Source organism: Methylobacterium iners (assembly GCF_022179305.1).
Lineage (GTDB): Bacteria > Pseudomonadota > Alphaproteobacteria > Rhizobiales > Beijerinckiaceae > Methylobacterium > Methylobacterium iners.
On record NZ_BPQP01000056.1, the window covers coordinates 1 to 56,146 of the forward strand.

Annotated in this window: 53 protein-coding genes, 1 tRNA gene and 1 pseudogene (1 of these 55 cut by a window edge); 32 read left to right on the forward strand and 23 right to left on the reverse strand. The window is 68.9% G+C overall.

Features of this window, described 5'->3' with window-relative positions:
* The 4 genes from MFF55_RS16815 to MFF55_RS16830 form a co-directional block, all read right to left on the reverse strand.
* Positions 1-1,588, reverse strand: a 1,588-nt coding sequence (locus MFF55_RS16815) for an ABC transporter substrate-binding protein (protein WP_238245258.1), incomplete at its 3' end; no start/stop codon positions are given.
* Positions 1,589-1,836: 248 nt separating this feature from the next.
* Positions 1,837-1,983, reverse strand: a complete 147-nt coding sequence (locus MFF55_RS16820; RefSeq protein ID WP_238245259.1) for an SDR family NAD(P)-dependent oxidoreductase — start codon at positions 1,981-1,983, stop codon at positions 1,837-1,839.
* A gap of 35 nt (positions 1,984-2,018) precedes the next feature.
* Positions 2,019-2,759, reverse strand: a complete 741-nt coding sequence (locus tag MFF55_RS16825; protein WP_238245260.1) for an SDR family oxidoreductase — start codon at positions 2,757-2,759, stop codon at positions 2,019-2,021.
* Between the two features lie 128 nt (positions 2,760-2,887).
* Positions 2,888-3,391 (reverse strand): DoxX family protein, encoded by a 504-nt coding sequence (locus MFF55_RS16830; RefSeq protein ID WP_238245261.1) that lies wholly within the window; start codon positions 3,389-3,391, stop codon positions 2,888-2,890.
* A gap of 119 nt (positions 3,392-3,510) precedes the next feature.
* Between MFF55_RS16830 and MFF55_RS16835 the strand changes: the two genes are divergently transcribed.
* Complete coding sequence (locus MFF55_RS16835; protein ID WP_238245262.1) at positions 3,511-4,434, forward strand: LysR family transcriptional regulator; 924 nt, start codon at positions 3,511-3,513, stop codon at positions 4,432-4,434.
* 7 nt (positions 4,435-4,441) lie between these two features.
* Here MFF55_RS16835 and MFF55_RS16840 read toward each other — a convergent pair whose 3' ends face one another.
* The gene (locus tag MFF55_RS16840) at positions 4,442-5,542 is read right to left on the reverse strand and encodes an aldo/keto reductase (RefSeq protein WP_238245263.1); all 1,101 of its coding nucleotides are present in this window, start codon (positions 5,540-5,542) and stop codon (positions 4,442-4,444) included.
* Between MFF55_RS16840 and MFF55_RS26845 the strand changes: the two genes are divergently transcribed.
* Positions 5,541-5,666 carry a hypothetical protein gene (locus MFF55_RS26845; protein WP_283206759.1) on the forward strand — a complete coding sequence of 42 codons (126 nt, stop codon included), beginning with the start codon at positions 5,541-5,543 and terminating at the stop codon, positions 5,664-5,666. The two genes, MFF55_RS16840 and MFF55_RS26845, sit on opposite strands and share 2 nt — an antisense overlap.
* Positions 5,667-5,733: 67 nt before the next feature.
* Entirely contained in the window at positions 5,734-6,621 is an 888-nt protein-coding gene (locus MFF55_RS16845; RefSeq protein ID WP_238245264.1) for a LysR family transcriptional regulator, read from the forward strand.
* A gap of 600 nt (positions 6,622-7,221) precedes the next feature.
* On the opposite strand, the gene MFF55_RS16850 is transcribed toward MFF55_RS16845, so the two are convergent.
* Complete coding sequence (locus tag MFF55_RS16850) at positions 7,222-8,211, reverse strand: GlxA family transcriptional regulator (RefSeq protein ID WP_238245332.1); 990 nt, start codon at positions 8,209-8,211, stop codon at positions 7,222-7,224.
* A 256-nt stretch (positions 8,212-8,467) separates the two neighbouring features.
* On the opposite strand from MFF55_RS16850, the gene MFF55_RS16855 reads away from it, so the two are divergent.
* Positions 8,468-8,797, forward strand: coding sequence for a DUF3817 domain-containing protein (locus MFF55_RS16855; RefSeq protein WP_238245265.1), 330 nt, complete (start codon positions 8,468-8,470; stop codon positions 8,795-8,797).
* Positions 8,797-9,204: a CopD family protein gene (locus MFF55_RS16860; RefSeq protein WP_238245266.1), complete on the forward strand. Its 408-nt coding sequence runs from the start codon at positions 8,797-8,799 to the stop codon at positions 9,202-9,204. The genes MFF55_RS16855 and MFF55_RS16860 overlap by 1 nt, the downstream gene beginning before the upstream one ends.
* 78 nt (positions 9,205-9,282) lie before the next feature.
* On the opposite strand, the gene MFF55_RS16865 is transcribed toward MFF55_RS16860, so the two are convergent.
* From MFF55_RS16865 to MFF55_RS16885, 5 genes are all read right to left on the reverse strand, one after another.
* Positions 9,283-11,553 carry a xanthine dehydrogenase family protein molybdopterin-binding subunit gene (locus MFF55_RS16865; RefSeq protein ID WP_373874824.1) on the reverse strand — a complete coding sequence of 757 codons (2,271 nt, stop codon included), beginning with the start codon at positions 11,551-11,553 and terminating at the stop codon, positions 9,283-9,285.
* 41 nt (positions 11,554-11,594) lie between these two features.
* On the reverse strand, positions 11,595-12,575 hold the full coding sequence (locus MFF55_RS16870; protein WP_238245267.1) for an FAD binding domain-containing protein: 981 nt from the start codon (positions 12,573-12,575) through the stop codon (positions 11,595-11,597).
* A complete protein-coding gene (locus MFF55_RS16875) occupies positions 12,572-13,078 on the reverse strand; it encodes a (2Fe-2S)-binding protein (RefSeq protein ID WP_238245268.1) in 507 nt (168 codons plus the stop codon). Before MFF55_RS16875 ends, MFF55_RS16870 begins: the two co-directional genes overlap by 4 nt.
* A gap of 69 nt (positions 13,079-13,147) precedes the next feature.
* Positions 13,148-13,579, reverse strand: coding sequence for a MarR family winged helix-turn-helix transcriptional regulator (locus tag MFF55_RS16880; protein ID WP_238245269.1), 432 nt, complete (start codon positions 13,577-13,579; stop codon positions 13,148-13,150).
* Between the two features lie 370 nt (positions 13,580-13,949).
* The gene (locus tag MFF55_RS16885) at positions 13,950-14,405 is read right to left on the reverse strand and encodes an Rrf2 family transcriptional regulator (protein ID WP_238245334.1); all 456 of its coding nucleotides are present in this window, start codon (positions 14,403-14,405) and stop codon (positions 13,950-13,952) included.
* Between the two features lie 85 nt (positions 14,406-14,490).
* On the opposite strand from MFF55_RS16885, the gene MFF55_RS16890 reads away from it, so the two are divergent.
* Entirely contained in the window at positions 14,491-15,270 is a 780-nt protein-coding gene (locus MFF55_RS16890; protein ID WP_238245270.1) for a class I SAM-dependent methyltransferase, read from the forward strand.
* A gap of 204 nt (positions 15,271-15,474) precedes the next feature.
* Here the strand turns inward: MFF55_RS16890 and MFF55_RS16895 are convergent, their stop codons facing one another.
* The gene (locus MFF55_RS16895; RefSeq protein WP_238245271.1) at positions 15,475-16,377 is read right to left on the reverse strand and encodes a LysR family transcriptional regulator; all 903 of its coding nucleotides are present in this window, start codon (positions 16,375-16,377) and stop codon (positions 15,475-15,477) included.
* 102 nt (positions 16,378-16,479) lie between these two features.
* Between MFF55_RS16895 and MFF55_RS16900 the strand changes: the two genes are divergently transcribed.
* The 4 genes from MFF55_RS16900 to MFF55_RS16915 all read left to right on the forward strand — a co-directional run bounded on the left by MFF55_RS16900 (position 16,480) and on the right by MFF55_RS16915 (position 19,523).
* Positions 16,480-17,349, forward strand: a complete 870-nt coding sequence (locus tag MFF55_RS16900; RefSeq protein ID WP_238245335.1) for an SDR family oxidoreductase — start codon at positions 16,480-16,482, stop codon at positions 17,347-17,349.
* Positions 17,350-17,390: 41 nt separating this feature from the next.
* Positions 17,391-17,864 (forward strand): SRPBCC family protein, encoded by a 474-nt coding sequence (locus MFF55_RS16905; RefSeq protein ID WP_238245272.1) that lies wholly within the window; start codon positions 17,391-17,393, stop codon positions 17,862-17,864.
* Between the two features lie 738 nt (positions 17,865-18,602).
* Positions 18,603-19,130, forward strand: coding sequence for a hypothetical protein (locus tag MFF55_RS16910; RefSeq protein ID WP_238245273.1), 528 nt, complete (start codon positions 18,603-18,605; stop codon positions 19,128-19,130).
* A 129-nt stretch (positions 19,131-19,259) separates the two neighbouring features.
* The gene (locus MFF55_RS16915) at positions 19,260-19,523 is read left to right on the forward strand and encodes a GNAT family N-acetyltransferase (RefSeq protein ID WP_238245336.1); all 264 of its coding nucleotides are present in this window, start codon (positions 19,260-19,262) and stop codon (positions 19,521-19,523) included.
* A 206-nt stretch (positions 19,524-19,729) separates the two neighbouring features.
* On the opposite strand, the gene MFF55_RS16920 is transcribed toward MFF55_RS16915, so the two are convergent.
* The 8 genes from MFF55_RS16920 to MFF55_RS16955 form a co-directional block, all read right to left on the reverse strand.
* Positions 19,730-19,885: a hypothetical protein gene (locus MFF55_RS16920; RefSeq protein WP_238245274.1), complete on the reverse strand. Its 156-nt coding sequence runs from the start codon at positions 19,883-19,885 to the stop codon at positions 19,730-19,732.
* 551 nt (positions 19,886-20,436) lie between these two features.
* Positions 20,437-20,528, reverse strand: a tRNA-Ser gene (locus MFF55_RS16925).
* Between the two features lie 13 nt (positions 20,529-20,541).
* Positions 20,542-21,360 carry a glycosyltransferase family 2 protein gene (locus MFF55_RS16930; protein ID WP_238245337.1) on the reverse strand — a complete coding sequence of 273 codons (819 nt, stop codon included), beginning with the start codon at positions 21,358-21,360 and terminating at the stop codon, positions 20,542-20,544.
* A gap of 44 nt (positions 21,361-21,404) precedes the next feature.
* The gene (locus MFF55_RS16935; protein ID WP_373874822.1) at positions 21,405-22,922 is read right to left on the reverse strand and encodes an acetate--CoA ligase; all 1,518 of its coding nucleotides are present in this window, start codon (positions 22,920-22,922) and stop codon (positions 21,405-21,407) included.
* 109 nt (positions 22,923-23,031) lie between these two features.
* Entirely contained in the window at positions 23,032-24,405 is a 1,374-nt protein-coding gene (locus MFF55_RS16940) for a methyl-accepting chemotaxis protein (protein ID WP_238245276.1), read from the reverse strand.
* 321 nt (positions 24,406-24,726) lie between these two features.
* A complete protein-coding gene (locus tag MFF55_RS16945; protein WP_238245277.1) occupies positions 24,727-25,461 on the reverse strand; it encodes a sigma-70 family RNA polymerase sigma factor in 735 nt (244 codons plus the stop codon).
* 140 nt (positions 25,462-25,601) lie between these two features.
* Positions 25,602-27,836 (reverse strand): sensor histidine kinase, encoded by a 2,235-nt coding sequence (locus MFF55_RS16950; protein ID WP_238245278.1) that lies wholly within the window; start codon positions 27,834-27,836, stop codon positions 25,602-25,604.
* Positions 27,833-28,138: an Rdx family protein gene (locus tag MFF55_RS16955; RefSeq protein ID WP_238245279.1), complete on the reverse strand. Its 306-nt coding sequence runs from the start codon at positions 28,136-28,138 to the stop codon at positions 27,833-27,835. Before MFF55_RS16955 ends, MFF55_RS16950 begins: the two co-directional genes overlap by 4 nt.
* 185 nt (positions 28,139-28,323) lie before the next feature.
* On the opposite strand from MFF55_RS16955, the gene MFF55_RS16960 reads away from it, so the two are divergent.
* From MFF55_RS16960 to MFF55_RS16990, 6 genes are all read left to right on the forward strand, one after another.
* Entirely contained in the window at positions 28,324-28,959 is a 636-nt protein-coding gene (locus MFF55_RS16960; RefSeq protein WP_238245280.1) for a LemA family protein, read from the forward strand.
* A gap of 73 nt (positions 28,960-29,032) precedes the next feature.
* On the forward strand, positions 29,033-29,869 hold the full coding sequence (locus MFF55_RS26850) for a TPM domain-containing protein (RefSeq protein WP_283206760.1): 837 nt from the start codon (positions 29,033-29,035) through the stop codon (positions 29,867-29,869).
* A gap of 9 nt (positions 29,870-29,878) precedes the next feature.
* The gene (locus tag MFF55_RS16975; protein WP_238245281.1) at positions 29,879-30,490 is read left to right on the forward strand and encodes a TPM domain-containing protein; all 612 of its coding nucleotides are present in this window, start codon (positions 29,879-29,881) and stop codon (positions 30,488-30,490) included.
* A gap of 87 nt (positions 30,491-30,577) precedes the next feature.
* On the forward strand, positions 30,578-32,635 hold the full coding sequence (locus MFF55_RS16980) for a carbon starvation CstA family protein (protein ID WP_238245282.1): 2,058 nt from the start codon (positions 30,578-30,580) through the stop codon (positions 32,633-32,635).
* A gap of 7 nt (positions 32,636-32,642) precedes the next feature.
* Complete coding sequence (locus tag MFF55_RS16985) at positions 32,643-32,873, forward strand: YbdD/YjiX family protein (RefSeq protein WP_238245283.1); 231 nt, start codon at positions 32,643-32,645, stop codon at positions 32,871-32,873.
* A gap of 358 nt (positions 32,874-33,231) precedes the next feature.
* The gene (locus MFF55_RS16990; RefSeq protein WP_238245284.1) at positions 33,232-34,479 is read left to right on the forward strand and encodes a glutamate carboxypeptidase; all 1,248 of its coding nucleotides are present in this window, start codon (positions 33,232-33,234) and stop codon (positions 34,477-34,479) included.
* Positions 34,480-34,545: 66 nt separating this feature from the next.
* Here MFF55_RS16990 and MFF55_RS16995 read toward each other — a convergent pair.
* Together MFF55_RS16995 and MFF55_RS17000 are read right to left on the reverse strand one after the other, a co-directional pair.
* Positions 34,546-36,013: pseudogene (locus MFF55_RS16995) on the reverse strand (methyl-accepting chemotaxis protein).
* On the reverse strand, positions 36,010-36,378 hold the full coding sequence (locus MFF55_RS17000) for a hypothetical protein (RefSeq protein ID WP_238245285.1): 369 nt from the start codon (positions 36,376-36,378) through the stop codon (positions 36,010-36,012). Before MFF55_RS17000 ends, MFF55_RS16995 begins: the two are co-directional and overlap by 4 nt.
* 265 nt (positions 36,379-36,643) lie before the next feature.
* Here MFF55_RS17000 and MFF55_RS17005 point away from each other — a divergent pair, with 265 nt between their 5' ends.
* Positions 36,644-37,924, forward strand: a complete 1,281-nt coding sequence (locus tag MFF55_RS17005) for a YjgN family protein (RefSeq protein WP_238245286.1) — start codon at positions 36,644-36,646, stop codon at positions 37,922-37,924.
* Positions 37,924-39,012 (forward strand): M48 family metallopeptidase, encoded by a 1,089-nt coding sequence (locus MFF55_RS17010; protein ID WP_238245287.1) that lies wholly within the window; start codon positions 37,924-37,926, stop codon positions 39,010-39,012. Before MFF55_RS17005 ends, MFF55_RS17010 begins: the two co-directional genes overlap by 1 nt.
* Positions 39,013-39,215: 203 nt before the next feature.
* Here the strand turns inward: MFF55_RS17010 and MFF55_RS17015 are convergent, their stop codons facing one another.
* Positions 39,216-39,455, reverse strand: a complete 240-nt coding sequence (locus tag MFF55_RS17015; RefSeq protein WP_238245288.1) for a hypothetical protein — start codon at positions 39,453-39,455, stop codon at positions 39,216-39,218.
* A gap of 286 nt (positions 39,456-39,741) precedes the next feature.
* On the opposite strand from MFF55_RS17015, the gene MFF55_RS17020 reads away from it, so the two are divergent.
* The 14 genes from MFF55_RS17020 to MFF55_RS17085 all read left to right on the forward strand — a co-directional run.
* Positions 39,742-42,966 (forward strand): efflux RND transporter permease subunit, encoded by a 3,225-nt coding sequence (locus tag MFF55_RS17020; RefSeq protein WP_238245289.1) that lies wholly within the window; start codon positions 39,742-39,744, stop codon positions 42,964-42,966.
* A 52-nt stretch (positions 42,967-43,018) separates the two neighbouring features.
* On the forward strand, positions 43,019-44,302 hold the full coding sequence (locus MFF55_RS17025) for an efflux RND transporter periplasmic adaptor subunit (protein ID WP_238245290.1): 1,284 nt from the start codon (positions 43,019-43,021) through the stop codon (positions 44,300-44,302).
* A 301-nt stretch (positions 44,303-44,603) separates the two neighbouring features.
* Positions 44,604-45,776, forward strand: a complete 1,173-nt coding sequence (locus MFF55_RS17030; protein ID WP_238245291.1) for an MFS transporter — start codon at positions 44,604-44,606, stop codon at positions 45,774-45,776.
* Positions 45,777-45,882: 106 nt separating this feature from the next.
* A complete protein-coding gene (gene rpmG / locus MFF55_RS17035; RefSeq protein ID WP_132250518.1) occupies positions 45,883-46,050 on the forward strand; it encodes a 50S ribosomal protein L33 in 168 nt (55 codons plus the stop codon).
* A gap of 270 nt (positions 46,051-46,320) precedes the next feature.
* The gene (locus MFF55_RS17040) at positions 46,321-46,929 is read left to right on the forward strand and encodes a hypothetical protein (RefSeq protein WP_238245292.1); all 609 of its coding nucleotides are present in this window, start codon (positions 46,321-46,323) and stop codon (positions 46,927-46,929) included.
* A 352-nt stretch (positions 46,930-47,281) separates the two neighbouring features.
* Entirely contained in the window at positions 47,282-47,872 is a 591-nt protein-coding gene (msuE, locus tag MFF55_RS17045) for an FMN reductase (protein ID WP_238245293.1), read from the forward strand.
* Between the two features lie 41 nt (positions 47,873-47,913).
* Entirely contained in the window at positions 47,914-48,693 is a 780-nt protein-coding gene (gene ssuC, locus MFF55_RS17050; protein WP_238245294.1) for an aliphatic sulfonate ABC transporter permease SsuC, read from the forward strand.
* A 50-nt stretch (positions 48,694-48,743) separates the two neighbouring features.
* On the forward strand, positions 48,744-49,583 hold the full coding sequence (locus MFF55_RS17055; RefSeq protein ID WP_238245295.1) for an ATP-binding cassette domain-containing protein: 840 nt from the start codon (positions 48,744-48,746) through the stop codon (positions 49,581-49,583).
* Between the two features lie 36 nt (positions 49,584-49,619).
* Positions 49,620-50,783 carry an FMNH2-dependent alkanesulfonate monooxygenase gene (gene ssuD / locus MFF55_RS17060; protein WP_238245296.1) on the forward strand — a complete coding sequence of 388 codons (1,164 nt, stop codon included), beginning with the start codon at positions 49,620-49,622 and terminating at the stop codon, positions 50,781-50,783.
* A 34-nt stretch (positions 50,784-50,817) separates the two neighbouring features.
* Entirely contained in the window at positions 50,818-51,804 is a 987-nt protein-coding gene (locus MFF55_RS17065) for a sulfonate ABC transporter substrate-binding protein (protein WP_238245297.1), read from the forward strand.
* 324 nt (positions 51,805-52,128) lie between these two features.
* A complete protein-coding gene (gor, locus tag MFF55_RS17070) occupies positions 52,129-53,514 on the forward strand; it encodes a glutathione-disulfide reductase (protein WP_238245298.1) in 1,386 nt (461 codons plus the stop codon).
* Positions 53,515-53,558: 44 nt separating this feature from the next.
* On the forward strand, positions 53,559-53,852 hold the full coding sequence (locus MFF55_RS17075) for an RNA polymerase sigma factor region1.1 domain-containing protein (RefSeq protein WP_238245299.1): 294 nt from the start codon (positions 53,559-53,561) through the stop codon (positions 53,850-53,852).
* A gap of 292 nt (positions 53,853-54,144) precedes the next feature.
* Positions 54,145-55,527, forward strand: coding sequence for a class II 3-deoxy-7-phosphoheptulonate synthase (locus MFF55_RS17080; RefSeq protein ID WP_238245300.1), 1,383 nt, complete (start codon positions 54,145-54,147; stop codon positions 55,525-55,527).
* Positions 55,528-55,844: 317 nt separating this feature from the next.
* Positions 55,845-56,146, forward strand: partial view of a hypothetical protein gene (locus MFF55_RS17085; RefSeq protein WP_238245301.1) — the 5' portion only. 130 nt of this gene lie beyond the right edge of the window; the window shows 302 of its 432 coding nt (coding positions 1-302); it begins with the start codon at positions 55,845-55,847; the stop codon falls past the right edge of the window.

Genomic DNA, 56,146 nt, shown 5'->3' on the forward strand with positions numbered 1-56,146 from the left:
TGGTCACACCCCAGAAGAACGGCAGCGGCCCGCTGCGGATGCCGCTCACGTTCTTGCGCCAGGCCTGGTAGCTGAGGAAGAAACCAGTCACCCCGTAGACGACATCGTTGACGGCCGCCGCGTTCGTTTTGGCCAGTGCCGCCTTCTCGGCCTCAATGTCCTTGGCCTCGAACCATTCGGTGATGCCTGCCTCGGTCGTGGGACTCGAGGGCCAGCCGAACCAGGCCTTGTCGCCGTTGGCGCGCAAGGCGTTGTAGCCCGCAGGCGAGAGGCAGTCGGCGCCGGCATGCCACGTGTGGAACATGTTCCAGCCGCCTTCCTTGGGCGGCTTCTTCGAGGCACGGCGCGAGCCGACCGTGCCCCAGTCGGTGGCCACGAAATCGACCTTCATGCCGAGGCGCCGCAGCAGGTCGGCAGTGACGTCGCCTTGCGCCTTCGTGATCGGGTTGTCCTGCGCGACGATGCAGGTCACCGGTGTGCCGTCATAGCCCGCCTTGGCGAGCAGTGCCTTGGCTGCATCGACGTTGCCCTGCTTGAGGATGTCGCCGCCTTGCTCGGAGTAGAAGGTCGTGCCGGGCGTGAAAAAGCCCGGCATCCGCTTCCAAAGCGCGTCATCCGATCCGACGATGGCGCGCATGTAATCCTCCTGGCGCATCGCCATCAGGACCGCGCGGCGGATGTCCGGGTTGTCGAAAGGCGGGTAGAGGTGGTTCATCCGGAAGGCGCCGACATTGCCAAGCGGATCGGCGATGTCGACGGCGACGTCCAACGAGCCCTGGAGCGCCGGCACGAGGTCGGAGAGCGGGTTCTCCCACCAGTCGACTTCGCCATTCTGGAGGGCACCCAGGGCGGTCGCTGGGTCCGGCATGATGATCCACTCGACCCGGTCGACCTTCATCTGCTTGGCCCCGGCAAGCCATGAGGAAGGTTCGGGACGCGACTGGTAGTCCGCGAACTTTTCGAACACGGCGATCGCGCCGGGCACCCAATCCTTGGCGATGAACCTCATCGGACCGGAGCCGACATACTCCTTGATCTGCGTAAAGGGGTCGGTCTTGGCGATCCGCTCGGGCATCACGAAGGTGCAGGGCGCGTTGTTCTTGGCGAGCGCAAGCAGCATCTTCGGATAGGGCTTCTTGAGCGCCCACTTGAAGGTGGTGTCGTCAACCGCGACGAGCTCGCTCTGGATGGCCCTGATCATGAGGCCCATCGGATCGCGGGCCGACCAGCGGGCGAGGCTCGCAACCGCGTCCTTCGCGAGGACCGGCTCGCCATCGTGGAATCGGAGGCCGGAGCGAAGCTTGAAGGTCCAGGTCAGGCCATCGTCCGAGACGCTCTCAGATTCGACCATCTGGCGTTGCGGCACCAACTTATCGTCGACGCCGTAGAGGGTGTCCCAGACCAGAGCCGCGGCATTGCGCACGACGTATTGCGTCCCCCAGATCGGATCGAAGTTGGCGAGGTTCGCCTGAGGCACGAACTTCAACGTCTTCCGGGCAGCCTGCGCGATGGCGGGGGCAGCGATCCCGCCGGTGGTGCCGATGACACCGGCGCCGATAGAGGCCTGGAGGAATGTCCGACGATCCATGAGGACTTTCTTTCGACGGCCGACGGCGGACTGCCGTGCTGTGATGCGCCAGCATCTTACACAGCACGCTTCATGCCAAGCCTACGTGCCCTCCACGGGCGCGGATCCATGGCGCGCTAAGCGCTCGTGTGGATGAGTATGTCGAGCCGACCGTGGTCGGTGTTGACCGTCTTGACCGCGCTCGACGCCGACGCGTCCGGCTGCGCGTCGAGCTCCACCGTGCGAAGATCGATCCCGAGTTGTTTGGCCTAGGTGGCGCGCGGCCGCTGTCCGGCATTGTGACCGGTCAGATCACGCATGGACGGGTAGACCCTGTACCCGGCCGCCGCGAGGGCGTTGGCTATGAGGCGGCCGAAGCCGCTCGACGCACCGGTGACGAGGATCACGTTGCTCATGATCCTCACTCCTCTGCCTGCTCGGGGTTCAGGGCTCAGACCGCGCCGCCGTTGGCCCGCACGATCTGGCCGTTGATCCAGCCGCCATCGGGGCCGACCAGCATCGACACGACGTTTGCGATGTCCTCCGCCTCGCCCAAGCGGCCGAGCGGGTTCATTTGCTTGGCGCGCTCAATGGTGGCGTCGTCCCTGCCGGCGAGGAACAGCTCGGTGGCGACGGGGCCAGGGGCGACCGCGTTCACAGTGACGCCGCGAGACCCGAGTTCCTTGGCCAGGATGCGGGTCAGCGCCTCGACGGCGGCCTTGGTGGCTGCGTAGACGCCGTAGGTGGGTGGATAGAGGCCGATCACGCTCGACGAGAAGTTGATGATGCGTCCGCCCTGGCGCAGGCGCCGCGCGGCTTCGCGCAGGCTGTTGAAGGTGCCCTTAAGATTGATCGCGATCGTCTGATCGAACAGCGCGTCGTGGCTCTCGGCGACCGTCGCCAGCCTCATGATGCCGGCATTGTTGACCAGCACGTCGACACCGCCAAAAGCGTCTTCGGCCGCATCGAACATGCGCTTGACTGCCTGGGCGTCGCTCACGTCGGCCTGAGCGGAGATGGCGCGCCCGCCCGCCCGTTCGATGCTGTCAACCACCTTGGCCGCCGCATCCGCGCTGCCGGCATAGTTGACGATGGTCGTGAGACCATCAGCCGCCAGCCGCCGCGCGACGGCTGCACCGATGCCCCGCGACGCACCCGTCACAATCGCGACCCTGCTTTCCGATCCGGTCATGCTGCTTCTCCTCTGGTGATGGTTGGAGGGATGAGTTCGCTGAGCCTCTCGTCGGATTGACCGGGCTCAATGTTCGGCGCGGATCTGATCAGGCCGCCGGCGCAGCCGTCGTGAGGCGGCGTTGGGCGCTACAGTTCGCGGCCGATGTGGTCGTCGGCGGAGTAGGGACCTCCGCCGTGGATCGCGATCAGCACGGCAACGAAGCCGAGGATCACGGGGTACTCGATGCCGCGGTCGATCCAGGGCCAGGTCGGACCCAGAGCAAGGCAGATCGCGAGCATCTGCACGGCAAGCATGGGCGCGAACAGACGGGTGCCAAGGCCCGCGGCGACCGCAAGCCCCCCGAACGTCTCCAGCAGCGCGACGAACATCGCGAGCTGTGGGGCGAAGGGCAGGTGCAGGACGTTGGCGATGAGCCTGATCGAGCCGCTCATCGGGTCAGCCATGGATCCGTGTGCCGTCCCCATCAGCTTGGGCAGGCCGTGAGTGAGGATAGTGAGGCCGAAGGCAGCACGCAGGAGGGCGTAGGTGAGCGGCTGGGCGCGCTCGTAGAACGACGCGAGCCCCGGAAATACGAGGCGCGATCGCATGTCCTGCCCCGGCATGAGCCGCTCGCCGTCTCCACCTGACATCCCAACCTCCCGTCGTTCCCTGATGCTGGGAGGACGGTACTCGGTCAGAAAATCAGCGGTAGCATGCCTAATTCAACAGCACTGTTTCGCTGGGAGCAACAATCGGCTAGGCGGGCTCGATGGATCGCATTGCCGTCACGCGCCTGTTCGTCAGGATTGTGGATCGCGGCAGCTTCGCTCAGGCTGCACGCGACCTTCAGGTGCCGCGCCCGACCGCAACGCACGCCATCCAGCGCCTGGAGGCGGATCTCGGCGTGCGGCTCCTGGAGCGCACGACGCGCCACGTCAGGCCGACGCTCGATGGAGCGGCCTACCATGGGCGCTGCATCCGCATCCTGGCTGACCTCGACGAGGTCGAGAACGCCTTCCGGAACGCCGAGCCGCGGGGACCTCTGCGCGTTGACATGCAGGGTACGATCGCCCGCTTCTTCGTTCTGCCCGCATTACCCGCGTTTATCGCGCGCTATCCCGGCATCGCGCTCAACCTCAGCGAGGGCGATCGCATGGTCGACCTCATCACCGAAGGCGTCGATTGCGTCCTGCGTGCCGGGGATCTCCCCGATTCCTCGTTGATCGGGCGGCGCATTGCGTCGTTTGAGCAGCTGACGCTCGCCAGTCCCGATTACCTGAAGCGTCACGGTGTTCCGACAGCGCCGGATGATCTCGCCGGTCACAAGATGGTCGCCTACACCGCCTCCGGCACTGGACAGCCCTACCCTTTGGAGTTCGAGATGGATGGCCGGACATGGGAGGTCACGCTGCCCCATGAGGTCGTCGTGCGGGGCGCGGAGATCTACACCGCTTCGGGAGTCGCAGGTCTGGGACTGTTCCAGGTGCCGCGCTACCGTGTGGAACACCAGATCGCGGCGGGGGAGCTCGTACCCGTTCTCGAGGGCTTTCCGCCACCGCCGATGACGTTCTGGGTGCTCTACCCGCAAAACCGGCACCTGTCGTCGCGCATCAGGGTGTTCGTCGACTGGTTGTCTGGTCTGTTCCGGCCCGCTCCGCCGCTCTCCACCGGATCGGATGCCGATCAGCGTTGAGGCCCGATCAGTGGACGTCGGCGCCACCGAACACGACTTGGTTGCGCAGCGGCGGGCGCGACAGCGCGTAGAGGAGATTCTCGCCACCGCCGCTGACGGCGTCGAGCGCCGCCGCGTGCTCGGCCGACAAGACCAGGCCGAGCGCCGTGACGTTGTCGGTCACCTGCTCGGCACGGCTGACCCCCATGAGTGTCGAGGTGACGCCCGGTCGTCCCACCACCCAAGCCAGGGCCATGCGCGCCGGTGTTTCGCCGGCCTCCCGGGCGACGCGCTTCAACTCTTCCACGATCCGCCAGTTGCCTTCCGTGAACAGCGTGTCGCCGAACGGATTGTCGCCGTCCAGCCGCTTGTCACCCTCGGGGCGCGCACCGTTCCTCGCCGATCCCTCGTTCGGAACCCCACCCCGGCGGGGCGGCCCGGCCTCGACCTCCCTACGATCGTACTTCCCCGTTAGCAGGCCATAGGCGAGCGGGCTCCAGGGTACGAGGCCCATGCCGAACGCCTGGCCGAGTGGGACATGCTCGCCCTCGACCCTGCGCTCCACGAGCGAATAGAAGTATTGCAGCCCAATCGGCATGGGCTGGCCATGAAACCTCGCCAGGGTCGCAACTTCGGCGGCGTACCAGGCGGGCGTGTTGGACAGCCCCCAATAACGGACCTTGCCCGCCGTGATGAGGGCGCTCATCGTCTGTAGGAGTTCCTCGGCCGGCGTGAGGCCGTCCCAGACGTGCACCCAGTACAAGTCGATGAAGTCGGTTCGTAAGCGCGCCAGTGACCGCTCGACCGCGGCGCGGACGTGCCGGGCGCCATTCCCGCCCTGATGCATGCCATGACCCGTCGCGAAGCCGGATTTCGTGGCGATCACCGTGCGATCCCGCAGCCCGCGCGCCGCGACGAACGCGCCGACCATCTCCTCCGAGCGGCCGCCCGAGTAGACGTCGGCCGTGTCGACGAAATTGCCGCCCAGTTCGGTGTAGCGGTCGAAGACCGCGCGGCTGCCCTCCTCGTCGAGGCCCCAGCGTGGCGTGCCGAAGGTCATAGTGCCGAGTGCAAGCGGGCTGACCAGAAGGCCGGACTTACCGAGGGCGCGATAGGACTGAAGGTTCATGGGGATGTTTCCTGTCTCGTCGGCGCATGAGGCCGCGGCTTGCCACCCCGCGGCCGATCTCGGCCGCAAGTTCGGGTTTCCCGCGACCGGCGACCCGACGAGGGACTTCGGGGAGAGCGCGTAGGATGCACGGTCGCCGTCTTGCGAGTTAGACGCCTTCGGGTGCATGGGTTGCTGAAGGATTTTCAGCAATGGACCGCGATCTCTGGGCTGGGCTTCCCATCTTCCTGGCCATCGTCGAAGCCGGCAGCTTCGCCCGGGCCGCCGTGCGGCTCGGTCTTTCCCCCTCCGCGCTGAGCCATGCCATGCGGACGCTCGAAGCGAGGCTCGGCGTCCGGCTCCTCGATCGGACCACACGCTCCCTCGCCCCGACGCAGGCCGGCATGGAGCTCCTGCTGAGCCTGCGCCCCGCCCTGGCGTCCGTCGAAGGCGCTCTCGGCGCCCTGGACGCGACGCGGGAGCGTCCCGCAGGCCGCGTTCGGGTGAACGCCCACCGTCCGGCGGCGGTGCACGTCGTCCTCCCGCGCCTCGTCGGGTTTGCGGCTGATTACCCCGAGGTCACGGTGGACCTCGTCGTCGATGACGGGCTCGTGGACATTGTAGCCGAACGCTTCGATTGCGGCGTTCGCCACGAGGGCGAGCTCCAGGGGGACATGATCTCGGTGCGTGTCAGCGATCCCGTGCCCCTCACCTTCGTGGCCGCGCCCGCCTACGTCGAAACTCACGGTGCCCCGCAGGTGCCGGACGACCTCGGTCGGCATCGTTGCCTGTGCTATCGCTACACCTCGTCCGGCACCATCCACGTCTGGGAGTTCGAACGGGATCGGCGTCGGTTCGAGCGCGCGATACCCGGGTCCTTCGTCACCAATGACGTCGACCTGATGCGCGACGCTGCGGTCGCAGCCCTCGGCGTCGCTTGCCTGCCGCTGCCCCACGTCGACCGCTACATCGAGACCGGCGACCTCATCGAGGTTCTCGCGGGATGGGCGCCGATGCTGCCGCCGAACCACCTGTATTATCCCAGCCGCCGTCAGCCCAGCGCCGCTTTCCGCGCCTTCGTGGACGCGTTGCGAACCTGAACATCGCTTGCGCGCAGGACGTTCGATCCCGCGGCTAGATGGTACACTCCACTCACGCGAGTGGTAGGACGCGCCGTAGGCTTGCGCATCAGCGGCGCAGTCTTGCAGAGCCGGCCCGCACTCTGCGCCGAGCGTGCCATGGGAACGTCCAAGACGTGGTGAACCCTTAGATCATCAGTTTGGGACCTTTGTTGCCCCTCGAAGACCGGACAAAATATCCGACGCCGAACCGACCGTCGCTCCGACGCCGGCGCGACGGTTAGAGCGGACATGGACGGAGAGGGGGTCTCCTCTATCTCGCGTCTTGTCCGATCGTGCGACGCCGTGTTTGGTCGCGACTTCGGCCCCGATGAGCTGATCGATAGCGGCGCGATCCAAGACGGCGTGGATCTCGGTGCGGGCGATCGTAAAGAGGTCGCCGTCGAAGACGGCTCGGTAGAAGGTCGGTCCCGCAAGGGGTGTCGTCCTGGTCTGGGAGGGCGACCGCCGCACTGAACTGGATCTCGGGCAGGCGGCTGGAAAAGCAGGCGGGGACGCGAGCTTGTCGATCCCTCACCGTCGAGCCGTGGCTCTGCGGCCACGCCACCCTTTGGTCCTCGCTCAGATTGTGCACCCTTCGCGATCGGCGCCTTTGCGGTTTCGCGACGGTTTAGCGGGCGACCCGAATGAGCGTCGGTAGGCATTCGGACCGACTCCGACCATGCGCTGGAAGCGGTCGCGGAGCGTTGCAGGATCGTCAAAGCCCGACGCGACAGCAACCTCGTTGATGGTCAACGAGCTCGTCTCGAGGAGCTCCTGCGCGCGTCGCACGCGAGCGGTGATCAGCCATTGCAGCGGTGTCGTCCCGGTCTGCTCGCGAAACCGTCTGGCAAAGGTGCGCGGGCTCATCGCAGCGCGCCGCGCTAGAAGTTCGACCGTCAGCGGCCGGTGCGCGTTTTGCGCCATCCAGTCGAGCAGAGATCCGAGATTCGAGGCCGAGCCGGAGACCTCGCGCCGGATGAACTGTGATTGTCCGCCCTCCCGCACGAGCGGCGCCACCGCCAGCCGCGCAACGTCTGCCGCGACCGCATGGCCGTGGTCGAGGCGGAGGAGGTGGAGACACATGTCGAGCCCTGCCGATGCGCCAGCCGAGGTCACGACCTGCCCTGCCTCCACGAACAGCACGTCCGAGTCCACGATGACCGTGGGATAGCGGCTCGCGAGCAGGTCGGCGGCCTGCCAGTGCGTCGTCGCGCGCTTGCCGTCGAGGAGCCCTGCCGCCGCCAGCACGAAGGCGCCCGTGCAGATCGAGGCGACGCGCGCCCCGCGCGCATAGGCGGCAGCCACCGCCTCGACGATCGTGGCAGGGACGGCGAGGTCGAGGTCCTCGACGCCGGGCACGATCACGGTGTCGGCCCGTTCAAGGTCGGTCAGGGTGAAGGGCGCGTGGATGTCGAATGCGCGCGTGCGGACCTCGCTGGCCTCGCCACACACCTGAACACGATACTCATGCGACGGGTCTGGAAGGCGCACGCGTCCGAACACCTCGCAAGGGATGGTGAGGTCGAACGCGACGACGCCGTGCGCGGCGAGAACAGCGACCGTGTGAATGGCGAGGTCCCCTGTGTCCCATCAGCACTGCCGCTAGCCCGCGCGGAGACACGTCTCAACACCCTTCACTCTGGTTGGCAGGATTCCCGCGAAGTTTGGCATTTCTGCCGCTCTCGACCACTCGGTCGAACCGCTAAGTCTGTGCGCTCGTCGGGCGGGGATGACCCTCTGCGTGCCGTACGGGACGATGGGAAGGCACCGACTCGCCCATCCTGAGGGACACTCGAGCATGACAAACCAGGGTCGGTCCGAACACGTGGCGCTGGAGCTTGCGCAATTGCGGCGCCTGGAACTCGCCTCACTTGTCGAGGCCACCACGCTCATTCTCCTGATCGGCGTGGCGGTCCCGCTCGAGCACTTGGCCGGTCAGCCGCTGACGGTCAGCATCTTAGGGCCCGTGCATGGTCTCGCCTTCGTTATCTATGCCTGGGCTGTCGTGCAGACGGGCACCGACAGCGGCTGGCGCGCCTCCGAATGGGCGCGCCTGACGGTCAGCGCCTTCGTTCCCTTCGCGGGGTTGACGACCCGTCCGTTGGTCCGGCGCAAGATGGCGCAGCTGCTTGAGAATGGTTCGGGCGCAGCGTGATGACGGACCTGTACACGTGGCTGAAGGCCCTTCACGTGGCCGCCGCCCTGGTGTTCGTCGCGGGTGTCCTCGGCGTCGCCGTCTTTCTCTCCGCGTCTCAAGACGTCAATCCTGCAGCGGCGCGGGCCATTCGGCGCTGGGACATGCGCGTGACGACGCCGGCGATGATCCTGGTCTGGGCGTTCGGCCTGACACTGGCGGTCACGGGCGACTGGTCGCGGAGCGGCTGGCTCATCGCCAAGCTCGTGCTCGTCGTCGTCCTGTCCGGCCTCCATGGCATGCAATCCGCCAAGCTGCGGCGCGTGTCCGGCGGCGTGTCCACCCGCGTTCTCTCGCCTTTGAGCGCACCCTTCGTGGTCGTGTCCTGTCTCGGCATCGCCGTGCTCGTCATCGTCAAGCCCATCTGAAGAGCTGAAGCTCGCATCGCCGGCAAAGGACCACGCAGGCGGCCCTGCCTCCTTGTGACGTCCGGCTGTGACGTGGGATTACAGAAGCTTGTCGAGGGTGATGGGCAACTCTCGCACCCGCCTCCCCGTCGCGTTGAAGACCGCATTGGCGACGGCCGCCGCAACGCCGGTGATCCCGATCTCACCGATGCCCCGTGCGCCAAGGGGCGAGCGCGGATCTGGAATGCCCGTCCACATCACCTCGATCTCCGGCACGTCGAGATGAACCGGGATGTGGTAGTCCGCCAGCGATGGATTCATGATCCGGCCGCTGCGCTCGTCGAAGAGCGTCTCCTCCGTGAGCGCCAAGCCCAGGCCCATGATCATCCCGCCCTTGAACTGACTGGCGGCGGTCTGCGGGTTGAGGATCGTGCCGCAATCGAACGAACCGAGCAGCCGGTCGACCCGGATCTCCCCGGTGGCATCGCTGACGCGCAGCTCGCAGAAGATCGCGGACGTGCTGTGCATGGCGTACTTGAGCATCTCCAGCGGCGGGCTTCCCGTCGCCGTGACCGTGATCTCTTCGCGCCCGGCCCGAGCCAGGATCGAGCGGTACTCCTCGTGCCGCGCGGCGTCCCCGATCGCACCAACGCCACCATCGACGAGATGGACCTCACCCGCCCGCAGGCCGGCGATCGGGCTGTCATTGCCGGCGAGGCGCACCAGCTCGCCCGTGAGCTTCGCAGCCGCCGCGATGATCGCGCCCGCGACCGATGCAGTCTGTGACGAGCCGCCGGCCATCGGGGCGGCGGGCAGCGCGGAGTCGCCGAGCTTGAACACGACGGCTGAGACCGGCAGGCCGAGCCGATCCGCGGCGTGCTGCGTCTGGACCGTCGCCGTGCCCATGCCCATCTCCTGGGCCGAGCAGGCGACCACCGCCGCGCCGTCGCGGCGAAGCGTGATGCGGGCTGAGGCCCCCGGCATGCGGGCATAGGGGAAGCTCCCCGTAGCGCAGCCCAGTCCGAGCCGCCATTCGCCCTCGCGGCGCGCGCCGGGTTCGCGCTGCCGCCGCTCCCAGCCGAAACGCTTCGCGCCGTCGGTGAAGGCTTGGCGTCGGGCGTGCTGCGAGAACGGTGCTCCCGAGATCGGATGTCGCTCCGGCTCGTTGCGCAGCCGCAAGTCGATGGGATCGATCCCCATCTCATGCGCGAGTTCGTCCACCGCACTCTCGAGCGCGAAGCTGCCAATTGCCTCGCCCGGCGCACGCATGAAGGTGTTCGGGACGACATCGAGGTCGACATGGTGCTGGAGCATCTCGAAGCTTCCGGCGCGGTAGAGCGCCCGCGACCCCAGCGTAAAGGGCTCCGGGCATGCCCCGTAGGTAGGCATCACCGAGTGGCCGCTATGGATCAGCGCCGTGAACCGGCCGTCCCCATCTGCGCCGATGGCGACGCGCTGCTCCGTGGGGCTGCGGCCGCCGATGATGCGGTAGACGCCCTCTCGGGTAAGCATCAGCCGCAGGGGCCGTCCGAGAAGGCGCGCGGCGGCAATCGCCACGATCTGGTGGTCCCACAGTCCCTTGCCCCCGAACCCGCCGCCGACGAAGGGCGAGAGCACGCGAACCTGGTCCTTCTTGAGCCCGAACAGCTTGGCGAGGACCACCGCGCTTGGCGCGATCATCTGCGTCGCGTCATGCACGGTCAGCGAGTCTTCGCCGTCCCAGATGACCGTGAGGGCGTGGAGCTCGATCGCGCTGTGGTTCTGCCAAGGTGTTCGGTAATGGTTGTCGACACGATGCGCTGCCCGAGCCAGCTCGCGCTCGGCCCTCCCGACGGACACGTGGTTTCGCTCCACCAGAAGCGACTCGGGTGTCCGTGCCTCAGCCTGTGCGTCTTGGAACCGGGTCGTGGGCTTGGTGGGCGCGTAACCGATTACGAGGAGCGAAGCCGCGTGATCGGCCTGCTCCTGCGTCTCGGCAACGACGAGGGCCACGACCTGGCCGTTGTAGCGGATCTCGGCATCCTGGAGGATCGGCAGGGCGCTGTTGCCGACGGCCGAGAAGTCGCTCAACGAGATCAGGGCCGGGCTCTCGATCCGCGGCATGTTGCGGTACGTCAGCACCAGGTTCACACCCGGCGCGCTCTCCGCGGCGCTGGTGTCGAGGTGTGTGATGCGCCCGCGCGCGACCGGGCTGTGGACCAGCGTGGCGTAGGTGAGCCGCTCCACCGCCACCTCGGCGGCGAAGCGTGCCTTGCCGGCGACCTTCAAGGGGCCGTCGAGTCGAGAGGCCTGACGTCCGACGGCGGCGCGCCTCGCGATCAGGGGGTCGGGTGTGCCGCCCGGCAGCCACTGGGACGGCACCCAACCCAGTACGGTGCGGACCGAGCCGACGACGGCGTTCTGAACCTTGCTCAACGATCGTCTCCCGAAAGGTCCGTGAGGACGGCAGCGAGGGTGCGCTTGGCCAACGCGATCTTGAAGGCGTTCCCGGCGAGCGGCGTGGCCTCGGCGAGCTCCAAATCCGCCGCGGCCTTGAACGCCTCCGCAGTCGGAACCACCCCGCGCAAGGCTGCCTCGGCCCGATAGGCGCGCCACGGCTTGGGTGCGATGCCCCCGAAGGCGATGCGGATTTCGTCGATCCGGCCCTCGCGCAGCGTCAGCCCGGACGCGACCGAGACGAGGGCGAAGGCGTAGCTCGCGCGATCGCGCACCTTCCGGTAGTCGGACCGAGCCGCGAACGGCGCGTCGGGGATCTCGATCGCCTCGATGACCTCGCCTTGTTTGAGCGCGGTCTCCTGGTCTGGCCGGTCCTCGGGCAGCCGATGGAAATCGACCAATGCCACTGTTCGCTTGCCGGCCGGACCCACGATACGGACGTCTGCGTCGAGGGCCGCCAGGGCGACGCACATGTCGGACGGGTGCGTCGCGCTGCAGGCCGGCGAGGCGCCGATGATCGCGTGGTAGCGCTCGAAGCCGCCCGCCGCATCGCATCCGCTGCCCGGCTGCCTTTTGTTGCAGCGGGAGCCGGCGACATCGGCGAAGTACAGGCACCGCGTCCGCTGCATCAGGTTGCCGCCCACGGTTGCCATGTTGCGAACCTGCGCCGAGGCGCCTGCCAGGATCGCACGCGACAGCATCGGGTGGCGTGATCGGACGAGGGGATGAGCCGCGACGGCACTGTTGCGCGCGGCCGCACCGATCACGAGGCGCCCATCGTCGGTCGCCGCGATCGCGGCGGACAACGCCGTGACGTCGGTCAGCTGGGAGGGCCGCTCGACGCCCTTGCGCATGAGATCGACGAGGTTGGTGCCCCCGCCGAGCAGCTGACTGCTCTCAGCCAGCCGGACTGCCTCGGCCAATGACGAGGCGCGCTGATACGTGACGGGATTCACGCGGCCTTCTCCGTGGCAACCTGCAGGATCGCGTCGATGATGCCGTTATGCGCCCCGCAGCGGCACAGGTTGCCGCTCATCCGCTCGCGGATCTCTTCGCGGGAGAGGGTGATGTGCTCCTCGGCCAAGTCGGCGGTGACGTAGCTCGGCACGCCCTCCGTCACCTCGCGCAGCATCGCCGAGGCGGCGCAGATCTGACCCGGCGTGCAGTAGCCGCACTGAAAGCCATCGTGCTCGATGAAGGCGGCCTGGAGCGGATGCAGCCCATCCCCATCAGCCAAGCCCTCGATCGTGGTGACCTCGCGGCCATCCGCCTGCACTGCGAGCGTGAGACAGGACAGCACCCGATTACCGTCGAGCAGCACCGTGCAGGCGCCACAGGCCCCCTGGTTGCAGCCGACCTTGGTGCCGGTCAGCTGCAGCCGCTCTCGGAGTAGATCGAGGAGGGAAACGCGGGCGTCCTCCGGCGGGTCGACCTCGGTCCCGTTGACCCTGATGGCCATCGAACGTCCTCCGCAAATCGAGCCCGATCATTCGGGCACGCTCCGCAGATATAACGAACTTCGGATTATTCAACCTTCGTGGTATGCGATTTTCGTCACCATGCGGATGAAGGTGTCGCGCTCGGTGGGTGCCAAGCGTTCGAGCATCGTCAGGTTGAGGGCGTTGTAGGCGCTGACCTGGGAGGCGGCTCGCGCAGCGCCATTCTTGGTAAGGCGGAGTGCGACCGCCCGGCGATCTCCCTCGATCCGATGTCGCTCCAGAAGCCCTCTTTTGGCCAGCCGGTCGGTCGCGGACGAGATCGTGGTCGCAGCAAGGCCCAAGTAGCGCGCGATGTCGGTCGGCCCGCAATCCGGGTGCTGTGCGATGTACAACAGGGTCTGCACGTCGAGTTCGTTGAGCGGCTTCTCGGAACTGCCGGCATCAGCGAGCTTGTAGCGCCGCACAAAGGCCTGCAGCGCAGCACCGAGGGCGGCAATCTGATCGTCGGTAGGCTTCGTCATGCCCCCCGCATACCGCGCGGCTCAGGTGCGGACAATTTGTTCCGCGGCCAGTTCATGATCATCCGTACCTCATGACTGCATCGGGTGATGGTGGTTTCTCGGACTTCATCAGCACCTTTGCGCTTCTTTTGTCAGTTGAAGTCAGAATGACCGCGCTTGGGGTGAGCCGACCGACGAGGATCATGGTAACCGCGGGCACACGTCGGCCTACTTCGATAGTTGTGCCATTCGTGATCCCAACTTCTTCTTGGCATCCAGCCTCGGGTTCGCGCCAAGTGGTCGAACAAGGTTGGATGGGGGCGAGATAGGTTTTCCGCTTGTGGGCTGGAGCGAGTCTCGGCGAACGACCAAAGGCGATCGCCGCGCAACATCATCCGCACGTGGAAGCGGTCGTCGGCCCGCCTTGACAGTACCTTGCCTCGAAGCTTCGAGCCAGCTCGGCGAGGCTGATTGAACCGAGTCGTGCGATCAACAACCCCTCGGCCTCACGCAAAGTGTCCTCCACCGCCGCGTTGACCACGCGCTCGACAGCACAGTTCGGGTTGGGATGGTCGCTGCCGATCGCGAAGATATGTGGTCCGCCGACCGCGCGATGAACGTCGAGAAGCGAGATCTCCTCCAAGTTCGCGACGATGGTCCACCCGCCGCCGTGCCCCTTCTCCGATCTCACGTAACCGGCGTTGCGGAGACCCGCCATCGTGCGCCGGACCACCACGGGGTTTGTTGCGAGCATCTGCCCGATCGCCTCAGACGTCATCGGTCCGTCCCGGCGTGCCATGTGAAGGAGCACGTGAAGCGTTCGTGAGAGGCGGCTGTCGGTGCGCACCGCGTAATCCTTCACCTACCGATCAGGATTGGCAACGGCGAAGACTCACGATACTTATGATGTTTCATGAGTTGGAGCCTGGGCGATGCGAGAGTTCGAGAACCCCGATCGATGGGACAAGGCCGCCCAGCACTACGAGAAGACCGCCCATCCGTTCACCGCGCGCTTCGCCGAAACGGCGCTCACGCATGTGCCTCTCACGTCGCACAGCCGTGTTCTCGATGTTGCCGCGGGAACGGGTGCACTCGCGCATGCTGCGGCGCGATCCGGTGCGCAGGTGCTTGCGATCGACTTCTCGCCCGGCATGGTCGCCCGCATCGCTGCGGCGGGATTGCCCAACGTCGACGCAACCGTGATGGACGGGCAAGCGCTCGCTCTCCCGGACGCCAGCTTCGATGCCGTGTTCTCGATCTTCGGCGTGATCATGTTCCCCGACTGGCGCAAGGGACTGGCCGAGATGGCACGGGTGACCCGACCCGGTGGTCACGGAGTCGTTGCGACCTGGCAAGAGCAGGGCGCGGCGACGTTCCTGCTGCTCGGACAGATCCGCCGGAAGCTGTTTCCGGAACGCGAGACCATGGCGATGCCCGAGGGGGTGAAGGCGCTTGGTGATCCGGAAGGCTTCGCCCGCGAACTGGTCGCCGCCGGGTATCGCGTTTCCCGGATCGATCGCGTGATCTTCGACTACGTCCTCGACGTCGCGATGCTCGACGACCCTGATACGCTGTTTGGCATGTCGCAGGACTGGGTCAGTTTGAACGATGCGGAAAAGGCAGCGGTCATCGCCGAAGCGCGACACATGGCAGGAGACGAGCCAATACTACCGATCCCCTCAACGGCCCTGATTGCCGTGGGGGAGCGCTGAGATCGGCGCAGCAGCTCAGAGGGTCGGCTGCAAAGCGCAGGCTGAACGGGTTCAGGCAGCCGGGTGAGCGTGTGCTTCCGCAATTCACACTTCAGAACCGGTTCGGAAGGTCGTCATTCGTTTGCCGTACGTCTCTGGTCTGAAAGCGGACGTTCCGGCGATGAATGGCGAGCTGACCTGTTTCGTCATGGGCAGAGGCAAACCTCAAGGGCTGCTTCGTCCCGTGACATAGGACGCCAACTCGTCGGGCGAGCCGTTGGGAAACGCTTGCTTCAGGTGGTGCAGGAACGCTGAGACGCGCACGCTGAGCAAGCGGCGAGAGGGGTAGAGCGTCCAAAGCGCAATGTCGGGACCATCGACGTCGCCCCAGTGGACCAGGGTACCCTCAGTCAGGTCGTGGCTGACCAACGAGATTGGCAGGCACCCCGCTCCAATGCCAGCCTTGACCGCGTCACGCACCATGATGAGCGAGGATAGGCGCAGCACCGGCTCGTAACAGATGCGCGACCGTCCGCCGGCTGCTGCCACAGTCCAAGCGTCACCACCGCTGAGACCACGCACCACGGCCGGAACGGCCCGGTTGGCTGCTGGCCGACCCAGACCTGGACTCGCCACAACGACCAACCGGTCCCGCAGGAAGATGCGTCCGACCAGGCTGTCGTCGATGTCTGGATTCACCCGGATCACGAGGTCGTAGCCCTCCTCGACCATGTCGACGGGCCTATCCTCCGTCGTGACCTCAAGCCGGACCTCGGGGTGCTTCCCGGCGAACTCGGCCGCCAGCCTCCCCATCGCGACCTGAGAGAACAGGAGCGGCGCGCTGATCCGCAGCCTGCCTCGCGGCTTCGCCCCGCCCAAGGCAATGGCCGCCGCGGTCTCGTCGAGTTCGGCCAGCAGCAGTCCCGTCCGCTCGTGGAGAGCCCTTCCTTCCTCGGTGAGTTTCAGCGTGCGCGCGCCGCGCTCGAACAGGCGCAGGCCGAGTGCGCCCTCCAGCTCCGCAACGCGGCGCGACAGCGTCGCCTTCGGCCGCCCAGCCGCCCGGGCGGCGCGCCCGAACCCGCCATGACGGGCGACGAGGTTGAAGTCGGCGAGGGCGAGCAGGTCCATACGTTCCACCAGCGAGACAGACCGTCCATATATGCCGTCTTTCGGTGCGAGCGTGGATCACTCATTTCCGGCCTGTCACGAACAGGAACCCGGAGACATTCCATGACCATCCTCGTTACCGACGCCACCGGCACCATCGGCCGCCATGTCGTCGACCATCTCGTTCAGCGCGGCGCCGACGTGCGCGCCCTCGTGCGCGATCCTGCCAAGGCCGGCTTGCCGGCAAGCGTCGCAGCCGTCCAGGGCGACATGCTCGATGTCGATTCCCTGCGCCGCGCATTCGCGGGCGTTTCCACCCTGTTCCTGCTCAATGGGGTGCTGGCGGATGAATTTACCCAGGCGCTGATCGCCCTCAACCTTGCCCGGGAGGTTGGGATCCAGCGTGTCGTGTACCTGTCGGTCATCCACAGCGACCAATACGTGAACGTGCCCCACTTCGCAGGCAAGTTCGGCGTGGAGCGGATGATCGAGCGGATGGGCATCAACGCCACCATCCTGCGGCCCGCTTACTTCATGAGCAACGAACTGACGATCAAGGATGTCGTCGTCCAGCACGGCGTCTACCCCATGCCCATCGGGGCTAAGGGGCTCGCCATGGTCGATGGCCGCGACCTCGGCGAGATCGCGGCCATCGAGCTGATCCGCCGCGAGCAGGCCGATGAACCGCTTCCGCTCGACCGGATCAACGTCGTCGGTCCCGAGACCCTGACCGGCGAGAACGTGGCCGCGATCTGGGCGGAGGTGCTGGGCCGCCCGGTCGCATACGGCGGCGACGACACCTCCGGGTTCGAGCAGAACCTTCGACAGTTCATGCCGGGCTGGATGGCCTACGACATGCGCATGATGGCCGAGCGCTTCCTGACCGACGGGATGGTCCCGGAGGCCGGCGACGTCGAGCGACTGAGCACGCTTTTGGGCCGCCCTCTGCGCAACTACCGCAACTTCGTCACCGAGAATACGGCTTTGGCCTGACGGCCGGACGCTACGCAACTCCCATCGGAAGGACCATCGTCATGATCTACTCGACCGCAACTGTCCTGGTGAACCCGGAGGGCGAGACACCGCTGAGCCGTGACCAAGCTTGGCAAGGCCTCGTCCTCAAGGCTCGTGACGCCCGCCAGTTCCTGCCGCCGGGGCTCTGCACACGCTGCGACGTGGTGGAAGAGAGTGGGACCCACATCGTTCGCGAGGCGACCATCGGCGGCGTCGACTTGCGCGAAATCATCGCCTTCGAACCCGAGGAAAGGGTCACCTTCTTCCAGGCCACGGGGCCACGGGAAGGGGCCATCGTGAACGAGCTGTTCGAGGATGGCGCCGGCGCGCTGCAGCTTCGGTTTTACTGCTACCTTGGCCTGCGCGGAAAGGCGCCGGGCGGACCCGAGGAGCAGGCCGAGCAGGCGCAGTTCGACAGCGACAAGGGCTACAAGGCCGCCCTGTTGTCGACGCTGAAGCGCACCCGCGAGTTGGTCGCCGTGGGCCGGCTCTGACAGTGCCAGGGGGCGAGCCGCATGGCCACCTCTGTCGAAGCAGCCGACCAGAGAGGGCGAGGCTCGTACCTCGCTCGAAGCAGTCCGGATTTTCGTTCATGGAGGCTGACGCCGCCCACCATGGGTAGTCCCGACTATATGTCGATCCAAAACCGGTCGACCGCAAACCACTCATTTCCGCCTTAGGGCCAGGCGGAAGCTTACTACACATTTCCGAGCATGACGCAGCGTGGTGTTAACTCCGTCCGTTCACATCGGCGATCATGACGCGCTTAGCCCTTGGAGTATCGGTCTGGTCCTGCGGCTTTAGCCTGCTGTTTTACGTGAGCCTCATCTTGATCGACCGCTATGGCGGACACCTTCTATGCGGACGTTGGATGAGGCCGCGAGCGTGCGGGGGTGACGTGCATGATGTAGGGCGCATCGAGGGCGCCAGTCCTTGTCCGCCTTGGGCTAAGCCGGGCGAGTTGGATGTCGAGATCCTGATCGAGCGTGCTGACACGGGCGTATCCGATGCGGACCATAGGCGGTCACCTCAGGGTGGCAGGCCCACCCCACAAACCACACCCGCAATAGTCATCGGCAGGTCGCCCAGACGCTCAAATGCCGTTCCTAGCCCAGCCATCCAATCGTAGCGCGCCTCCTGCTCTGCGGCCTGGGCCGTGGAGGAGAGGCCAACCCTGCACTAATTTTGTGCCTGAAACACCGCGTGGGGCCAATTACCGCCTTCGGAGAGCCATGCACCTGCATCACCCCATTATCGTGCCGACGTTGATCGAGGCGTGGATTCTTGATCGCCTGAGTGTGGCTCCTACCGGCGACCGCGACAGGCCCAGCCTGCGCTTCTTCCGAAATCGCGACGTGGCATCCGTAATCGTCCAGGAAATGCAGGATGTTTGGGACAGAGGAGCAGATGCCGCTTTAGTGGCGAAGGACGTTCGGCAGGGGTGCACCGTGGCGTTCGACCGCTTCGCCTTATCCTCGGCAATCCAGCTCATTTCCGTCCGCGAAGCGCGCGACGACCTTCGGGAAGACGAAGTGGAGTTGCGCGCACGCACGGATCTGACCCGCTTTCGTCAGCGGATCGAAACCATTCACTTGGACGACGAGGAGATCGACTTCTGGCTTGCCTTCTATGGCAAGGGGCATCCAGACGATGACGGAACCGGGCGCTGGAGCACGGCAGTGCGCGGGGCTCTCGATGACCTTTATGCAGATCCAAGACGGATTCCCGCCGACAGGGCACCTCCAGCTAGGCACCGCTGAGCACCATGACGGTCTCGTACAGCGGGTTCGATGGTGATTGAGGATGGTCGAGCGGAACGGCTGATCTGCCGGTGCTTCAAGGAGGAGCCAGGACTTGGGCTAGTGCGGAGTAATGGCAGGGTGGCAGCAATGGACGATAATGCGACGCTGAGCCGGTTCGAACTTGTGGTTGCCGATCAGATCGTGTTTGCAAACTACCGCCGTCAGCCGGGTATCCTCGTCATCACCTATGTCTACGCACCTCCGCTATTACGCGGTACGGGCACGGCAGGTCGGTTGATGGAGGCTGTGGCCGTGCATGCGCGAGCAGAGGGTCTAAGAATTGTTGCACTATGTGGCTATGCTAGAGCATGGCTTCAGCGCCAACCCGAGCACCGTGACTTGCTAAATTGAAGCACGCAGCGGTCACCACCTAAACAGGCGGGCTGATCGAGGTAGCTGGCGGGAACCCTCGACCAGCCCATCGCCGCTCTTAGGAAGTCGGGGCAAACCTTAGGGCGGCGGCCGACCGTATCCCTCGCCTGTTGATCGGCAGAGGTCGAGATTAGAAGGTCCGTTTCGGACACCGACAACGGCTTATGATTGCGACTGCACCGGACCTATCGTGCCCTGAGCAATGCGGGCTGAGCGCTGACGGCCTCTGCTTGTGTCGGCGTCACCGAGTGCACGAACATCATGGCGGTGGCGACCGCCAGGATGATGGCGATGATGCGCCAAGGCTCGATGATGGGCGGCAGCTTCGTTTGGTCGGACATGAACCGGTGCTCCCTCATTGAGAGCGTTAGCAGACCGCCACATGGTAAACGCAACGTAAACGCTGCCGACGGATTGCCCGAACCCGAGCGTGCGTATCCTCTCTGGAAGATGCAAGCCAAGCAGTTGCCCGCAAGCCTGCTTACGAACGATTCTTGCCTCGCTGATCGATCAAAACTGCCTGTTGCCAGGGACCGGGAGCCTTATCAGTGCGGTGAGTGTAGCCAGACCAACAGCAAGGCCGCTTTTTGCCCTCCTAGGGTTCGTCACAAGCCCGCGCAACGCTGACGTGGCACGTCGATCCCTACGATCCCCTTGGCATTGGAGAGGCCGAGATCACCGCTTGTTCGGGCAAGCTGGACCGCAAGCGAATGGTCCAGCGGCTTATCACGGGGCGTCGGCAATCAATCCTTAGGTCGGCTGCCGGGGCGACCGTCCGATGAAGTCCGGCAGCGTGCGCTGCAAGCCGCTACTAAATGTGGGCTATACTGTGGGGCTGCCAAATCGCTGAACCGAAAAACGGCTAACCGAACAACGACTTAGCAAAAAACAATGGCGGAGACGGAGGGATTCGAACCCTCGATACCCCTTTCGGGGTATGCTCATTTAGCAAACGAGTGCCTTCAGCCGCTCGGCCACGTCTCCGTAGGCCTTGGCTCTAGGATTTCGCGGGGGGTGGGTCAACCCGGTTCGCGGGGGCCGAGGCGGGGCGCAGGGTCTTGCGCCGCTCGTAGTGCTTGGCCACCCGCAGGTGGCGGGAGATGGCGTAGTTCATCGCCGTCAGGAAGCCGTAGACGCCGCGCACGAAGTGGCGGCGGCCGAGATAGGCCTTGAGGAAGTTCGCCGGCAGCTCGACGAAGATCCGCCAGGTCGGAATCGCCACCCCGCGTGCGGCGAGGTCGTCCGCCTGCTGGTCGGAATAGCGGTTGAGCTTGTCGAGCTGGTCGCCGAGCGAGCGCACCGAGAAGTGGTGGATGACGCCCGGCAGCCGCCCCATCGTGGCGCCCGGCATCAGCTCCACGCGGTCGTGGACGGGGGAGGGCGAGTAGCGCCCGCGATCCTTCCGGTAGAGCCGCACGGGCGTGAGGGTGTAGGCCCAGGGATGGGGCCGCCGCTCGCCGGGGAAGATCTCGGCGATGCCGATGCGATAGGCCGGGTGGGTCGGCTCGCCCCGGGCGAAGACGGCGCGGACGGCCTCGACGAGGTCGGGCGGGACGACCTCGTCGGCATCGAGGTTCAGGAGCCAGACGTGCCGGCACTCCTCCTCGGCGAAGCGCTTCTGCGGGCCGTAGCCGGGCCAGTCGTTGTGGATCACCCGGGCGCCGAGGGACGCCGCGAGCGCCTGCGTCCCGTCGGTCGAGCCCGAATCCACCACGATGAGGTCATCGGTGAGCGCGCGCACCGCCGCGATGGTCGCGCCGATCCGGTCCGCCTCGTTGCGGGCGATGATGAAGACGGAGAGGGGAAGCGGCGCCATGGCGGCGGAGGTACCGGGCGCGGGCGTAGCCGACAAGGCGGCGCTCAGGCCTGCGTCGCGGCGAGGCGCTTGCGCTGGATCTTGCCGTTGGCGGTCCGGGGCAGGGCGTCGAGGAAGCGGATCGCGCGGGGGGCCTTGTAGGCGGCGAGCCGCTCGGCGCACCAGGCGATCAGATCATCCTCGCCGGCGCTCGCGCCGGGCTTTAGCACCACGAAGGCGGCGATCACGCGCACGCCGGCGCCGACGGCGAGTTCCGCCACGCCCACCTCGGCGACGTCGGGATGGGCGCCGACCACCCCCTCGACCTCGTTCGGCGAGACGCGGTAGCCCATCGCGTTCATGAGGTCGTCGGCGCGGCCGTGAAACCAGACGTAGCCGTCCGGGTCGAGGCTCGCGCGGTCGCCGCCGACGAACCACTCGCCGCGCATCACGGCGGCCTCCTCCTCCGGGCGGTTCCAGTAGCCGAGCATCAGCCCGGGCTCGGACCGGTGGATGGCGAGGAGGCCGGTCTCGCCCCGGGGCAGGGGCTCGCCGGCCTCGGACAGGATCGCGACGCGGCGCCCGGGCTGGGGCTTGCCCGGCGAGCCCGGACGCACCGGAACGGTCGGGCCGCTCGACACGTAGGTGGAGATCTCGCTCATGCCGAGCGCTTCGTAGAGGGGCTTGCCGGTGGCGGCCTCCCACTCGGCGAGGAGGTCGGGGGGAAGCGCCTCGCCGGCGGTGACGCCGTGGCGCAGCCGCGACAGGTCGTGATCGCTGAGCGCGGCGTATTTCAGGATGCGGCGGTAGAGGCTCGGTACGGCGGCGAACAGCGTCGCTCCTTCAGAGGCGATGAGCGCGGGCCAGATCGCCGGGTCGCGGGGACCCTCGTAGAGGATCGCCGTCGCCCCGCAGGCCCAGGGGTCCGCGATACCGACGCCGAGGGTGTAGGTCCAGTTCATCGTGCCGGCGTGGAGCATCACGTCCGACTCGGTGAGGCCGAGCCAATGGGCGTGCATGGGCCGGCGCCCCCACACGGCACGGTGGGCGTGGAGCACACCCTTCGGCCGGCTCGTGGTCCCGGAGGTGTAGACGAGGGTCGCGGGATCGTCGGCCGCCGTGTCGGCGTAGGCGGGAAGGGGGCGGCCCCCCTTCATCCGGGCGATGTCGACGGACCTGAGAACGATCCGCGATCCGCCGGATTCCACAGGGAGGCCGTCGCCCGCGACGATGATCGCGGCCGCGGAATCCTCTGCGATGAAGGCGGCCTCCGCGGGCGTGAGCTGGGCCGAGGAGGGCAGGGCGACCAGACCCGCCGCGATGGCGGCGAAGTAGACGAGGGCGTAGTCGGCCTCGTTGCCCATTCGGATCATGACCCGCGCGCCGGGCTCGGGGGCGAGTTCGACGAGGCCGGCGGCGATGGACAGCACCGCGTCCTCGACCTCGGCGAAGCCGTAGCGGTCGGCCCGGCCCGCCTCGCCCACCATCACGAGTGCTGTCTTGCCGGCGCGCAGGCGGGCGTTCTCCGCAAGGCAGTGACGGGCGGCGTTGAAGCGCCGGGGCGCGGCGTCGGGGGAGGACAAGGTTCGGCGAGCGCTCCGCGGCATCTCGCGCCAGGCATGACGAAACGCGCGGCCGGCGCAAGGGCCGGCCGCGCGTTTCGTTTCGTCGCCTATTCGGGCGTCCGGGTTCTCAGCGGTTCATCTCGGCGGCAGCCTGGAGCATCGCCTTCATGGCGTCGGTGGCCTCGCGGTAGGCCGGGGTGCCGACGTCCCAGTTGTTGGCGGCCACCGCGGCGACCATGCGGTCCGCCTCGCGCAGGGCGATGCGCTCGGCATCGGCGAGGCGGTTGAGGGCCGGGTGGTCGCGGTAGGCGCCGTTGCGGAGCTCCGTGCAGATGCTGTAGCCGGCCTGACCGTTCATCGTCGCCGCGCCCTTCTCGGCCGGCGCGAGGCCGACGAGGATGCGGGCGAGCTTGCGCTTCCACACGCCGATATCGGCCGCGAGGCGGACGAGCGCGTAGTCGCTCATGTTGCGGCCGCCGGCTTCGAGGGCGGTCTGGCCCGCAGCCTCGGCCTTGACGAGGCGCGTGGTGATCTTCTCGATCTCCTCATGCGTCTTGGCGGCCTTGCCGGCGATGCTCTGGACGCTCGTCGAGATCTCCGCCGTGGCCGAGCGCTGCTGGCCGAGCATCTGCGAGATCGCCTGGTTCAGGTTGCTCGCGTGCGAGATGCGCTCGTTCGTCTGCGCGACCCGGGTCTCGAGCTGGTCGACGATCGCCCGGCCCGTGTTGACGGCGCCGCGGCTCTCGCCGACCGCCTCGGAGATCGAGCCCATCTCGGTGGTCAGCGTGCTCAGGAGCGCACGGATCTCGCCCGTGGACTTGGCGGTCTGGGCGGAGAGCGACTTCACCTCGGCCGCGACGACCGAGAAGCCGCGGCCCGCCTCGCCGGCGCGGGCCGCCTCGATGGTGGCGTTGAGCGCGAGAAGGTTGGTCTGGGCGGAGATCGATGCGATGGCCGTGGCCATGACCTCGATCTGCGAGATCGCGCGCTCCAGGACGACGACCCGGTTGGCGATCTGCGAGGTGCGGGTGTCGATCTCCATCATGGCCGAACGGGCCTGCTGGCCGTCGCCGACGCAGGCCTGCATCGCGGTCAGCGCGTCCTGCGCGACGGTGACGACCGTGTCGGAGGTCTGCGACACCTCGGCGATCGAGGCGGCCATCTCCTCGGTGGCGCCGGCGATCGTCTGGGTCGAGCGGGCGACCTCGCCGACGTCGTAGGTCATCCAGCCGATGTTGATGGCGGCTTCCGAGGCTTCCTTGGCAATATCGGCCATGTTGCCGAGGTTGCGCCGCTTCTCCGTCTCGCGGCTGCTCATCAGCTGCTGGAGCGCGGTCTTCAGCACCCCGTCCGGAAGGTCGAGCGCCTGGAGGTTCTGGCTCGCCATCAAGGCCTCGACGGCCTTGGCGAGACGGACCTCGTCCAGGTCCGCACGTTGGACGGCGCCGGCGGTGACCGAAGGCGAGTCCTTGCGTGCGCGTCCTAGGGAGAGCCCGATCATTGGGGTAACATCCTTGTGAGTAACTCAGCGAGAGTTAGTCACGGCGACTTAACATCCCCTTATCGTTCGATGGCTTTTTCAGCGCAGACGGCCGCAAATGCATCGCGCGGCGAACACTGCATCCAGGGGAGCGCGGCGCGATGCGCCGTTCCGCCGCGCAAGGACACGGCGCGCCGATGTCTGTGAATACCGGCCCGATACTGCTTTCGAGTTGTGCGGCGCTTCGGAGGACAGTCGCAGTTTGCGGCGGACAATGCCATCCGTGACGGATCGATACTGCCGTGGGTGGCGCGATGACCGCAGGTCCGGCCGTGGAAGCTCTCAGCGATTGCTCTCGGCCAGCGCCGAGAGCGTGACGCGATCGACGCCGACCTCCGCCGCGTCGTAGCCCAGCAGGCTCGCGAGCTGCTCGCGGGCGCGCCAGACGCGGCTCTTCACCGTGCCGATCCTGCAGCTCATCACCGCCGCGGCCTCCTCGTAGCTTAGGTTCTCGACCGCGACGAGCACCAGCGCCTGGCGCATCGGCGCCGGCAGCCGCGCGAGGGCGGCCTCCGCGTCCTGGAGGTCGAGATGGCCACTCTGGGCCGGAAGCGCGACCAGGCGCCCGGCGTGATCGCCGTCGGTGTCGGGCACCTCCCGGCCGTGGCGGCGATGCGCGGTGTAGAAGGCGTTGCGCATGATCGTGAAGAGCCAGGCGCCGAGATTGGTGCCGGGCTCGAACCGCGCGCGGCTGCGCCAGGCCCGCAGGAGGGTGTCCTGGACGAGGTCGTCGGCCATCGCCGCGTTCTTGGTCAGCGACATCGCGAAATGGTGCAGGCTCGGCACCGCGGCGATGAAGTCGTCCTGGAAGGCCTTGGCATCCTTCTCGCCGAGCGACGCCAGGGCCCGCTCCAGGCGGGCGATCAGCTTGGCCAGCCCGTCGGACGGCGGCACGTCCGTCAGTTCCGCGTAGGCCTCGCCCAGCGAGACGCCGAGGTGTCGCCGGATCGACTCGGGAAGTGGCGATACGGTCGCGGTTGCATGGGCATCCGTAGAGGGACCGTATCGCTCCGCCATCGTTCCTCGCCGTTATAATTGTGTCGCCCCTGCCGCTGAGCAGCGCCGGCGCGCGACCTTTCTGGCGCAGCCACGACAACTTCGCCTCAACATAGGTTACGGTCGCGCTGTGCGTCTCAACCGCAGCCCTGATCTGCCGCTCAAGCTTGACGCAACTGTGCTGTGGACGGTTGCGGCGGCAGCGTCCGGGTTCGGCGCTCCAGCGGCGTCGGCGGCGGGACGGGCACCTCGATCGTGCAGACGACGCCCGAGGGCGCGTAGAGAAGCTGAACGTCGCCCGCGAGCTCCCGGGCGAGACTCCGCTCGATCAGGCGGGAGCCGAAGCCGGTGCGCGTCGGCGGCTTCACCGTCGGGCCTCCGCTCTCCCGCCAGCGCAGCAGCAGGCGGGTCTCCTCGCCGCGCTCCACGGTCCAGGCGATGCTGACGATGCCGCCCTCGCGCGACAGGGCGCCGTACTTCACGGCGTTGGTGCCGAGCTCGTGCAGCGCCATCGCGATCGAGAGCGCGATGCGCGGCGGCAGCCGCAGCGCCGGCCCGCTGACGAGGAAGCGCGAGCGCTGGCCGTCATTCGCGTCGAGGGGTGCGGTGGCATCGGCGACCACCGTCCCGAGCTCGGCCCCCTCCCAGCTCTCGCGGGTGAGGACGTCGTGGACGCGGGCGAGGGCGAGGAGCCGCGCCTCAAAGGCCGCGCGGGCGGAGACCGCCTCGTCGCCCTCGAGCCGGCGCAGCGATTGCCCGGCGATCGATTGCACGGTGGCGAGCGTGTTCTTCACCCGGTGGTTCAGCTCGTGGATGAGCAGGAGAAGGTGCTCCTCCGCGCGCTTGGCGTCGCTGATGTCGACGTTGCAACCGGTGTAGCCGAGGAACGCGCCGGTATCGTCGAGGCGGGGCACGCCCTCGCAGCGAAGCCAGCGGATCTCCCCGTCGCGATCGACCACGCGCATCTCCGCCCGGAACGGTCGCCGCTCGGCGAAGGCCTCGGCGAACAGGGCCTGGAAGGCGGGCAGGTCGTCGGGATGGATGATCTTGTGCCAGCCTTCCTGCGTCAGGGTCGCGGCCGGCTGCCCGAACAGGTGGTCGAAATGCATGTTGGCGAAGCTGAGCTCCGCCTCGTCGTCGGTCATCCAGATCAGCGCCGGCGCCGAATCCGCCATGTGCCGGAAGCGCGCCTCGCTCTCGCGCAGGGCGGAGAGGCCCCGCTCGGTCTCCGCGAGCGCCCGGTCGCGCTCGTCGCCGCGGGTTCGCAGGCGAAGCGAGGCGTCGGCAAGCACGTCGCCGAGCCGGCGGATCTCCTGGATCGGCGAGGTGATCCGCGGGATTGCCTCGCCGCGGGCGAGCGCCGGTCCGCTCGCGGCCAGCCTGCGCAGGGGCTGCGAGACCCGCGACCACAGATGCACCGCCAGGATCGAGGAGGTGGCGAGCACGAGCAGCCCGAAGCCGCCGAAGGCCCAGATCCAGTTGCGCAGGCGCGCGTCGACCACGGTCTTGGGGATGACCGCCCCCGCGGTCCAGCCCGTGAGCCGCGAGCGCGCCTCCACCACCGTGACCGGGCGCAGGGCGCGGTCCTTGCCCTCCCAGACGCCCGGCGTATCGGTCTGGCGCTGGCGCAGGGTCGCGAGCCGCGGGCGCCCGACGATCGAGGCGGGATCCGGCAGGCGTGCCAGCACGATGCCGTCCCGGTCGGAGATCCCCGTGGTCCAGCCCTGGACCGCCTCCCGGGTGATGATCCCCTGAAGGCGGCTGACGGGCGCGATGAAGCTGAGGACGTAGGTGATCTCCTTCTCGACCTGCACTGGGACCGCGATCGCGTAGGTGGCCTCGTGCGGGACCGTGCCCGAGATCAGCCCCGAGATCATCGCGCGTTGTCCGCCCGTCACCAGATCCCCGTCGAAGGGCAGGGAGGTCTGGGGCAGGGGAGCGCCGCGCTTGACTGAGGTGTTGACGACCTGCTGCCCGTCCGGCCGCCGAAGCAGGATCTCGAGGCCGACCGCGTCGCGCACCAGGCGGGCCTGGGAATCGAAGCTGTCGAAATCCGAGTCCTTGAGCCGCGGCGAGGTCGCCAGCGTCTGCAGCACCGAGACCAGGCCGGCCGTGTCCCGGTCGATCGAAAGGGCGATGCTGCGCACGTTCTCGCGCGCATCCTGCTCGAAGCGGGCCCGCTCGGTCGCGGCGTACCGCACCAGCAGGATTCCGGTGAACAGCAGCCCCGGCCCGATCAGCGCGATGACGAGGACGATGAGGTAGACCTGCGTCGAGAACCCGCGATGGCGCACGCCCGTGATGGCGCGGCCGATCCGGGACTGCGCGAGGGAGCGCGTCCAGGCCTCGCGGCGGCTCCTGGCGACCCCCGTTTCCGGCTCGGCGTCGGACATCATGGCCGATCAATATGGCCGAGGTCGCGCGACGGCGCGAGCCGGTCGCGTACGCGCTGCTTCAGGGTCTTGACGTCGGGAAAGCCGTCGTCGCTGGCACGATCCCAGATCGTGTCGGGACCGCAGGTGATGAGGAAGACGCCGCCGGTCCCCGGCACGAGGGCGACCTCGCCGATCTCGTCGCCGAAGGTCGAGAGCAGTTCCTGCGCCATCCAGGCCGCGCGCAGGAGCCAGCGGCACTGCGTGCAGAAAGTGATCGCGAGCCGCGGCTTCCCGCCCGTCGCGACTGATGGCGTCGCATCCATGGGCGGCACGGGGCACCGAACGTCCCGCGGTTGTCAACCGTCTGGTCGCGCCGGCGCCGCCGGCCCGGCGGCGGCCCCCGCCCCCGGAGCGATGCCGCCACTGTTCTGCGGGCCGGCACGGCCTATCTGTCGCAGCGGCGCGCCGCCCGACCCGTCCCGGAGCCGGCCGCCTCAGGAGATCGATCATGCGTTCAGGCGCCGCCTTCGTGCCGACATCCGGTCCGCTGTCCGTCCGGCGCCTCCGCGCGGCCTTCGCCGTGCTGGGGCTTGCCACGCTGCTTTCCGGCTGCGGTGCCATCAACCGCGTGCCGACCCTGGAGGAGAGCGCGAAATCGGCCTGGAGCGAGGTGCAGAACCAGTATCAGCGCCGCGCCGACCTGATCCCGAATCTCGTCGAGACCGTGAAGGGCTACGCCCAGCAGGAGAAGGACGTGCTCGTCGGCGTCACCGAGGCGCGGGCGAAGGCCTCCAGCGTCAAGGTCGACGCCTCGACGGTCAGCGATCCGGCCAAGTTCAAGGAGTTCCAGGACGCGCAGAACCAGCTCTCGGGCGCACTCGGGCGCCTCCTCGTCACGGTCGAGCGCTACCCGGACCTCAAGTCGAACCAGAACTTCCTGGCGCTGCAATCGCAGCTCGAGGGCACCGAGAACCGCATCGCGGTGGCGCGGCGCGACTACATCGGCGCGGTCCAGGCCTTCAACACCGAGGTGCGCACGATCCCCGGCCGCTGGATCGCCGCCTGGTTCTACCCCGAGGCGAAACCGATGGAGACCTTCACGGCGACGCCGAATTCCGAGCGACCGCCCAACGTGAAGTTCTAGGGCATCGGACCGAGGGGTGGTTGCCGGCTTTCGGACAGATCCGATGCAGAGACAAGAACCTGGAGCGTCGTCGATGGCGCATCCGGGACGACGCTCCAGGCCCGCCGTGTCGGCGCTCGGCCGGCCCCTCCACGCCCTTCTCCTCGGCCTCGTTCTCGCGCTGATCGCCGGCCTCGCGCTGGCCGCGGACCCGAGCTTCCCGGCCCTGAGCGGCCGCGTCGTCGATGCCGCCGGCCTGCTCGGGCCGGAGGATCGGACCGCGATCGAGGGCAAGCTCAAGGCCTACGAGGACAAGACGACGGACCAGGTCGTCGTCGCGACCGTGCCGAGCCTCCAGGGCCTCACGATCGAGGATTACGGCAACCGCCTGTTCCGGGCCTGGGCGCTCGGCCAGAAGAAGACCAACAACGGCGCGCTGCTGCTCGTCGCGCCGAGCGAGCGGAAGGTCCGCATCGAGGTCGGCTACGGGCTTGAGGGCGCGCTCACCGACGCGCTCTCGAAGGTGATCATCACGACCGCCGTCGCCCCGCGCTTCAAGACCGGGGATTACACCGGCGGCATCAATGCCGGCGTCGACGCCATGCTCTCGATCCTCTCGGGCGATGCCGAGGAATGGCAGCGCCGGGCCAAGGTCCGGCGCGACGAGGCCGATCCGGGGCAGGTGATCCTCTACGTCGTGATCATCCTCTGCATCCTCTTCCTGTTCTCGCGCATGAACCGCGGCAGGCGCGGCGGCGGCAGTGGAGGCGGGCCCGGGGGCGGGTTTGCTGGCGGGCACAGCGGCGGGTTCATCATCCTGCCAGGCCCCTCCTCGGGCGGCTGGAGCGGCGGCGTGTCCGGCGGGTTCGACGGCGGCTTCTCAGGGGGCGGCGGCTCGTCCGGCGGAGGAGGGGCCTCCGGTGACTGGTAGGGGACGACCATGCTGAGCCAGGCGGAACGCGACCGCATCGCGGCGGCGATCGCGGCGGCCGAGCGCGGCACCTCCGGCGAGATCGTCGTGCTCGTCGCCGGCCGGGCCGGAGCCTACCGGTCCGTGGCGCTGGCGCTGGCCCTCCTCTGCGGTCTCGCCGTGCCCTGGCCGCTGATCCTCGCCACCGAATGGAGCGCGGGCTGGATCGCAGTGGCGCAGGCGCTCGCCGTGCTCGGCGTGCTGGCCGCGACGCTCCATCCCCGCGCCCGCGCGGCCATCGTCCCGCGCGCCCTCAAGCGGGCCCGGGCGCACGACGCCGCCCTGCGCGAGTTCGCGGCCCGCGGCGTCACCCGGACGCGGGCACGCACCGGCATCCTGATCTACCTCGCCGTCGCCGAGGGCCATGCCGAGATCGTCGCCGACCATGCGGTGGTAGCGCGGGTCCCCCGGGAGAGCTGGTCGGCGGCGATCGAGGCGCTGCTCTCGGGCCTGCGCCGGGGCGACGCCGCCGGGGGGCTGATCGCCGCCGTCGAGCGGGCGGGGGCCATCCTCGCCAGCGAGTTTCCAGGTGAGCCCGACGACGTCGACGAGCTTCCCAACCGGGTGATCGTCACCGACTGACCCGGGCCTAGCCGCGGGATGAATTTTGCGTAAAAGGGGCCCCGGACGGCCCAAGCGGTCACGATGGGTCGCTGGAGCGAGGCGTCGATGAGTGCGATTGCGAAGCACGGGCCCTGGGCCCTGGTCGGAGCCCTGGGCGCGGCCGCCCTGGCGATCGTCGCCACCAGCCGCGGCGAGAGCATCAACGCGCTCTGGGTCGTGGTGGCCGCGATCTGCGTCTACCTGATCTCCTATCGCTACTACTCGCTCTTCATCGCCGACAAGGTGATGCGCCTCGAGCCCGGGCGCGCGACGCCGGCCCACCGCCTCAACGACGGGCTCGACTACGTCCCCACCAACAAGACGGTGCTGTTCGGCCACCATTTCGCGGCCATTGCCGGCGCCGGTCCCCTCGTCGGCCCGGTGCTCGCCGCGCAGATGGGCTACCTGCCCGGCATGCTCTGGATCCTGGCCGGCGTCGTGATCGCGGGCGCGGTGCAGGACTTCATGATCCTGTTCATCTCGATGCGCCGCGACGGGCGCTCGCTGGGCGAGCTGATCCGGGCCGAGCTCGGCGTCATTCCGGGGGTGATCGCGCTGTTCGGCACCTTCATGATCATGATCATCCTGCTGGCCGTGCTGGCGATGGTCGTCGTCAAGGCGCTGGCCGAGAGCCCCTGGGGCACCTTCACGGTGGCGGCGACGATCCCGATCGCCCTGCTGATGGGCCTCTATGCGCGCTTCGTCCGGCCCGGCAAGGTCGGCGAGGTCTCGATCATCGGCTTCATCCTGCTCATGGCCGCGATCGTCTATGGCGGCCAGATCGCGGCCGACCCCTATTGGGGCCCGGCCTTCACCTTCACGGGCACGCAGCTCACCTGGATGCTGATCGGCTACGGCTTCGTCGCCGCGATCCTGCCGGTCTGGCTGCTGCTCGCGCCGCGCGACTACCTCTCGACCTTCCTCAAGATCGGCACCATCGTCGGGCTCGCCATCGGCATCGTCTTCGTGGCGCCGCAGATGCAGATGCCGGCGGTGACGAAGTTCGTCGACGGCACCGGCCCGGTCTGGGCGGGCTCGCTGTTCCCGTTCCTGTTCATCACCATCGCCTGCGGCGCGGTCTCGGGCTTCCACTCGCTGATCTCGTCGGGCACCACGCCGAAGCTCGTCGACAACGAGGTCGACACCCGCTTCATCGGCTATGGCGGCATGCTCATGGAGAGCTTCGTCGCCATCATGGCGCTGGTGGCCGCCAGCGTCATCGATCCGGGCGTCTACTTCACCATGAACTCGCCCGGCGCGCTGCTCGGCACGACGCCCGAGAGCGCGGCCGCGGCGGTGACCAAGCTCGGCTTCCCCATCGCCCCCGAGGTCATCGCCGAGACCGCCAAGGATGTCGGCGAGACCTCGATCATCGCCCGCACCGGCGGCGCCCCGACGCTCGCCGTCGGCATGGCCCACATCATCTCCTCGGCCATCGGCGGCAAGGCGATGATGGCCTTCTGGTACCATTTCGCGATCCTGTTCGAGGCCCTGTTCATCCTGACCGCGGTGGATGCCGGCACGCGGGCCGGCCGCTTCATGCTGCAGGACCTGCTCGGCCTCGTCTCGCCACGGTTCAAGGACACGACGGCCTGGGTTCCGAGCGTGCTCGCCACCGCCGTCTGCGTGGGCGCCTGGGGCTTCTTCCTCTACCAGGGCGTGACGGACCCGTTGGGGGGCATCTACACCCTGTGGCCGCTCTTCGGCATCTCGAACCAGATGCTGGCCGCCGTGGCGCTGACGCTCGCCACCGTCGTGATCTTCAAGATGAAGCGCGAGCGCTACGCCTTCGTCACGATCATCCCGACGGTGTGGCTCTGCATCTGCACGCTGACGGCGGGCTGGCAGAAGATCTTCTCGCCCGACCCCAAGATCGGCTTCCTCAGCCACGCCGACCGCTTCTCGGCCGCGATCGCCGAGGGCAAGGTGCTGGCGCCGGCAAAAAGCATGGACGACATGCACAAGATCGTCTTTAACGACCGCATCGACGCCGGCCTCGCCGTGCTCTTCGTCGGCCTCGTCGTCGCGATCGCGGTGTTCGGCATCATGGCCTGCGTGAAGGCCTACCGCGCCGACCGCTGGACGGCGCTGGAAGCCGATCCGAAGCTCGCCCCGGCGGAGTGAGGCGACGATGATGGGCATGGCCGCGTCCCAGGGCTATCGCGAGCGCCTGAAGGCGCTCGGCAAATGCGTCTGCGACGGCGCCCGCCTCATGGTGGGGCAGGGCGATTACGGGGCCTACGTCGCCCACATCGCGAAGACGCATCCCGACCAGGCGCCGATGACCGAGCGCGAATTCTTCCGCAATCGCGAGAACGCCCGGTTCGGCGTTGGCAACGGCAGCGGTTTCCGCTGTTGCTAATGGAAGCCTGACGCTTGGTGCCACTCGCCACGGGCGTTTCGCTGCCTTTCCGCTTCCGAACGGATGTTCGGCGTCGCGTTCGGCCCTGAGCCGAAAAACCTCGAATGTCACCATCGCGGTCGCAGCCGTTGATGTTGCATCCGGGAGGACAACGCGAACAGCGGCCTCTCAGAGCTGGCCGATAGGGACTTCCGGCGAAACGCGCGTTGGATGATCCGATGAACGGCCGACCCGGCGCCTGTTCCGGAACTTCCAGCGGGCTCCACGATCATCAGGCGTCGCGAGCTGCGGCGGGCCGACGCGAACCGTGTTCGGCCCGGCCCCCAGACGAACGGAACCAGCCCGAAGAGGACACCCGATGATCCGAACGCTTGCCTTGGCCGCCACCCTGGCCCTTGCCCCGCTCGCGGCCGATGCCGAGCCGGACGCGACGGTGCTCGCCGCCGCGAAGGCGCAGGATCGGCCCCTGCGCGAGACGCTCGCCGGCCTCGTCAACGTCGATACCGGCACCGGGCAGGTTCCTGGCCTGTCGAAGCTCGAAGTCCTGCTGCGCACTCGGCTCGAAGCCCTCGGCGTTGCCGTCGAGGCGCGGCCGGCCCCGCCCTTCGGCGGCAACACGCTGATCGGCACCCTGAAGGGATCGGGCCGCGCCAAGCTGATGATGATCGTCCACTACGATACGGTCTTCGGCGAGGGCGAGGCGGCCAAGCGTCCCTACACGGAACGGGATGGGCGCGCCTACGGACCGGGCGTGGCCGACGCCAAGGCCGGCATCGCCATCATCCTGCACACGCTCGCCGCCCTGAAGGCCCTCGACTTCACGAGCTACGGGCAGATCACGGTGGTCTTCAACCCGGACGAGGAGCGCGGCTCGCGCGGCTCGCAGGACGCGATCCGGGCGGTCGCGGCGGACCAGGACGCGGTGCTCTCCTTCGAGCCGACCTTCGCCGACGAGGCGGTCGATGCGGCGACCATCGCCACGAAGGGAATCAACTACGCGAGCCTCACCGTGAAGGGGCACTCGGCCCACGCCGGCGGCGCGCCGGAGGCGGGCCGGAACGCCGTGACCGAACTCGCCCATCAGCTCCTGCAGCTGCAGGAACTCGGCGACAAGGGGAAGGGCACGAGCCTCAACTGGACGGTGGTCCAGGGCGGCACCAAGTCGAACATCATCCCGGACCTCGCCAAGGCCGAGGGCGACATGCGCTACTTCGAGGCCGGCGAGTACGACCGCGTCCTGACTCAGGCGCGCCGGATCGTCGAGAATCGCCGCGTGCCCGACACCCAAGTGACCTTCGATCTCGCGCGGGGCCGCCCGCCGCTGCCGGCGAACCCTGCAACGCGCCGCCTCGGCGAGCAGGCGCGGGCCATCTACCGCGAGGTCGGCGGCGACCTGAAGCTCGTGGAGATCGGCGGCGGCACGGATGCAGCCTATGCCTTCCAGCCGGACAGCCCGGACAAGCCTGCCGTGCTCGAATCTCTCGGCGTGGTCGGCGGCCGCTATCACAGCCCCGACGAGTTTGCGGTGCTCGATAGCCTGACGCCGCGCCTCTACCTCGCGATACGCCTGACGATGCAGCTCTCGCAGGGGGGTGTGAGCCGTTGAGAACGCCTCACGAGCTGTAGGTCGGCACGAGGTCGCCGCCCGACATGCCAGGACTGAGAGCCAGGCTCAGGCCGCGCGGATCGTCGAGAGGAACCGCGCGACCTCGCCGTTGAGGTGCTCGGCCTCGCGCGAGAGCCCGGAGGCCGAGGTCAGGACCTGCGCGGCGGCCGATTGCGTCTCGCCGGCCGCCCCCGCCAGCCCCGCCACGACCTGCGTGACGCCCCCGGTCGCGGAGGCGGCCTGGTTCACGGTCCGGGCGATCTCCTGGGTCGCCGCGCCCTGCTCGGCGACCGCCGCCGCGATCGCCGTCGTGACGTCGCTGATCTCGCGGATGCGGCCCGTGATCGAGCCGATGATCGACACGGCCTGGCCCGTGGCGTCCTGGATGCGGCCGATCTGCCCGGAGATCTCCTCCGTCGCCCGCGTCGTCTGGGAAGCGAGCTCCTTGACCTCGGAGGCGACCACGGCGAAGCCGCGGCCCGCCTCGCCGGCCCGCGCCGCCTCGATGGTGGCGTTGAGCGCCAGGAGATTGGTCTGCGAGGCGATGCGAGATGAGGCCGACGACGTCGCCGATGCGCGACGCGGCCGCGCTGAGCTCCCCCACGAGGGCGACGGTGGCGTCGGCGTCCGTGACCGCGGCCTGGACGAGGCCGGCCGAGCCGTCGACCTGCCGGCCGATCTCCCCGACCGCCTGCCCGAGTTCCTCGGCCGCGCCCGCGGCCGCGTCGACGCTGCCCGACGCGTCGCCCGCGGCCTCGGCGGCCCGCGTCGACTGCGTCGCGGTCCGGTCGGCGGTGGCGCTCATGCCCTGGGCGGTGCCCTGAAGCTCGGAGGCGGCGGCCGAGACCTTCGCGACGATCTCGCCGACGGCCTGCTCGAAGGTATCCGCGAGCTGCCGCGTGCCCTGGCGCCGGGCCGTTTCGGCCTCGCCCCGCGCCTCGACGGCGGCGTTCTCGAGGCCCCTCATCCGGGCAAGCTGCGTCTGCGCGGCCTGCTCGGAATCCGCGAGCGCCGCGAACGAGCCTTCGATCGTGCGGCAGGTCCAGATCAGGACCCCCGTCTCGACGGCGACGATGACGGCGTGCAGCACGACCCGCGCGAGATCGCCGCCCGCCGAATCGCCCGGGAACACCAGCGCCGGCATGAGGCGATCGAGGGCGAGGTGATGAAGCGCCGTCGCGGCCGCGGCGGCCAGGATCACCCGCCAGTCGCACCAGCCTACGAGCACGGCGAGGCAGGCGAAGAAGTACATGTGCAGGTCGATCTGCCAGGGATGGGCCGCCAGGGCGAAGAGGAAGACGGCCGCCATGCCGATCAGCGCGACCGCGCTGACGATCCGCGTCGCGGGGCCGGTCGCATCGTTCCACCAGAACGCCGTCGTCACCCCGGCGAGGAGGGCCGCGGCCAGGACGGGCCCGAAGGAGAAGCCCTGCCCCAGGATCATCTCGCCGACCGCGACGAGCGCGACGTGGCACCAGAGGAGGCCCACCAGGAAGCGCGCGAAGCTGGCGCGGAGCGTGTCGAGATCGGTCATGACGGCGGGGTCGCTCGGGCTGCTTGGGTCGGCGGGCGGTGTCGCGGCGGCAGGTCGGCGCCGCACAGCGTCGCGACGATGGGATCGAGCACGAGCCAGGCGCCCTCCGCGTAGAGGCGAAGCACGTAGCCGGGCTCCCCCGAACGGGCGATGATGACGTTGTCCGCCGCCCCCGCCCGCAGGATGTCGCCTCCGGCCCCCGCCACGATCCGGGCCATCTCGGGCATGGTTCTGGCCGGGCCGCCCACGACCGCGACGGTGTCGCCGCGCGGTGCGGCGAGAACCAGGAACGGGCAGAGGAGGACGAGCGCGACCCCCGCGATGCCGCGCGCCGCGAGGGCTCCGGGGGCGAAGGAAGTGCTCATGCAGTCCGGGGGCGCTCGGCGAGGACGTGGATCTATAATGCAGTTTGGTTAAACAAATGTTGTATCCGCCACGCGCCGCCCGCTTCCGCGTCCCCGGATGGCCGCCGCCCGGACGACCGCGGATCGCAACCTTGACTTGAAGGGGCCTGCACGGCACCGCTCCGCCTCGCCGCACCGGGCGATGTGCGATTTGCAACTTGAACCGGTGCTGCAACCCTCGGATCATCGAAGCCTGACGGGATCGATCAGCGGAGAGGCGGGCGGCATGGTTTCCTTCGGCGGCGGGCAGGGTGCGGCGGCAGGCCGGACCGGCGAGATCGGGTTCGACCGGCGTGTTCCGGGGCTCACGGGCATCGCCGTGCGGGGCTTCCTGCTCTCGCTGATCACCTTCGGCATCTACCGCTTCTGGTACGTGACCGAGCTGCGCCGCTACTTCTGGAGCCGCACCATCGTCGACGGCAGCCCGGCCGAGTACACGGGCCGGGGCAAGGAGCTCTTCCTCGGCTTCCTCGTCGCGCTGGCGATCCTCATCCCGATCTACGTCGCGATCTTCGTCGCCACGATCTCCCTGCCGTGGCTCGCGCCCGTCGGCGGCCTCGTCTCGTTCGCCGTCCTGTTCCTTCTCGGGCAATACGCCCTCTATCGCGGCCGCCGCTACCGGGCCTCCCGGACCCTGTGGCGGGGCATCCGCCTCGGGCAGGACGGCTCCGGCTTCGTCTACGCGCTCATGGCCGCGGGCTGGTGGACCCTCACCTTCCTGACGTCGGGCCTCGCCTTCCCCTTCATGCGGGCCGCGCTGGAGCGCTATCGGATCAATCACACCCTCATCGGCGCGAGCCGCATGAAGTCCGAGGCGAGGGGGCTGTCGATCCTCCTGCCCTGGCTGCTCTTCTACGCGGTCGTGCTCCTGCCCATCGTCGGGAGCTTCGTCGCCGCCTTCATCGCGCTCGGCTACACCATTCCCTCCGACCTCATCGAGACCGACGCGCTGGGCAAGAGCGTCCTCAACCCGGACTACGCGGATTCCGTCGGCGGACCCCTCGGCGTGGCCCTCGTCGCGGCCCCGAGCTTCGGCCTGATCGCGGCTTTGCTGCTGATCCCGTTCTACCGGGCCCGCGAGACGCGGGTCTTCATGAACGCCGCGAGCCTCGGGCCCGTGCGCCTCGCCTCGAACCTCCGGGCGCGGCAATTCTACTGGCCCTACATCGTCTACTTCCTGTCGATCATCGGGTTCGTTCTCGTCCTCGGAATCATCGTCCTCCTCGGCGGGCTGCTCTTTCGGACGGCGGGCGCCGAGAGCGGCTTCCACATCGCGATCGCACTTGGCGCCATCGTGCTTTATCTCGGCGGCGCGCTCCTCGCCGCGGTGCTCTACGTCCGCGTCATCACGGCCCGGCTCTGGCACGCGGTCGCCGCGACCACGGTCGTGGAGAATGCGGGCGAACTCGATGCCGTCCTCGCGTCGAGCCGCCGCCAGGCGAGCGGCCTCAACGAGGGCATGGCCGATGCGCTCGACGTCGGCGGCGCCCTGGAGATCGGCTTCTAGTGTCGGGACCGACGGCGGCCGGCACCTATTTCGACGGCCGCAGCGCGCGCCCCCACCCGGTCGAGCTTCGGCTGACCGACCAGCTCGCGATCACGGGCGAGGGCATCGCCCTTGCCTGGGACCTGTTCGCGGTCCGGACGGCGGGCGCCGTACCGCCGATCACGCGGCTTCGAAGGGCAGGCGATCCCGCGCTCGTCGAGTTCTCCGACGAGGTCTTCGCGGCCTCCCTGCGCGCCGCCTGCCCGGACTTCGAGCAGGAGGAGAAGGCGGAGGGCGGCGGGCGGCTTCGGCTCGTGCTCTGGTCGGTCGCGGCGGGCCTCTCGGTGCTGCTCGTGGCGATCTTCGGCGTTCCGGCGGTCGCCGTTCGGCTCGCCCCCCTGGTGCCGTCCGGCCTGGAGGCGCGGCTCGGCGCGGTCGTCGACGGCGAGATCGTCCGGCTCCTCGACGAGCCGCCCGAATGCAGCCACGCGCCGGCCCGGGCCGTCCTCGACCGCCTCGTGCAGCGCCTGGCGCAGGGGCGTAACCTGCCGGCAGAGATCCGGGTCAGCGTGCGCAAGCACGACATGGCCAACGCCCTGACCCTGCCCGGGGGACGGGTGATCGTGCTCTCGGGCCTGATCGAGCGATCGAAGAGCGCGGACGAGTTCGCCGGCGTCCTCGCGCACGAGCTCGGCCACGTCGCCGCCCGGGACCCAATGCGCTCGCTCATCGCGGCGAGCGGAACCTCGTTCCTCCTCAGCCTCGTCCTCGGCGACCTCACGGGGTCGACGATCATCGTCGCCGCCGGCCAGGCGGCGATCTCGGCGGGCTATTCCCGCGACGCGGAACGCGCCGCCGACGATTACGCCGTGGCGACGATGACCGGGGCGGGCGGCCGCGGCGAGGCGCTGGCCAGCGTGCTGGAGCGGATCGCGGGGAACGAGAAGCGCGAGGGCGCAAGCGACTTCCTGCGCAGCCACCCCTTCACCGACGAGCGGGCCAAGCGCATCCGCGCGCAGGCCGGGGGGGAATCCGAGCAGGCGCGGATTCTCGACGAGGCGGACTGGGCGGTGCTGAAGGGGATCTGCCGGGGTGCGGAGAAGAGGTAGCCGGCCCACGGACAATGCGCTTCGTGCAGCGTTCCTGGGCTGAGATGTTCATGACGCTGCGGAAGACAGAAGGGCCATCCGGCAGCCGCTCCATCCCTCACAGGAGGAATGGCCTCAATGCGCGCGACGCGCGAAGTAGAGCGTGCCGAGCCCGAGCGCGAGGCCGCCGACCGGCAGGATGAGCAGCAGCAGAATGTCCGTGGTCATGGCCGCATCATCTCCCTGAGATAGCGCCTTGCCGACCAATGTAGGGCCGCGCTCGCCAGGCAGCGAACGAGCGAGATGGCCCCGATCACGCTGCGCGGCACGAGCGACGGGCCCGACGCGGAGAGGGCAGTGAAGATCGGCGTTAGGCCGCCGATCGCGAAGATCGCGGTCGCAAGGTTGTTCACGTAGGTCGCGGTGAGCTTGACCTGTTCGGTTCGCAGCGGATCGGCGGTCAAGCGGTCATCCAAAGCAGGCGGGCAGGCCAGCGGAGCATGACGACGATACCCTTACCGGCACAGGTAATGCTAGGATGTATTCGTGGGCTGCACATCCTGGAGCTGTCGCTTGTTTGAGAGCCGGCCGCCCTGACGAAGGTCCGCGCACCGAGCGCCCGGCTCAGTCCTCCTGCCGACGTCTTCCGTCTGAAAAGCCCCGTCCTCCAAAACCCTGCGTCCCGGCGTCACGGCTGCATCGGCCCTCCGCCTGTGCAACCACGGACCGTCGCGGCGCCGCGGAGATTGCATGGGCCTCGTCCAGTACGCGCTGAAGTTCCGCATCACGATCTACGTGCTCGCCGTGCTGATGATGCTCGGCGGCGGGGCGGCGGTCGTGGTCGCGCCCAAGGACGTGCTGCCGACCGTCGACATCCCGGTCGTGGTGGTGGTCTGGACCTATAACGGCCTCTCGACCACCGAGATGGAACGGCGCATCACCACCTACGCCGAGTTCTCGCTCTCCAACAACGTCAACAACATCGCCCGGATGGAATCGACCACCCTGCAGGGCACGGCGGTCCAGAAGGTCTATTTCGACGGCGCGGTGAGCATCGACCTCGCGATCACGCAGGTCGTCTCGGCGATGAACTCGATCCGCGCGACGATGCCGCCCGGCGTGCAGCCGCCGATCGTGCTGCGCTTCTCGGCCTCGACCGTCCCGGTGATCCAGCTCGCGCTGACCTCCGACAAGGAGAGCCTCACCAAGGTCTTCGACTACGCGCAGTTCCGCATCCGCCAGCGCCTCACCCAGGTCCCGGGCTCGACGCTGCCCTCGCCCTTCGGCGGCACGCCCCGCCAGATCATGGTCGACCTCGACCTCCACGCCCTGCAGGCGCTGGGGCTCACCGTCATCGACGTCACGAACGCGATGAGCGCGCAGAACCTGACCGTGCCCTCGGGCCTCGCCAAGATCGGCGAGCAGCAATACCCGGTCCAGCTCAACGCCTCGCCCGGTGCGATCGACGCGCTGAACCAGATCCCGATCAAGGTGGTCGCCGGCCAGCCCGTCCTCGTGCGCGACGTCGCCAACGTGCGCGACGGCGGCCCGCCGCAGGTCAACATCGTGCGCTCGGACGGCCTGCCCTCGGTGCTGATGCGGGTGTTCAAGAACGGTACCGCCTCGACGCTGGACGTCGTCAACAACGTCAAGGCGGCCCTGCCCGACATCCGCGCGGCGGCGCCCGAGGGCATGAGCATCAAGCCGCTCTTCGATCAGTCCGTCTTCGTCTCGGCGGCGATCGAGGGCGTGATCCACGAGGCGATCATCGCCGCGAGCCTGACCGGCCTGACGATCCTGCTCTTCCTCGGGTCGTGGCGCTCGACCATCGTCGTGCTGATCTCGATCCCGCTCTGCATCCTGACCTCGCTGTCGATCCTGGCGGCGCTCGGCGAGACCATCAACGTCATGACGCTCGGCGGCCTCGCGCTCGCCGTCGGCATCCTCGTCGACGACGCCACGGTCGCGGTCGAGAACACCTACCGGATGTTCGAGGAGGGCGAGCCCTTCCGCAAATCCGTCGTCGAGGGCGCGGCCGGCATCGCCAAGCCCGCGCTGATCTCGACGCTCTCGATCTGCGCGGCCTTCGTCTCCGTCTTCGCGCTCACCGACACGCCGAAATATCTCTTCACGCCGCAGGCGATGGCCGTCGTCTTCGCGATGCTGACCTCCTACGCCCTGTCCCGCACCCTGGTGCCGGTGCTCATCGACGTGCTGGTCGCACCCGAATACGCGGCGCGCCACGGCGACAGGGAGGCTCCGCGCCGGGGCCGCATCGCGACGGCGCTCGAATGGTTGTCGCGCCCGCTGTTCCGCCTCGCCGGGCATTTCCGGCGCGGGTTCGAAGCCCGCTTCGCCCGGTTCCAGCGCGGCTATGTCGGCCTGCTGCACGTGGCCCTGCGCCGCCGCGTCGCGACGCTGGCCTTCGTGGGCTGCGTGCTCGCCGGATCGGCCGGGCTCTTCACCTTCGTCGGCCAGGACTACTTCCCGCAGGTCGCCTCGAGCCAGATGACCCTGCACCTGCGCACCCGGCCCGGCATGCGCATCGAGGCCGCCGAGCAGGTCTTCGCGCAGGTCCAGCGCGTGGTGCGCGAGGTGATCCCCGAGGAGGAGATCGATCAGGTCCTCGACAACATCGGCCTGCCGGCGAACAACTACAACTTCGCCTTCTCGGACGGCTCCTTCGTCGCCTACAACGACGGCCAGATGCTCATCAACCTGAAGAAGGGACACGGCTCGGTGGCGGACTACACCAAGCGTCTGCGCGAAGTCCTGCGCGAGCGCTTCCCCGACGTCGTGTTCTACTTCCAGCCCTCCGACATCATCACGCAGATCCTCAACTTCGGCACGCTGGCGCAGATCGACATCCAGGTGTCGGGCCGCAACACCGCGAAGGACCTGGAGGTCGCCCAGAACATCGTCCGGCGGCTGCGCGAGACCCGCGGCGCCGTCGACGTGCACCTCCACCAGATCGTCGGCACGCCGCAATTCTTCGTCGACGTCGACCGCAAGCTCGCCGCCGAGCTCGGGCTGACGCAGCAGCAGATCGCCCAGGGGCTCAACGTCTCGCTCTCGGGCTCCTTCCAGGTGACGCCGAATTTCTGGAGCGACCCGAAATCGGGCATCCCGTACCAGCTCTGGGTGCAGACGCCGGAATACCGCAACGATTCGCTGACCGCGCTGCAGAACACGCCGCTCCTCGTCGAGGGCGGCTCGGAGCGGCCCGGCGTGCTGACCCTTCTCTCCAGCGTCTCGACGATGCGCCGCGAGGGCTCGCAGACCGTGATCAACCACGTCAACACGCAGCCGACCTTCAACGTCTACGCCGCGGTCCAGGATTCCGACCTCGGCTCGGTGGCGCGCGACATCCGCAAGATCGTCGAGGAGGAGCAGAGGAACCTGCCGGCGCCCGACAAGATCACCGTGCGCGGCCAGATCGAGAGCATGCAATCGGCCTTCTTCCGCCTGCAGATCGGCCTCGCCATCGCGCTGGTGGCCGTCTACCTGCTGATGGCGGTCAACTTCCAGAGCTGGGGCGACCCCTTCGTGGTGATCCTGGCCCTGCCGCTCGCCTTCTGCGGGATCGTCGCAAGCCTGTTCATCACGGGCACGACGTTCTCGATTCCCTCACTCTTCGGAGCGATCATGTCGGTGGGCATCGCCTCGGCCAACTCGATCCTGCTCGTGACCTTCGCCCGGGAGCACCGGGAGGCCACGGGCTGCGGCGCGGTGGAGGCGGCGCTGCTGGCGGGCGAGACCCGCCTGCGGCCGGTGCTGATGACGGCGGGTGCGATGTTCCTCGGCCTGATCCCGATGGCGCTCGGGACCGGCGAGGGCGGCGAGCAGAACGCGGCGCTGGCACGGGCCGTGATGGGCGGCATCGCGGTGGGCACCCCCGCGACGCTGCTCTTCGTGCCCTTCCTCTACGCGCTCCTGCGGCGCGGCGAGGTGAGGCCGCTACAAGATTACGCATGATGCGTTGCCGTGACACGACGTTGATGATGTCAGACCTGAGAGCTTTACGCCGGTGAAGCCGCATTCGAGCCCTCACGAGACCGCCGAGATCCCTCCGCCCCCGCGCAAGGGTCCCTTCGTGCTGGTCGCCCTCGTCGCGATCGGGCTGCTCAGCTATGGCGGCTACGGTCAGTGGCAGCGGCGCGCGGCCGCCGCGGAGACCCAGCGCAAGGTCAACACCTTCGTGCCCAAGCTCCGCACGGCGTCCGTCCAGCGCACCGAGAAGCCGGTCGAGCTGACCCTGCCCGGCCAGACCGACGCCTTCGCCAGGGCCTCGCTGTTCGCCCGCGCCACCGGCTACATCGCCGAGCGCCGGGTGGACCTCGGCAGCCGGGTGCGCAAGGGCGACGTGCTCCTGCGCATCGCCGCCCCTGATCTCGACCAGCAGCTCGCCCAGGCGGAGGCGCAGGTCGGCCAGCTCGAGGCGCAGAGGCTGCAGGCCGTGGCGATGGTCGATCAGGCCAAGGCCAACGTGAACCTCGCCAACGCCACCAACAACCGCACCTCGACGCTCGCGACCCAGGGCTGGGCCTCGAAGCAGAACGCGGATACCTCGCAGGCGGGCGTGCTGAGCCAGAGCGCGACCCTCGCCTCGGCGGAGGCGGGCGTGAAGGTGGCCGAGGCCAACATCAAGGCGCAGGCCGCCACCGTCGACCGGCTCAAGGCGCTCGCGAGCTTCAAGGACGTCACCGCGCCCTTCGACGGCGTCGTCACCGCGCGCAGCGTCGACGTCGGCGACCTCGTCCACGCCGACGGCACCGGGACGGCGCTCCTCTCGATGGAGCGCGACGACATCCTGCGCGTCTCCGTGAACGTGCCGCAGAACGCCGCGATCGGCGTCAAGCCGGGCCTCGACGCCGTGATCAAGGTGCCGCAGATGCCCGAGCGCAGCTTCTCCGGCCAGGTCGAGCGCAGCTCGGTGGCCCTGCAGACCGCCTCCCGCACCCTGACGACCCAGGTCGACGTTCCCAACAAGGACGGCAGCCTGCGCGCCGGCCTCTACGTCTACGTGACGCTCAAGGTGCCCCGGACGGCGCCGGGCGTGATGATCCCGGCCGAGGCGCTCGTGTTCAACCAGCGCGGCACCCAGGTCGTGGTCGCCCGCGACGACGGCACCGTGACTTGGCGCGGCGTCCAGATCGGCCGCGACCTCGGCACGACGATCGAGCTGACCGGCGGCCTGGAGGGCGACGAGCGCATCGTGCTCGGCCCCCCGGCCGACCTGCGCGAGGGCCAGCCCTTCGAGCGCCAGCCCATGCCGGGCGACGAGAGGTCCCCGCGGGCGGCGGTGCGCTGAGTCGTCTCGGACGGGAGCCCGACGCTGAACCGACGCCCGTCGCGCGACCCGCGGGTCCCCTCTCCTAGGGGGAGAGGGACAGGGTGAGGGGCGTGCCCCATCCGGAGAGTTCGCTCCCCTCACCCCAACCCTCTCCCCCTGGGAGAGGGAGCCCCGTCGCGGAGCCCGTTCACGGCGACGAGGCGTGACGCTGACAGCCGGCGGGGAGAGGGGCACGCAACGCACCCGGACACGCATAGCGAAGCGGCGCCGTGCGAGAGGGGCCTTCCCGGCCGCAGCCTCGGCACCCCATATCCGCCCCATGCTCGACAGAACCCCCACGGATGCGCTCGACCGCGCCCGCATCGCGGCGATCACGGCAGCGATCACCTGCATCGCCGTGGTGGGCATCGGCCTCAGCCTGTCGATCCCGCTGCTGTCGATCGAGATGTCGCGGATGGGCGCCTCCAGCACGCTGGTGGGCGTGAACACCGCCGTGGCGGGGCTGGCGAGCATCGTCACCGTGCCCTTCGTGCCCCGGCTCGCCGCGCGGGTCGGCGTCGTTCGCCTGCTGCTCCTGGCGATCGGGACCGGCGCGCTGACGCTCGTCGCCTTCAAGCTCCTGCACGGCATCGCCTGGTGGTTCGTGCTGCGCTTCATCTTCTCGGCGGCGCTCGGCGTGCTGTTCGTGCTCTCCGAGTTCTGGATCAACCATGCCGCGCCGCCCGCCCGGCGCGGCCTGGTGATGGGCATCTATGCCAGCGTCCTCGCCCTCGGCTTCGCCGTCGGCCCGACCCTGCTCGCTGTCCTCGGCACCGAGGGCTACCCGCCCTACCTCGCCGGCGCGGCCCTGTTCCTCTTCGGCATGATCCCGCTGTTCCTGGCGCGCGGGCTGTCGCCCCACCTCACGGGCGGCGGAAGCCGGTCGTTCCTCGGCTATGCCAGGCTGGTGCCCGCCGCGACGCTCGCGGCTCTGGCCTACGGGGCGGTCGAGACCGGCGGCTTCGCGATCCTGCCGCTCTACGGCCTTCGCCTCGGCTACGAGGCCGAGACCGCGGCGGGGCTCGTGAGCGTGCTCTCGCTCGGCAACGTCCTCTTCCAGATCCCGTTCGGCTGGCTCGCCGACAAGGTCGACCGCCGCCGCGTCCTCCTCGGCTCGGCGCTCGGCGGCGCCGTCGGTTGCGCCTTCATCCCGCTCGCCTCGGCCTCGTTCCCGCTCCTCTTGGCTCTGCTCTTCGTCTCGGGCGGGCTCGCCGGAACCCTCTACACGGTCGGGCTCGCCCATCTCGGCGCGAGCGTCCGGGGCGGCGACCTCGCGGGCGCCAACGCCGCCTTCATCGTGCTCTACAATATCGGCCTGATGCTGGGGCCGCCGGTGATCGGCGGCGGCATGGACCTGATGGCGCCGCACGGCTTCGCCTACGCCCTCAGCGGCCTGTTCCTCGCCTACGTCGCGGCCCTCCTCGTCTCCGGGTCGAGGCCGGCGCACCCTTGACGCGGGAGGGCCGATCGGGCATGCACCGCCCCGTATTCGGCCGGGCCCTCCCGGCCCTTTTGCGTTTCGCTCATGCGGAATGCCGCAGCTTCAGGAGCGCCGCGCCATGGCCAAGGCCGTCACCGTCAAGATCAAGCTCGTTTCCACCGCCGACACCGGCTACTTCTACGTCACGAAGAAAAACTCCCGGACGCAGACCGAGAAGCTCTCGATGAAGAAGTACGATCCCGTCGTGCGCAAGCACGTCGATTTCAAGGAAGCCAAGATCAAGTAACCACCGCCCTCGCGGTCGGTCTCAGATGACGGCGTCGCCTGCGGGCGGCGCCGTTTCCGTTTGCAGGGTCGGGATCGCGGGACGGTCCGCATGGGTTCGGACGGGCGGCGCGATGCGGCCCGCCTGCGACCGGATGAGTATCGCCCGCAGGGGATAACCCTCGCCCGGGTCGGCCCTGTTGCGGGAGCGTTGCAGATCGGAGGCGTCGACAACCCTAGGGCGTTGTTAGCGGCGCAAGCTGTGCCGCGCTCTCAACGCACAGGCTGCCTCATGCCCACCCTTTCACGCCTCCTCGCCCTTTGCGGGGCGCTCCTGCTCGGCGGCTGCCTCGCCAGCACGACGAACACGCTGTCCTCCGTCGAGACCGCCGATCTTCGCTTCACCAGCATCGAGGTGCGGGTCCCGCCCGAAACCCAGATCGATTGGACCGAGGCGGTCGACGCCTACCGCGTGAGGCGGGCCCAGGCAGCGCAGGAAGCGTCGCCCGCGACGCCGGCGGAGATCCGCGCCCACGTCGATGCCGTGGCCTCGGCCCGGCTGAGGGCCGCCCTCGAACGCAGCCTGGCGGAGAGGCCGCAGGGGAGCCGATCCGTCCGCCTCGTCACCACGATCACGAGCGTTTCCATCCCCTCGCCCCTGATGCGTGTCATCGCGGGCGGCGGACCGATCGTCGGCGCGGATATCGACATCGTCGATGCGCGGACGGGCGCGGTCCTGACGCGCTACCTGGGCGCGAAGACCCTGCGCGCGGCCGGCCAGGGCGTGGGCGGTACGCTGATCGACGCGGCCCTCGTCTCGGGCGGCATGGACGACCTGTTCGACCGGGCGGCGAACGGCTTCGCCTCAGGGTTCACGGATTGGCTTCGAGCCGCCAAGTGAGCGGCTGCGGCCTCCGCGACTGCGCGCCAAAGCTCGATCGGCCGCGATGCCCGCCGCTTTTCGTTGTTCGTCAAAACGAACAGGCGGAGCGTCCTGCGGCCGGTCAGGATAGGCAAAGGACTGCAGGTTCGATGGACGGGAGGCTGATCATCTCCCGGACTCGGCCTTCCCGCGAAGACTCATCTCCGTTCGCGCGTTCTTTCAAAAGTACGTTTCATTGACGGATACGGCCCGCCCGGACAGACTTTGGGCGCTCGAGGACAGGCCCGGCGGATGCTCCATCCGGCGTCCGAGACGGCATCCGGTCCGCTGCGCGGATGCTCCGCCCACCCCGTTTGATCGGACAGGATCGATGTCGCTTCGTATCGTCGGCTTCAGCGGAAACACGCAGAGACCCTCGAAGACCCGCGCCCTGGTCGAGACGATCGCCGCGGTCGCGTCCGAGCGGCTGGACGTGGACGTCCGGCGCTTCGACATCGTCGATGCCGGGCCCGGCCTCGGCTCGGCCTGGTCCCGCGACGCGCTGCCCCTGCCGGCCCGGCGGGTCACCGAGGCCATCGAGAACGCCGACGCCCTCATCGTGGGCACGCCGGTCTACAAGGGCGCCTATTCGGGCCTGTTCAAGCACCTGTTCGACCTCGTCGATCCCGAGGCGCTCGCCAACAAGCCGGTGATCCTGGCCGCGACCGGGGGCGGCAGCCGCCACGCGCTCGTCGTGGAGCACAGCCTGCGGCCCCTCTTCGGCTTCTTCAACGCGCTGGCCCTGCCGACCGCGATCTATGCCTGCGACGCCGAGTTCCGGGATGGCGTCCTCGTCGACGAGGGCGTCCTGCGCCGCGTGGGCGAGGCCGCCGGCCAGCTCGCCGGCATCCTCGGAGCCCGGCGCGGGACGGTGCTGTCCTACGACGAGATCTGCGCCGCGACCGGGGAGATCGCGCGATGAGCGCGCGCCTCCCCCGCCTCGCCGCCGGCCGGGCCTGAGCCATGGCCCGCACGCTCTCCCACCTGTCCGCCCGCCTGACGCCCTGGCTGGTGCCGGCCGCCATCCTGCTCGGCTGGCAGGCCGCCGCCTCCGCGGGGCTCGTCTCGACGCGCTTCATGCCCGCGCCCACCGACGTGATCGCGGCCGGCATCGCCGCCGCGCGCAGCGGCGAGCTCTGGACCAATCTCGGCGTCAGCTTCCTGCGGGCGGCGACGGGCTTCCTGATCGGCGGCAGCATCGGCTTCGGCCTCGGCCTCGCCAACGGCTTGTCGCGGCTGTCCGAGCGCCTCACCGACACGACGCTCCAGATGATCCGCAACATCCCCCACCTGTCGCTGATCCCGCTGGTGATCCTGTGGTTCGGGATCGACGAGGAGGCCAAGCTCTTCCTGGTCGCGATCGGCGTGTTCTTCCCGATCTACGCCAACACCCTCCACGGCATCCGCTCCGTCGATCCGCAGCTCATCGAGATGGGACGGGTCTACGGGATGTCGTCGGGAACGCTGTTCCGGCGGGTCATCCTGCCGGGCGCGCTGCCCTCGGTCTTCGTGGGCCTTCGCTACGCGCTCGGGATCATGTGGCTGACGCTCATCGTCGCCGAGACGATCTCGGCCTCGTCCGGCCTCGGCTACATGGCGATGCAGGCCCGCGAGTTCATGCTGGTCGACGTCGTGGTGCTGGCGATCGTGATCTATGCCGGCCTCGGCAAGGCCGCCGACGCCCTGACCCGGGTCCTGGAGCGCAGCTTCCTCGCCTGGAACCCGGCCTACCGGAACATCTGAGCCCGACTGAACGCCGCCCCGCCCTCGAAACGCCATCGGTTCGCAACACGATGCTCGCCACGACGCTCAGCGCCCACGAAGACGTCAAGACGGCCGTGCGCCGGGCCGCCCCGCGGGCGGGCGCCGCTCCGCCGGAGGCGACCCGCCAGGCCGGCGAGGGCGTCGGCGTCACCCTGCGCGGCGTCTCGAAATCCTTCGACGGCCACGTCGTCCTCTCCGGGCTCGACCTGCACATTCCGGCCGGCCAGTTCGTGGCCGTGGTCGGCCGCTCCGGCTGCGGGAAGAGCACGCTCCTGCGCCTCATCCTCGGCCTCGAGGCGCCGAGCGACGGGCGGATCGCGTTCGAGTCGCGGGCGCAGCGCAGTCCGACCAAGCGCATCATGTTCCAGGAGCCGCGCCTCCTGCCCTGGGCGCGGGTCGTCGACAACGTCGCGGTCGGCCTCGGCGAGGCCGGCTCGCGCGCCGCGAAGCGCGAGCGGGCGCTCGCCGTGCTCGCCGAGGTCGGCCTGGCGGAGAAGGTCGGGAACTGGCCCGCGACGCTCTCGGGCGGCCAGCGCCAGAGGGTGGCGCTGGCCCGGGCGCTGGTCAGCCGCCCCGGCCTGCTCGCCCTGGACGAGCCGCTGGGCGCGCTCGACGCGCTCACCCGCATCGAGATGCAGGCCATGATCGAGCGGATCTGGCGGGCGCAGGGCTTCACCGCGATCCTCGTCACCCACGACGTGGCGGAGGCCGCCGCGATGGCCGACCGCATCCTCGTCGTCGAGGACGGCCGCGTCGCCCTCGACCTCAAGGTCGACGTGCCCCGCCCGCGCCGGCACGGCGACCCCGATCTCGCGGCGCTCGAGGGCCGCATCCTCGATCACCTCCTGCGCGATCGCCCGCCGGCCTGACCGGCGGCCTCGAGAGAGAAGAATTCGGAGTGCCCCATGTCCGGTGAAGCCGACGTCCTCTGGTTCCTGCCGACCCACGGCGACGGGCGCTATCTCGGCGCCTCGGAGGGCGCCCGCGAGGTCACGCTCTCGTACCTGAGGCAGATCGCGCAGGGCGCGGACGAGCTCGGCTATTACGGCGTGCTGCTGCCGACGGGCCGCTCCTGCGAGGATTCCTGGGTCGTCGCCTCGGCGCTGGTGCCGCTCACGAAGCGCCTGCGCTTCCTCGTGGCGGTCCGCCCGGGCCTGCAGGAGCCCGCGATGGCCGCGCGCATGGCCGCCACCCTCGACCGGCTCTCCGAGGGGCGCCTCCTCATCAACGTCGTCACCGGCGGCGATCCCGTCGAGCTGCGCGGCGACGGCGTCTTCCTCGCTCACGACGAGCGCTACGCCGTCACCGACGAGTTCCTCCACATTTGGCGCGGGCTGCTGCGGGGCGACACCGTCACCTACGAGGGCCGGCACCTCAGGGTCGAGGAGGGCCGGGTGATCTTCCCGCCCCGCCAGGACCCCTACCCGCCGCTCTATTTCGGCGGCTCCTCGCCCGCCGGCATCGAGGTCGCGGCCGAGCATTGCGACGTCTACCTGACCTGGGGCGAGCCCCCGGCGGGCGTCGCGGAGAAGATCGCCACGGCGCGCGCGGCGGCCGAGAAGCGCGGCAAGACCTTCTCGTACGGTATCCGCCTCCACGTCATCGTGCGCGAGACGGAGGCCGCGGCCTGGGAGGCGGCGGAGAGCCTGATCTCGCGGCTCGACGACGCCACCATCGCGCGTGCGCAGGCGACCCTGCAGCGCCAGGATTCCGTCGGCCAGAGCCGCATGATGGCGCTCCACGGGGGGCGCCGCGACAAGCTCGTGGTCTCGCCCAACCTCTGGGCCGGGGTCGGGCTCGTCCGGGGCGGCGCCGGCACGGCGCTGGTCGGCTCGGCCGACCAGGTCGCCGACCGGATGAAAGAGTACATCGATCTAGGCATCGATCGCTTCATCCTGTCGGGCTACCCGCATCTCGAGGAGGCCTACCGCTTCGCCGAGCTCGTCTTCCCCAGGCTCCCCCTGCGCAGCACCACCGGCGTCGCGCCGAGCCACGCCCGCAACGACGGGCCGTTCGGCGAGGTCATGGCCAACGACATCGTGCCGAGCCGCCGCGTCGCAGCCCACTGAACCCTCCCACCCGACCGAGAGGATGGTCCCGACGATGCCCCGCTCCGCCCTGCGCACCCTCGCCCTCCGCCAGGACACGGCCTGGCGCCCCTGGAACGTCCTCCTAGTGCTGGCCCTCGTCCTGTTCGGCACCCTAGTGGCGCGGGCCGAGGAGCGCGTCATCCGGGTCGGCTACCAGAAGTACGGGACCCTGGTGCTCCTCAAGGGCAAGGGCCTGCTGGAGCAGAAGCTGAAGCCGTTGGGCTACCGCGTCGCCTGGGCGGAGTTCCCCTCGGGTCCCCCGCTCCTCGAAGCGCTCAATGCCGGCGCCGTCGATTTCGGGTCGGCGGGCGAGGCGCCGCCGATCTTCGCCCAGGCGGCCAACCCGTCGAACTTCCTCTACGTGGCCAACGAGCCCCCCGCGCCGGCCGGCGAGGCGATCCTCGTGCCCAAGGACAGCCCGATCAGGACGGTGGCGGACCTGCGCGGCAAGCGGATCGCGCTCAACAAGGGCTCGAACGTCCACTACCTGCTGGTGCGGGCCCTGGAGCAGGCCGGGGTGCCCTACGAGGCGGTGACCCCGACCTTCCTGTCGCCGGCCGACGCGGCCGCCGCCTTCGCCCGCGGCGCCGTCGACGCCTGGGTGATCTGGGACCCCTTCCTCGCCTCAGGCGAGCGCTCCACCGGCGCGCGCATCCTCGCGGACGGCACCGGCCTCGTGCCCAACCGCCAGTTCTACCTCTCGACGCGCGCCTTCTCGGACGCGAACAAGGCCGCGGTCGACGCCCTGATCGGCGCGATCGGCGAGATCGACCTCTGGGCCAAGGACAACACCGATGCCGTCGCGGCCGAACTCGCGCCCTCCGTCGGCATCCCGGCGCCGGTCCTGACTGTCGCCCTGAAGCGGCAGAGCTACGGCGTCACCCCGCTCGACGCGGCGGCGGTGGCCGACCAGCAGCGGATCGCCGACACCTTCCTCAAGCTCGGCCTGCTGCCCAAGCCGATCACGGTGTCGGACGCGGTGCGCAAGTCCGGGAGCTGAGGCGACTGCCAGGGCAGCGACCTCGGGCTCATGTCGGATGGGCGAGGCACGAAGCCGATCTGCTAGAACAACCACGTTTGTCATTCCGGGGCCGCTAAGCGGAGCCCGGAACCCATAACCGCCAACGGTGCCATCCTGAGCACGCGCAGCGGCTCTGGGTTCCGGGCTCCGCTTAGCGGCCCCGGAATGACGAACGTGGGTTCCGTGTCCCCGCGGTGAACGACGTCGAACCCCGCTCGGACCCCTGGGCGCACCGGCCCGCCCTTGGAACCCGGCGGGCCACGGTCCATAAAGCGCCTCGCCACCACCGACCGGAAGACCCGCATGCGAGACGATTTCGACGCCGACCTGTTCGTGATCGGCGGCGGCTCCGGCGGCGTGCGCGCGGCCCGGATCGCGGCGGGGCACGGCGCCCGGGTGCGACTCGCCGAGGAGTACCGGGTCGGCGGCACCTGCGTCATCCGCGGCTGCGTGCCCAAGAAGCTGATGGTCTATGCCGGCCGCTTCCGCGACGAGTTCGAGGACGCCGCCGGCTTCGGCTGGACCCTGCCCGAGCCCCGCTTCGACTGGGCGACCCTGAAGGCGCGGCGCGACGCGGAGGTGGCGCGGCTCGAGGGCATCTACGACACCAACCTCCTGCGCGCCGGCGTTACCGTGGTGCCGCAGCGCGCCGTGATCGAGGACGCCCACACGGTCCGCCTCGTCGAGAGCGGCGAGCGGATGAGGGCGAAGGTGGTCCTGATCGCGGTCGGCGCCCGCCCGGTGAAGGAGCCGCTGATCCCCGGCGCCGAACTCGCCATCACCTCGAACGGCGTGTTCGAGCTGGAGACGCTGCCCGAGCGCATCCTCGTCGTCGGCGGCGGCTACATCGCCGTCGAGTTCGCCGGCGTCTTCGCGTCGCTGGGCAGCCGCACCACGCTCCTGCATCGCGGCGACCGGCTGCTGCGCGGCTTCGACGACGAGATCCGCGACGCGCTGGGGGCGGCCTACGCCGCGCGCATGGACCTGCGCCTGGGCCAGACCGTCCACCGCCTCGACCGGCGCGACGGCGCGATTGCGGCCACGCTCGGCGACGGCAGCGAAATCGTGGTGGATCAGGTTCTCGTCGCGACGGGCCGGCGCCCCAACGTCGAGGGTCTCGGCCTCGACAAGGTCGGGATCGAGACCGACCGCTTCGGCGCGATCCCGACGGACGCGTTCTCGCAGACCTGCGTGCCCTCGATCTACGCCGTCGGCGACGTCACCAACCGCGCCAACCTGACGCCGATCGCGATCCGCGAGGGCCACGCCTTCGCCGACACCGTGTTCGGCGGCAAGTCCTGGTGCGTGGACCACAAGCTGATCCCGACGGCGGTGTTCTCCACGCCCGAGATCGGCGTCGTCGGGCACAACGAGGACACGGCGCGCGCGCTCTTCGGCGAGATCGACGTCTACAAGTCGAGCTTCCGCCCCATGAAGGCGACCCTGTCGGGCCGCGACGAGCGGGTGCTCATGAAGGTGCTGGTGGAGCCCGAGAGCAACCGCGTCGTCGGCGTGCACGTCCTCGGCCACGATGCCGGCGAGATCATCCAGGCGGTCGGCATCGCCGTCACCATGGGCGCGACCAAGGCCGATTTCGACCGCACGATCGCGGTGCATCCGACCGCCGGGGAGGAGCTCGTGACCATGCGCGTGCCGTCGGTGACCAAGCGTCCCGTCGCCGTCGGCTGAGCGCCGCGTATGGATTGCGGCCCGGCCTGAGCCATATCGGCACCATGACCGACGACGCGCACGACCGGCGGCAGGCCGTCATCGACCGGCTTCTCGCCGATTCCGTGCGGCCGGCCTTCGTCGGCCGACCGCCGAGCCAGGATGCGCTCGCGCCCGACCTCCAGGGCACGATCGATCGTCTCCTCGCCAAGGCCGCCGCCCAGGCCGTCCGGTTCCTGACCTACGAGGATTTGGAGGAGGCGCTGCCCAAGCGCGACGTCACGGCCGAGGACCTGGAAGCCATCTTCTGGATCCTGGCCGAGCACGGCATCGCGATCGAGGATGGCGAGGGCGGGTAGCGTGGAGCGTCGGTGAGTCCGACCCTTGTTCAAGGCGGCCATGAACCCACCGCTGTCATTCCGGCTTCGCCTTCGGCAGCCCGGAACGACAAGGTTGATGTCAGATCGGTTCTGCCCAGAGCCGACAGGGTTCCCCGTTAAACCGAGTTCGCGGACCCGGAACGACAAAGCTGGGTTGCTTTCCTTACGTCCTTCCGTCCCTCGCTTCCCACCAAAAACCCCTCTATAAGCCGCGCCTTCCGCGCGGGGTCGTCCCGCGCGTGGCCGCCTGAGAGGTGCGCGGGAGTTGACGATGGGCGAGCGTTGGACACCGAAGACATGGCGCAACCTGCCGATCCAGCAGGTGCCGGCCTATCCGGACGCCGCCGCCCTCGCGAGCGTCGAGACGCAGCTCGCGTCGTTTCCGCCGCTGGTTTTTGCAGGTGAGGCGCGCAAGCTGAAGGCGTCGCTGGCCCGCGTCGCGGCGGGCGAGGCCTTCCTGCTCCAGGGCGGGGATTGCGCCGAGAGCTTCGACGAGCATTCGGCCGACAACATCCGGGATTTCTTCCGCGTCTTCCTGCAGATGGCGCTCGTCCTCACCTTCGCCGGCGGCTCGCCGGTGGTGAAGGTCGGCCGCATCGCGGGCCAGTTCGCCAAGCCCCGCTCCTCGCCGACCGAGACCCTGGACGGGGTGTCGCTGCCGAGCTACCGCGGCGACATCGTCAACGGCCTCACCTTCACGGAGGAGGCCCGCGTGCCCGATCCGCGCCGGCAGCTCGAGGCCTACCGGCAATCGGCGGCGACGCTGAACCTGCTGCGCGCCTTCGCGACCGGCGGCTACGCCAATCTCGAGAACTCGCATCGCTGGATGCTCGGCTTCGTGAAGGATTCGCCGCAATCCTCGCGCTACGTCGATTGCGCCGAGCGGATGACCGAGGCGCTCGACTTCATGCGCGCCATCGGCATCAACCCGGAGACGCACCAGGAGGTGCGCACCACCGATTTCTACACGAGCCACGAGGCCCTGCTGCTCGGCTACGAGGAGGCGCTGACCCGCGTCGATTCGACGAGCGGCGACTGGTACGCCACCTCGGGCCACATGCTCTGGATCGGCGACCGCACCCGCCAGCCTGACCACGCACATATCGAGTACGCGCGCGGCATCAAGAACCCGATCGGCCTGAAATGCGGGCCCTCGATGACGGCCGACGGTCTCCTGAGACTCGCGGACCAGCTCAATCCCGCCAATGAAGCGGGCCGCCTGACCCTGATCTGCCGCTTCGGCGCGGACCGGGTCGGCGAGCACCTGCCCGGCCTGATCCGGGCTGTCGAGCGCGAGGGCCGCAAGGTCGTCTGGGCCTGCGATCCGATGCACGGCAACACGATCGCGGCCGGCCGCTACAAGACCCGGCCCTTCGAGCGCGTGATGCAGGAGATCGAGGGCTTCTTCGGCGTGCACCGGGCGGAGGGGACGATCGCCGGCGGCATCCACCTGGAGATGACGGGCAAGGACGTCACCGAATGCACCGGCGGCGCCCGGGCGCTGACGGCGGACGACCTGCAGGACCGCTACCACACCTATTGCGACCCGCGGCTCAACGCCGAGCAGGCGCTGGAGGTGGCGTTCCTGACCGCCGAGCTGGTCAAGCGCGAGCGCGCCGAGATCGAGCGTCCGCGCCTCGACGCGGCGGAGTGAGGCGGGCCCTGGCCGACGGCGCCTGCCACGGCCCCCTCTCCCGGACGGCTGAAGCGTCGGCGGGAGGCGATCCGGGACCCAGCCGATGACCAGCCGCGTCGGCGGCTCTGAACGATCGGCGCCGTCGTCCGGACGCCTCGCGGCCTCTTGTGCCGGCTCCCGGATCGGGTTCCGCTTCGCTGCACCCGTGCGGGAAAGGGCTTGGGTGGCGCACACCATCCCGCCCGAAAAGGCGGATGGTGTGTCCGGCGGGCGCTTGACCGTCGCGAACCCCTCGCTTCAATGCAGGGCGCGGGAACAGGCGGGGCGCGGGAACATTGCAGAAGCTTGGCGGCGCCCTGGTCGTCGCGTTCGTGGGCCTAGCGGTCTCGGGCTGCGTCGGCTTCTCCTACATCTCGAAGACCTACGTCGCCCTGACGCCGCAGGTGGTCACCATCGGCTGCAACGAGCCCTACGAGGTCTACGACCAGCGCCAGGCGCGGCGCATGCTGATCGTCTCGAACGGCCTGCGCGAGGTGGCCGGCTGCGGGCTCGAGGGCGCCGATCCGGCCGCGACCCGGGCCAGGCGCTTCCGCGAGGCCGGCCGGACCTATCTCGACGAGACCGTGCGCGAGGATTG

What these genes read in the sequence shown, in the direction of transcription:
- MFF55_RS16840 (WP_238245263.1), bottom strand. Translation starts at nt 5,542, where the DNA reads ATGAACCTTCAGTCCTATCGCGCCCTCGGTAAGTCCGGCCTTCTGGTC.
- MFF55_RS16825 (WP_238245260.1), bottom strand. Translation starts at nt 2,759, where the DNA reads ATGACCGGATCGGAAAGCAGGGTCGCGATTGTGACGGGTGCGTCGCGG.
- MFF55_RS16955 (WP_238245279.1), bottom strand. Translation starts at nt 28,138, where the DNA reads ATGGATGCGACGCCATCAGTCGCGACGGGCGGGAAGCCGCGGCTCGCG.
- MFF55_RS16945 (WP_238245277.1), bottom strand. Translation starts at nt 25,461, where the DNA reads ATGGCGGAGCGATACGGTCCCTCTACGGATGCCCATGCAACCGCGACC.
- MFF55_RS16895 (WP_238245271.1), bottom strand. Translation starts at nt 16,377, where the DNA reads ATGGACCTGCTCGCCCTCGCCGACTTCAACCTCGTCGCCCGTCATGGC.
- MFF55_RS17080 (WP_238245300.1), top strand. Translation starts at nt 54,145, where the DNA reads ATGGGCGAGCGTTGGACACCGAAGACATGGCGCAACCTGCCGATCCAG.
- MFF55_RS26845 (WP_283206759.1), top strand. Translation starts at nt 5,541, where the DNA reads ATGGGGATGTTTCCTGTCTCGTCGGCGCATGAGGCCGCGGCTTGCCAC.
- gor (WP_238245298.1), top strand. Translation starts at nt 52,129, where the DNA reads ATGCGAGACGATTTCGACGCCGACCTGTTCGTGATCGGCGGCGGCTCC.
- MFF55_RS16975 (WP_238245281.1), top strand. Translation starts at nt 29,879, where the DNA reads ATGCTGAGCCAGGCGGAACGCGACCGCATCGCGGCGGCGATCGCGGCG.
- MFF55_RS17055 (WP_238245295.1), top strand. Translation starts at nt 48,744, where the DNA reads ATGCTCGCCACGACGCTCAGCGCCCACGAAGACGTCAAGACGGCCGTG.
- MFF55_RS16980 (WP_238245282.1), top strand. Translation starts at nt 30,578, where the DNA reads ATGAGTGCGATTGCGAAGCACGGGCCCTGGGCCCTGGTCGGAGCCCTG.
- MFF55_RS16845 (WP_238245264.1), top strand. Translation starts at nt 5,734, where the DNA reads ATGGACCGCGATCTCTGGGCTGGGCTTCCCATCTTCCTGGCCATCGTC.
- msuE (WP_238245293.1), top strand. Translation starts at nt 47,282, where the DNA reads ATGTCGCTTCGTATCGTCGGCTTCAGCGGAAACACGCAGAGACCCTCG.
- MFF55_RS16960 (WP_238245280.1), top strand. Translation starts at nt 28,324, where the DNA reads ATGCGTTCAGGCGCCGCCTTCGTGCCGACATCCGGTCCGCTGTCCGTC.
- MFF55_RS17030 (WP_238245291.1), top strand. Translation starts at nt 44,604, where the DNA reads ATGCTCGACAGAACCCCCACGGATGCGCTCGACCGCGCCCGCATCGCG.
- ssuD (WP_238245296.1), top strand. Translation starts at nt 49,620, where the DNA reads ATGTCCGGTGAAGCCGACGTCCTCTGGTTCCTGCCGACCCACGGCGAC.
- MFF55_RS16905 (WP_238245272.1), top strand. Translation starts at nt 17,391, where the DNA reads ATGATCTACTCGACCGCAACTGTCCTGGTGAACCCGGAGGGCGAGACA.
- MFF55_RS17020 (WP_238245289.1), top strand. Translation starts at nt 39,742, where the DNA reads ATGGGCCTCGTCCAGTACGCGCTGAAGTTCCGCATCACGATCTACGTG.
- MFF55_RS16915 (WP_238245336.1), top strand. Translation starts at nt 19,260, where the DNA reads ATGGACGATAATGCGACGCTGAGCCGGTTCGAACTTGTGGTTGCCGAT.
- ssuC (WP_238245294.1), top strand. Translation starts at nt 47,914, where the DNA reads ATGGCCCGCACGCTCTCCCACCTGTCCGCCCGCCTGACGCCCTGGCTG.
- MFF55_RS16900 (WP_238245335.1), top strand. Translation starts at nt 16,480, where the DNA reads ATGACCATCCTCGTTACCGACGCCACCGGCACCATCGGCCGCCATGTC.
- MFF55_RS16820 (WP_238245259.1), bottom strand. Translation starts at nt 1,983, where the DNA reads ATGAGCAACGTGATCCTCGTCACCGGTGCGTCGAGCGGCTTCGGCCGC.
- rpmG (WP_132250518.1), top strand. Translation starts at nt 45,883, where the DNA reads ATGGCCAAGGCCGTCACCGTCAAGATCAAGCTCGTTTCCACCGCCGAC.
- MFF55_RS17075 (WP_238245299.1), top strand. Translation starts at nt 53,559, where the DNA reads ATGACCGACGACGCGCACGACCGGCGGCAGGCCGTCATCGACCGGCTT.
- MFF55_RS16830 (WP_238245261.1), bottom strand. Translation starts at nt 3,391, where the DNA reads ATGTCAGGTGGAGACGGCGAGCGGCTCATGCCGGGGCAGGACATGCGA.
- MFF55_RS16940 (WP_238245276.1), bottom strand. Translation starts at nt 24,405, where the DNA reads ATGATCGGGCTCTCCCTAGGACGCGCACGCAAGGACTCGCCTTCGGTC.
- MFF55_RS17000 (WP_238245285.1), bottom strand. Translation starts at nt 36,378, where the DNA reads ATGAGCACTTCCTTCGCCCCCGGAGCCCTCGCGGCGCGCGGCATCGCG.
- MFF55_RS16835 (WP_238245262.1), top strand. Translation starts at nt 3,511, where the DNA reads ATGGATCGCATTGCCGTCACGCGCCTGTTCGTCAGGATTGTGGATCGC.
- MFF55_RS16860 (WP_238245266.1), top strand. Translation starts at nt 8,797, where the DNA reads ATGACGGACCTGTACACGTGGCTGAAGGCCCTTCACGTGGCCGCCGCC.
- MFF55_RS16985 (WP_238245283.1), top strand. Translation starts at nt 32,643, where the DNA reads ATGATGGGCATGGCCGCGTCCCAGGGCTATCGCGAGCGCCTGAAGGCG.
- MFF55_RS16875 (WP_238245268.1), bottom strand. Translation starts at nt 13,078, where the DNA reads ATGGCCATCAGGGTCAACGGGACCGAGGTCGACCCGCCGGAGGACGCC.
- MFF55_RS16990 (WP_238245284.1), top strand. Translation starts at nt 33,232, where the DNA reads ATGATCCGAACGCTTGCCTTGGCCGCCACCCTGGCCCTTGCCCCGCTC.
- MFF55_RS16880 (WP_238245269.1), bottom strand. Translation starts at nt 13,579, where the DNA reads ATGACGAAGCCTACCGACGATCAGATTGCCGCCCTCGGTGCTGCGCTG.
- MFF55_RS17065 (WP_238245297.1), top strand. Translation starts at nt 50,818, where the DNA reads ATGCCCCGCTCCGCCCTGCGCACCCTCGCCCTCCGCCAGGACACGGCC.
- MFF55_RS17040 (WP_238245292.1), top strand. Translation starts at nt 46,321, where the DNA reads ATGCCCACCCTTTCACGCCTCCTCGCCCTTTGCGGGGCGCTCCTGCTC.
- MFF55_RS17005 (WP_238245286.1), top strand. Translation starts at nt 36,644, where the DNA reads ATGGTTTCCTTCGGCGGCGGGCAGGGTGCGGCGGCAGGCCGGACCGGC.
- MFF55_RS26850 (WP_283206760.1), top strand. Translation starts at nt 29,033, where the DNA reads ATGGCGCATCCGGGACGACGCTCCAGGCCCGCCGTGTCGGCGCTCGGC.
- MFF55_RS16890 (WP_238245270.1), top strand. Translation starts at nt 14,491, where the DNA reads ATGCGAGAGTTCGAGAACCCCGATCGATGGGACAAGGCCGCCCAGCAC.
- MFF55_RS16920 (WP_238245274.1), bottom strand. Translation starts at nt 19,885, where the DNA reads ATGTCCGACCAAACGAAGCTGCCGCCCATCATCGAGCCTTGGCGCATC.
- MFF55_RS16910 (WP_238245273.1), top strand. Translation starts at nt 18,603, where the DNA reads ATGCACCTGCATCACCCCATTATCGTGCCGACGTTGATCGAGGCGTGG.
- MFF55_RS16950 (WP_238245278.1), bottom strand. Translation starts at nt 27,836, where the DNA reads ATGATGTCCGACGCCGAGCCGGAAACGGGGGTCGCCAGGAGCCGCCGC.
- MFF55_RS16930 (WP_238245337.1), bottom strand. Translation starts at nt 21,360, where the DNA reads ATGGCGCCGCTTCCCCTCTCCGTCTTCATCATCGCCCGCAACGAGGCG.